At 48.3% G+C, this 56,647-nt stretch carries 58 protein-coding genes and 1 tRNA gene (1 of these 59 cut by a window edge); 33 read left to right on the forward strand and 26 right to left on the reverse strand.

Translation table 11 applies throughout. The annotated features are described in order from the left end of the window. The first annotated feature begins 192 nt into the window (after nt 1–192). Nucleotides 193–1,083, forward strand: a complete 891-nt coding sequence (glyQ, locus tag H6G50_RS16115; RefSeq protein ID WP_190718246.1) for a glycine--tRNA ligase subunit alpha — start codon at nt 193–195, stop codon at nt 1,081–1,083. Nucleotides 1,084–1,186: 103 nt separating this feature from the next. Beyond that, the gene (locus H6G50_RS16120) at nt 1,187–2,461 is read left to right on the forward strand and encodes a lipid-A-disaccharide synthase-related protein (protein WP_190718249.1); all 1,275 of its coding nucleotides are present in this window, start codon (nt 1,187–1,189) and stop codon (nt 2,459–2,461) included. A gap of 143 nt (nt 2,462–2,604) precedes the next feature. Here the strand turns inward: H6G50_RS16120 and tkt are convergent, their stop codons facing one another. After that, nucleotides 2,605–4,632, reverse strand: a complete 2,028-nt coding sequence (gene tkt, locus H6G50_RS16125) for a transketolase (RefSeq protein ID WP_190718252.1) — start codon at nt 4,630–4,632, stop codon at nt 2,605–2,607. Nucleotides 4,633–4,823: 191 nt separating this feature from the next. Between tkt and H6G50_RS16130 the strand changes: the two genes are divergently transcribed. The 6 genes from H6G50_RS16130 (at nt 4,824) to H6G50_RS16155 (ending at nt 7,750) form a co-directional block, all read left to right on the forward strand. Next, the gene (locus H6G50_RS16130; RefSeq protein WP_190718256.1) at nt 4,824–5,228 is read left to right on the forward strand and encodes a thioesterase family protein; all 405 of its coding nucleotides are present in this window, start codon (nt 4,824–4,826) and stop codon (nt 5,226–5,228) included. An 82-nt stretch (nt 5,229–5,310) separates the two neighbouring features. Beyond that, a tRNA-Asn gene (locus H6G50_RS16135) sits at nt 5,311–5,382 on the forward strand. A gap of 120 nt (nt 5,383–5,502) precedes the next feature. Next, entirely contained in the window at nt 5,503–5,730 is a 228-nt protein-coding gene (locus tag H6G50_RS16140; protein ID WP_190718259.1) for a Calvin cycle protein CP12, read from the forward strand. A gap of 109 nt (nt 5,731–5,839) precedes the next feature. Further along, on the forward strand, nt 5,840–6,445 hold the full coding sequence (locus H6G50_RS16145) for a DUF3177 family protein (protein WP_190718263.1): 606 nt from the start codon (nt 5,840–5,842) through the stop codon (nt 6,443–6,445). Nucleotides 6,446–6,586: 141 nt separating this feature from the next. After that, nucleotides 6,587–6,874 (forward strand): hypothetical protein, encoded by a 288-nt coding sequence (locus tag H6G50_RS16150; protein ID WP_190718266.1) that lies wholly within the window; start codon nt 6,587–6,589, stop codon nt 6,872–6,874. 147 nt (nt 6,875–7,021) lie between these two features. Next, the gene (locus H6G50_RS16155; RefSeq protein ID WP_190718269.1) at nt 7,022–7,750 is read left to right on the forward strand and encodes a heme oxygenase (biliverdin-producing); all 729 of its coding nucleotides are present in this window, start codon (nt 7,022–7,024) and stop codon (nt 7,748–7,750) included. 103 nt (nt 7,751–7,853) lie between these two features. Here H6G50_RS16155 and cobQ read toward each other — a convergent pair whose 3' ends face one another. Both cobQ and H6G50_RS16165 read right to left on the reverse strand, forming a co-directional pair. After that, entirely contained in the window at nt 7,854–9,338 is a 1,485-nt protein-coding gene (gene cobQ, locus H6G50_RS16160) for a cobyric acid synthase CobQ (protein WP_190718272.1), read from the reverse strand. Nucleotides 9,339–9,424: 86 nt separating this feature from the next. Beyond that, on the reverse strand, nt 9,425–9,859 hold the full coding sequence (locus tag H6G50_RS16165; RefSeq protein ID WP_190718275.1) for an Npun_F0494 family protein: 435 nt from the start codon (nt 9,857–9,859) through the stop codon (nt 9,425–9,427). A gap of 136 nt (nt 9,860–9,995) precedes the next feature. On the opposite strand from H6G50_RS16165, the gene H6G50_RS16170 reads away from it, so the two are divergent. Next, on the forward strand, nt 9,996–10,916 hold the full coding sequence (locus H6G50_RS16170) for a ribonuclease D (protein WP_190718278.1): 921 nt from the start codon (nt 9,996–9,998) through the stop codon (nt 10,914–10,916). 319 nt (nt 10,917–11,235) lie between these two features. Here H6G50_RS16170 and H6G50_RS24205 read toward each other — a convergent pair whose 3' ends face one another. The 5 genes from H6G50_RS24205 to gcvP all read right to left on the reverse strand — a co-directional run bounded on the left by H6G50_RS24205 (nt 11,236) and on the right by gcvP (nt 17,262). Next, entirely contained in the window at nt 11,236–11,811 is a 576-nt protein-coding gene (locus H6G50_RS24205; RefSeq protein WP_242032854.1) for an ATP-binding protein, read from the reverse strand. 126 nt (nt 11,812–11,937) lie between these two features. Then, nucleotides 11,938–12,654 (reverse strand): ATP-binding protein, encoded by a 717-nt coding sequence (locus H6G50_RS24210; RefSeq protein ID WP_242032855.1) that lies wholly within the window; start codon nt 12,652–12,654, stop codon nt 11,938–11,940. 39 nt (nt 12,655–12,693) lie between these two features. Continuing rightward, nucleotides 12,694–12,921: a hypothetical protein gene (locus H6G50_RS16180; protein WP_190718280.1), complete on the reverse strand. Its 228-nt coding sequence runs from the start codon at nt 12,919–12,921 to the stop codon at nt 12,694–12,696. 35 nt (nt 12,922–12,956) lie between these two features. Then, on the reverse strand, nt 12,957–14,153 hold the full coding sequence (locus tag H6G50_RS16185; protein WP_190718547.1) for a glycosyltransferase family 2 protein: 1,197 nt from the start codon (nt 14,151–14,153) through the stop codon (nt 12,957–12,959). A 169-nt stretch (nt 14,154–14,322) separates the two neighbouring features. Then, complete coding sequence (gcvP, locus tag H6G50_RS16190; RefSeq protein WP_190718283.1) at nt 14,323–17,262, reverse strand: aminomethyl-transferring glycine dehydrogenase; 2,940 nt, start codon at nt 17,260–17,262, stop codon at nt 14,323–14,325. A 525-nt stretch (nt 17,263–17,787) separates the two neighbouring features. Between gcvP and H6G50_RS16200 the strand changes: the two genes are divergently transcribed. The 3 genes from H6G50_RS16200 to H6G50_RS23970 all read left to right on the forward strand — a co-directional run bounded on the left by H6G50_RS16200 (nt 17,788) and on the right by H6G50_RS23970 (nt 19,715). Further along, nucleotides 17,788–18,375, forward strand: a complete 588-nt coding sequence (locus tag H6G50_RS16200) for a hypothetical protein (protein ID WP_190718287.1) — start codon at nt 17,788–17,790, stop codon at nt 18,373–18,375. A gap of 847 nt (nt 18,376–19,222) precedes the next feature. Further along, entirely contained in the window at nt 19,223–19,453 is a 231-nt protein-coding gene (locus tag H6G50_RS16205; RefSeq protein WP_190718289.1) for a hypothetical protein, read from the forward strand. Between the two features lie 34 nt (nt 19,454–19,487). Next, nucleotides 19,488–19,715 (forward strand): type II toxin-antitoxin system HicB family antitoxin, encoded by a 228-nt coding sequence (locus H6G50_RS23970; RefSeq protein ID WP_206756572.1) that lies wholly within the window; start codon nt 19,488–19,490, stop codon nt 19,713–19,715. Here H6G50_RS23970 and H6G50_RS16210 read toward each other — a convergent pair. Both H6G50_RS16210 and H6G50_RS16215 read right to left on the reverse strand, forming a co-directional pair. Then, nucleotides 19,669–20,076: a PIN domain-containing protein gene (locus H6G50_RS16210; RefSeq protein ID WP_190718291.1), complete on the reverse strand. Its 408-nt coding sequence runs from the start codon at nt 20,074–20,076 to the stop codon at nt 19,669–19,671. The genes H6G50_RS23970 and H6G50_RS16210 overlap by 47 nt on opposite strands. Beyond that, nucleotides 20,064–20,288, reverse strand: coding sequence for a hypothetical protein (locus H6G50_RS16215; protein ID WP_190718295.1), 225 nt, complete (start codon nt 20,286–20,288; stop codon nt 20,064–20,066). Before H6G50_RS16215 ends, H6G50_RS16210 begins: the two co-directional genes overlap by 13 nt. A 403-nt stretch (nt 20,289–20,691) precedes the next feature. On the opposite strand from H6G50_RS16215, the gene H6G50_RS16225 reads away from it, so the two are divergent. After that, nucleotides 20,692–21,126 (forward strand): XisH family protein, encoded by a 435-nt coding sequence (locus tag H6G50_RS16225; protein WP_190718297.1) that lies wholly within the window; start codon nt 20,692–20,694, stop codon nt 21,124–21,126. Then, the gene (locus H6G50_RS16230; RefSeq protein ID WP_190718300.1) at nt 21,096–21,431 is read left to right on the forward strand and encodes a XisI protein; all 336 of its coding nucleotides are present in this window, start codon (nt 21,096–21,098) and stop codon (nt 21,429–21,431) included. Before H6G50_RS16225 ends, H6G50_RS16230 begins: the two co-directional genes overlap by 31 nt. Nucleotides 21,432–21,883: 452 nt before the next feature. Here H6G50_RS16230 and H6G50_RS16235 read toward each other — a convergent pair whose 3' ends face one another. Beyond that, entirely contained in the window at nt 21,884–22,651 is a 768-nt protein-coding gene (locus H6G50_RS16235) for an S-layer homology domain-containing protein (RefSeq protein ID WP_206756573.1), read from the reverse strand. Nucleotides 22,652–22,783: 132 nt separating this feature from the next. Between H6G50_RS16235 and H6G50_RS16240 the strand changes: the two genes are divergently transcribed. Further along, the gene (locus tag H6G50_RS16240) at nt 22,784–23,368 is read left to right on the forward strand and encodes a transglutaminase-like domain-containing protein (protein WP_190718306.1); all 585 of its coding nucleotides are present in this window, start codon (nt 22,784–22,786) and stop codon (nt 23,366–23,368) included. A 378-nt stretch (nt 23,369–23,746) separates the two neighbouring features. Here H6G50_RS16240 and H6G50_RS16245 read toward each other — a convergent pair whose 3' ends face one another. Together H6G50_RS16245 and H6G50_RS16250 are read right to left on the reverse strand one after the other, a co-directional pair. Continuing rightward, nucleotides 23,747–26,185, reverse strand: a complete 2,439-nt coding sequence (locus H6G50_RS16245; protein ID WP_190718309.1) for a DUF3769 domain-containing protein — start codon at nt 26,183–26,185, stop codon at nt 23,747–23,749. Between the two features lie 220 nt (nt 26,186–26,405). After that, nucleotides 26,406–26,522, reverse strand: a complete 117-nt coding sequence (locus tag H6G50_RS16250; RefSeq protein ID WP_190718312.1) for a photosystem II reaction center protein I — start codon at nt 26,520–26,522, stop codon at nt 26,406–26,408. 324 nt (nt 26,523–26,846) lie between these two features. On the opposite strand from H6G50_RS16250, the gene H6G50_RS16255 reads away from it, so the two are divergent. From H6G50_RS16255 to H6G50_RS16280, 6 genes are all read left to right on the forward strand, one after another. Further along, nucleotides 26,847–29,000, forward strand: a complete 2,154-nt coding sequence (locus H6G50_RS16255; protein WP_190718315.1) for a Tex family protein — start codon at nt 26,847–26,849, stop codon at nt 28,998–29,000. Nucleotides 29,001–29,093: 93 nt separating this feature from the next. Then, entirely contained in the window at nt 29,094–30,803 is a 1,710-nt protein-coding gene (locus H6G50_RS16260; protein WP_190718318.1) for an alpha/beta hydrolase, read from the forward strand. Between the two features lie 244 nt (nt 30,804–31,047). Continuing rightward, nucleotides 31,048–31,590, forward strand: coding sequence for a hypothetical protein (locus tag H6G50_RS16265; protein ID WP_190718321.1), 543 nt, complete (start codon nt 31,048–31,050; stop codon nt 31,588–31,590). A 119-nt stretch (nt 31,591–31,709) separates the two neighbouring features. After that, a complete protein-coding gene (locus H6G50_RS16270; protein ID WP_190718324.1) occupies nt 31,710–32,660 on the forward strand; it encodes a serine hydrolase in 951 nt (316 codons plus the stop codon). A 63-nt stretch (nt 32,661–32,723) separates the two neighbouring features. Then, nucleotides 32,724–33,638, forward strand: coding sequence for an ABC transporter ATP-binding protein (locus H6G50_RS16275; protein ID WP_190718326.1), 915 nt, complete (start codon nt 32,724–32,726; stop codon nt 33,636–33,638). Continuing rightward, complete coding sequence (locus H6G50_RS16280) at nt 33,622–34,383, forward strand: ABC transporter permease (RefSeq protein ID WP_190718328.1); 762 nt, start codon at nt 33,622–33,624, stop codon at nt 34,381–34,383. The genes H6G50_RS16275 and H6G50_RS16280 overlap by 17 nt, the downstream gene beginning before the upstream one ends. Here the strand turns inward: H6G50_RS16280 and H6G50_RS16285 are convergent. Together H6G50_RS16285 and H6G50_RS16290 are read right to left on the reverse strand one after the other, a co-directional pair. Next, nucleotides 34,348–34,518 (reverse strand): hypothetical protein, encoded by a 171-nt coding sequence (locus tag H6G50_RS16285; protein ID WP_190718331.1) that lies wholly within the window; start codon nt 34,516–34,518, stop codon nt 34,348–34,350. The two genes, H6G50_RS16280 and H6G50_RS16285, sit on opposite strands and share 36 nt — an antisense overlap. A 196-nt stretch (nt 34,519–34,714) precedes the next feature. Continuing rightward, nucleotides 34,715–34,957: a DUF2811 domain-containing protein gene (locus H6G50_RS16290; protein WP_190718334.1), complete on the reverse strand. Its 243-nt coding sequence runs from the start codon at nt 34,955–34,957 to the stop codon at nt 34,715–34,717. 796 nt (nt 34,958–35,753) lie between these two features. On the opposite strand from H6G50_RS16290, the gene H6G50_RS16295 reads away from it, so the two are divergent. Together H6G50_RS16295 and H6G50_RS16300 are read left to right on the forward strand one after the other, a co-directional pair. Further along, nucleotides 35,754–36,740 (forward strand): RNA polymerase sigma factor, RpoD/SigA family, encoded by a 987-nt coding sequence (locus H6G50_RS16295; protein WP_190718555.1) that lies wholly within the window; start codon nt 35,754–35,756, stop codon nt 36,738–36,740. Between the two features lie 13 nt (nt 36,741–36,753). Then, nucleotides 36,754–37,038 carry a DUF3288 family protein gene (locus tag H6G50_RS16300; protein ID WP_190718337.1) on the forward strand — a complete coding sequence of 95 codons (285 nt, stop codon included), beginning with the start codon at nt 36,754–36,756 and terminating at the stop codon, nt 37,036–37,038. Nucleotides 37,039–37,224: 186 nt separating this feature from the next. Here the strand turns inward: H6G50_RS16300 and H6G50_RS16305 are convergent, their stop codons facing one another. From H6G50_RS16305 to H6G50_RS16315, 3 genes are all read right to left on the reverse strand, one after another. Beyond that, on the reverse strand, nt 37,225–37,422 hold the full coding sequence (locus tag H6G50_RS16305; protein ID WP_190718340.1) for a chlorophyll A-B-binding protein: 198 nt from the start codon (nt 37,420–37,422) through the stop codon (nt 37,225–37,227). Nucleotides 37,423–37,446: 24 nt separating this feature from the next. Continuing rightward, on the reverse strand, nt 37,447–38,904 hold the full coding sequence (locus H6G50_RS16310) for a hypothetical protein (RefSeq protein WP_190718343.1): 1,458 nt from the start codon (nt 38,902–38,904) through the stop codon (nt 37,447–37,449). Between the two features lie 229 nt (nt 38,905–39,133). Further along, nucleotides 39,134–40,129, reverse strand: a complete 996-nt coding sequence (locus H6G50_RS16315) for a succinate dehydrogenase/fumarate reductase iron-sulfur subunit (protein ID WP_190718346.1) — start codon at nt 40,127–40,129, stop codon at nt 39,134–39,136. 473 nt (nt 40,130–40,602) lie between these two features. Between H6G50_RS16315 and H6G50_RS16320 the strand changes: the two genes are divergently transcribed. Further along, nucleotides 40,603–41,010: an AbrB family transcriptional regulator gene (locus H6G50_RS16320; RefSeq protein ID WP_190718349.1), complete on the forward strand. Its 408-nt coding sequence runs from the start codon at nt 40,603–40,605 to the stop codon at nt 41,008–41,010. Between the two features lie 87 nt (nt 41,011–41,097). Continuing rightward, the gene (locus tag H6G50_RS16325) at nt 41,098–42,024 is read left to right on the forward strand and encodes a type II CAAX endopeptidase family protein (protein WP_347239947.1); all 927 of its coding nucleotides are present in this window, start codon (nt 41,098–41,100) and stop codon (nt 42,022–42,024) included. Nucleotides 42,025–42,058: 34 nt separating this feature from the next. Here the strand turns inward: H6G50_RS16325 and H6G50_RS16330 are convergent, their stop codons facing one another. Beyond that, entirely contained in the window at nt 42,059–42,835 is a 777-nt protein-coding gene (locus tag H6G50_RS16330) for an SDR family NAD(P)-dependent oxidoreductase (protein WP_242032856.1), read from the reverse strand. Nucleotides 42,836–43,043: 208 nt separating this feature from the next. Next, nucleotides 43,044–43,832 carry a nuclear transport factor 2 family protein gene (locus tag H6G50_RS16335; RefSeq protein WP_190718352.1) on the reverse strand — a complete coding sequence of 263 codons (789 nt, stop codon included), beginning with the start codon at nt 43,830–43,832 and terminating at the stop codon, nt 43,044–43,046. Between the two features lie 248 nt (nt 43,833–44,080). Here H6G50_RS16335 and murG point away from each other — a divergent pair, with 248 nt between their 5' ends. Beyond that, complete coding sequence (gene murG, locus H6G50_RS16340) at nt 44,081–45,133, forward strand: undecaprenyldiphospho-muramoylpentapeptide beta-N-acetylglucosaminyltransferase (RefSeq protein ID WP_190718355.1); 1,053 nt, start codon at nt 44,081–44,083, stop codon at nt 45,131–45,133. A 41-nt stretch (nt 45,134–45,174) separates the two neighbouring features. On the opposite strand, the gene H6G50_RS16345 is transcribed toward murG, so the two are convergent. From H6G50_RS16345 to H6G50_RS24465, 3 genes are all read right to left on the reverse strand, one after another. Continuing rightward, complete coding sequence (locus H6G50_RS16345) at nt 45,175–45,744, reverse strand: SH3 domain-containing protein (protein WP_190718358.1); 570 nt, start codon at nt 45,742–45,744, stop codon at nt 45,175–45,177. 200 nt (nt 45,745–45,944) lie between these two features. Next, complete coding sequence (locus H6G50_RS16350) at nt 45,945–46,661, reverse strand: hypothetical protein (protein WP_190718361.1); 717 nt, start codon at nt 46,659–46,661, stop codon at nt 45,945–45,947. A gap of 30 nt (nt 46,662–46,691) precedes the next feature. Further along, entirely contained in the window at nt 46,692–46,823 is a 132-nt protein-coding gene (locus tag H6G50_RS24465; RefSeq protein WP_277882699.1) for a hypothetical protein, read from the reverse strand. A gap of 61 nt (nt 46,824–46,884) precedes the next feature. On the opposite strand from H6G50_RS24465, the gene H6G50_RS16355 reads away from it, so the two are divergent. The 5 genes from H6G50_RS16355 (at nt 46,885) to H6G50_RS16375 (ending at nt 51,225) form a co-directional block, all read left to right on the forward strand. Beyond that, entirely contained in the window at nt 46,885–47,946 is a 1,062-nt protein-coding gene (locus H6G50_RS16355) for a sulfate ABC transporter substrate-binding protein (RefSeq protein ID WP_190718364.1), read from the forward strand. Between the two features lie 45 nt (nt 47,947–47,991). After that, complete coding sequence (locus tag H6G50_RS16360) at nt 47,992–48,294, forward strand: NIL domain-containing protein (RefSeq protein ID WP_190718367.1); 303 nt, start codon at nt 47,992–47,994, stop codon at nt 48,292–48,294. A gap of 14 nt (nt 48,295–48,308) precedes the next feature. After that, a complete protein-coding gene (cysT, locus tag H6G50_RS16365) occupies nt 48,309–49,169 on the forward strand; it encodes a sulfate ABC transporter permease subunit CysT (protein ID WP_190718370.1) in 861 nt (286 codons plus the stop codon). Then, on the forward strand, nt 49,156–49,968 hold the full coding sequence (gene cysW, locus H6G50_RS16370) for a sulfate ABC transporter permease subunit CysW (protein ID WP_190718373.1): 813 nt from the start codon (nt 49,156–49,158) through the stop codon (nt 49,966–49,968). Before cysT ends, cysW begins: the two co-directional genes overlap by 14 nt. 249 nt (nt 49,969–50,217) lie before the next feature. Continuing rightward, nucleotides 50,218–51,225, forward strand: coding sequence for a sulfate/molybdate ABC transporter ATP-binding protein (locus H6G50_RS16375; RefSeq protein ID WP_190718377.1), 1,008 nt, complete (start codon nt 50,218–50,220; stop codon nt 51,223–51,225). Here the strand turns inward: H6G50_RS16375 and H6G50_RS16380 are convergent. After that, nucleotides 51,222–53,294 (reverse strand): CHASE domain-containing protein, encoded by a 2,073-nt coding sequence (locus H6G50_RS16380; RefSeq protein WP_190718380.1) that lies wholly within the window; start codon nt 53,292–53,294, stop codon nt 51,222–51,224. The two genes, H6G50_RS16375 and H6G50_RS16380, sit on opposite strands and share 4 nt — an antisense overlap. Before the next feature lie 219 nt (nt 53,295–53,513). Next, entirely contained in the window at nt 53,514–54,254 is a 741-nt protein-coding gene (locus H6G50_RS16385) for an alpha/beta hydrolase (protein ID WP_190718383.1), read from the reverse strand. 415 nt (nt 54,255–54,669) lie between these two features. Between H6G50_RS16385 and H6G50_RS16390 the strand changes: the two genes are divergently transcribed. Beyond that, nucleotides 54,670–55,737, forward strand: coding sequence for a chlorophyll a/b binding light-harvesting protein (locus tag H6G50_RS16390; protein ID WP_190718386.1), 1,068 nt, complete (start codon nt 54,670–54,672; stop codon nt 55,735–55,737). Between the two features lie 219 nt (nt 55,738–55,956). Then, a complete protein-coding gene (locus H6G50_RS16395) occupies nt 55,957–56,364 on the forward strand; it encodes a response regulator (protein ID WP_190718390.1) in 408 nt (135 codons plus the stop codon). Nucleotides 56,365–56,593: 229 nt separating this feature from the next. Here H6G50_RS16395 and H6G50_RS16400 read toward each other — a convergent pair whose 3' ends face one another. After that, a protein-coding gene (locus H6G50_RS16400; RefSeq protein WP_190718393.1) for a TerD family protein crosses the window boundary here: on the reverse strand, nt 56,594–56,647 show its 3' portion. Its footprint extends 516 nt past the window's final position; 54 of the gene's 570 nt are visible here — the last part of the coding sequence; the start codon falls outside the window, past its right edge — the gene reads right to left on this strand; it ends in the stop codon at nt 56,594–56,596.

Below are 56,647 nucleotides of genomic sequence, written 5' to 3' on the forward strand. Positions count from 1 at the left end.
CTTTCAAACTATTCTTTTTTCTAGGTTCGGCGCGTCCGCTCCGGACTTCCTTTGCAGCGCGCATTTACAAATGTAGCCCCTTTTCCCAGACTTGTCAACTCCTTTTTGGAAAATATTTTTTTGCTTCCTGAAAGTGGCGAAATAGCGGGCTTCGCGTACAATCGATCGCGGTGTTTCGGATCAGAGGTCAAGGTGGCTTTATCTTTTCAGGCAGTAATTGCGACGTTAAATCAATTTTGGAGCGATCGCGGTTGTGCGATCGCGCAGCCCTACGATACGGAGAAGGGCGCAGGAACGATGAACCCTCATACCTTTTTGCGGGCGATTGGCCCAGAACCCTGGTCGGTGGCTTATGTAGAGCCGTCGCGCCGTCCGACAGACGGGCGCTACGGAGAGAACCCAAATCGCTATCAGCACTATTATCAGTATCAAGTTTTGATCAAGCCGTCGCCGGATAATATCCAGGAGGTGTATCTAGATTCTCTGCGAGCATTGGGCATTCAGCCGGAGGATCGCGATATCCGGTTTGTTGAGGATAACTGGGAGTCGCCAACGTTGGGCGCTTGGGGCGTAGGCTGGGAAGTTTGGCTCGATGGGATGGAAATTACGCAGTTCACCTATTTCCAGCAATGCGGGGGAATAGACTGCCGTCCGGTTTCTATCGAAATTACTTACGGACTGGAACGCTTGACGATGTACCTTCAGAATGTGGATGCGTTTACAAAAATTCAGTGGAACGATCGCATCACCTACGGAGACGTACACCTTCAAGGCGAAGTAGAACAATGTACTTATAACTTCGAGGCATCGGATTCCGATCTCTTGTTCAATCTTTTTAGTCTGTACGAACAGGAAGCCAAACAACTGATCGATCGCGGACTCGTTCTGCCCAGCTACGATTACGTTCTTAAGTGTTCCCACACCTTCAACTTGCTCGACGCGCGAGGTGTTATTGCCGTAACCGAACGGACGCGATATATCGGTCGCATCCGTAACCTCGCCAGACAAGTTGCTCATCTGTACTTTCAGCAGCGAGAGGCCTTGGGCTTCCCGTTGCTAGAAGCTAACGCAGAAGCAGCATAACGCGGAATCCTTCGTTAACTTATTTTCGTCCGACTGTAGCAAACTCAGCGGACTGTTTTAAGCTGTTGGGTGAAAGCAGTACGAAAACACTCACTCATCGCCCATGAAACTATTGTGTCTGAGCAACGGCCACGGAGAAGATGAAATTGCTGTTCGCATCTTAGAAGAGCTTCAGCATCAAGCACCAACGGTGGAGTTAGCGGCTCTGCCGTTAGTGGGCGAGGGAGGAGCGTATCAGCGACACAATATTCCGGTTGTAGGGGCAGTGAAACAAATGCCCTCCGGTGGGTTTATCTACATGGATGGCAAGCAATTGTGGCGAGATGTCAAACAAGGGGGATTGCTGCAATTGGTGTGGCAACAGTATCGAGCGATTCGTCAATGGGTGCAGTCTTCGAGCGAACAAACAGCGGTGTTGGCGGTGGGCGATTTTGTCCCCCTTTTATTTGCTTATTTAGCTGGCGTTCCTTATGCTTTTGTCGGAACTGCCCGATCTGAATATTATTTACGCGATGAGGGAGGATGGCTTTCAGCGCAACGAAAGCTGGAAGCAGTAGGCGGTTCGGTGTATCATCCTTGCGATCGCTGGCTGATGGGACGAAGACGCTGTAAGGCGGTGTTTCCGAGGGATAGTCTGACGGCACAGATTTTACAGGAAAAAGGGCAGTTGCCAGTGTTTGACTCGGGCAATCCGATGATGGATGGCATCGAGTCGGAAGAGTCTGCGCCGATTTTTTATCGCCCTAACATTGATGCAGAGGAGGAAGCGCGATCGCTGACTATTTTACTGTTACCCGGTTCGAGAGCGTTGGAAGCGTATGAAAATTGGGAAAAGATTGCGATCGCAGTGCGGGAGATTGCATCTCGTTTTCGTCGGCAGTCGATATTGTTTCTAGCGGCGATCGCGCCTTCTCTTAGTTTAGAGCCGTTGAGTGCAACGGCAATGGCGAATGGATTCCAACGAAGCACTTTGCCGGAGAAACTCCCCATTGTCGATAGAGATGCGATGGCATTTTCGCGCGATGGCGTACTGCTAATTCTGACGCAAAATGCGTATCGAGATTGCTTGCTAGCTGCCGATTTTGCCGTAGCGATGGCAGGAACGGCGACAGAACAATTTGTTGGTTTGGGGAAACCCGCGATCGCGATTCCCGGACGCGGACCGCAGTATACTTACGCTTTCGCCGAAGCGCAATCGCGATTGCTGGGATGTTCTCTGATCTTGGTACAAAAACCTCAAGAAGTAGCGGAGGCAATTCAAACACTTTTAGCAGATCCCGATCGCCTGCAAGCGATCGCGGAAAATGGACGGCGACGTATGGGGACAGCAGGGGCTGCAAGACGAATTGCAGAATGTTTGAATCGTATCCTGTTATAGCTAAGGATTTAAACTCAAAATCTCTTGGATTTAAATTTTAAAGCATTATCCCTTCTACCGATGGCGATGCAACAAATATGGGGTACAGCAATGGCTATACCCCACTTTTTAAACAAATTTCTGGTTATTCAACTCAATTGAAATTAGCCGAGAACTTCTTTCGCTTTCGCTACGACGTTATCAACCGTGAAACCGAATTTCTCCATTGCTAAATCGCCAGGAGCGGAAACCCCAAAACGATTAATTCCGATCGCGTTCTCTTCACTCACAGCATAACGTCCCCATCCGAAGGTCGTACCCGCTTCTACTGAAACGCGCTTCGTAACTTCTTTTGGCAAAACGGATTCTTTGTAAGCCGCATCTTGGTCTTCAAAGATTTCCCAACTCGGCATCGAAACGACGCGAACCTTCTTACCTTCCGCGCGCAGTTTTTCGGCTGCATCGACGCACAAAAAGACTTCCGAACCCGTACCGATAAGGATAATATCGGGGGTTTCGTCGCCGCCGGAAAGGACGTAAGCGCCTTTAGCAGCATTTTCGATAGAACTGCCTTCTAAGTTGGGCAGATTTTGGCGGGAGAAGGCAATCAACGTCGATTGTTTGTGCTTGCTACCAATGGCTTTTGATCGTTCGACCGCAACCTTATACGCGCCCGAAGTTTCGTTACCATCGGCGGGACGATAAACAATTAAATCGGGAATCATACGCAGGGAGGCAATATGCTCGATCGGTTGGTGAGTCGGCCCATCTTCGCCCAAACCAATCGAATCGTGGGTCATGACCCAGATTACGCCCGCTTGTGCCAGTGCCGACAGACGAATCGCATTGCGCATATAGTCGGTAAACACCAGGAAGGTTGCGCCGTAAGGAATCAACCCAGAATTATGCAGGGCAATACCGTTACAAATTGCACCCATACCGTGTTCGCGCACGCCGAAACGCAAGTTGCGGTTTTCGTACTTACCTTTTAGGAAACTGCCGGAAACTTTGAGTTCGGTGAGGTTGGAGTGGGTTAAGTCTGCCGAACCGCCAATGAGTTCGGGGAGGACTGGGGCGAGCGCATTCAGCGTCATTTCCGAGTTTTTGCGCGTTGCCAGGGGTTTATCGGCGGGGGTATAGGTGGGCAGAGCTTTTTCCCAACCTTCGGGGAGTTTGTCAGAAATCATCCGCTCGAATTCGGCGGCTTCTTCTGCGTATTTAGATTTGTAGTCATCCCAAACCTTCTGCCATTCTGCCTCCGATTCTGCACCGCGATCGACGGCTTTGCGGAAGTGCTTGAGGGCATCTTCCGGAATGTCGAAGGGTTCGTGTTCCCAACCGAGGTTTTCGCGGGTGGCTTTCACTTCGTCGCCGCCGAGAGCCGCGCCGTGAACGCCCGCGCTGTTGGCTTTGTTGGGGGAGCCGTAACCGATGGTGGTGGTAACTTTAATCATTGAGGGCTTATCCGTCACGGATTTTGCTTCCTCAATTGCTTTGGCAATCCCATCGAGGTCGGTGTTGCCGTTTTCGACGTGGAGGATGTGCCAACCGTAAGCTTCAAAACGTTTGCTGACATCTTCGGTGAAAGAGATTTCGGTGTTGCCGTCGATGGAGATGTGGTTGTCGTCGTAGAGAGCGATAAGTTTGCCCAAACCGAGGTGTCCGGCGAGGGAGCAAGCTTCGCCAGAAATCCCTTCCATGTTGCAACCGTCGCCGAGGATGACGTAAGTATAGTGGTCTACGATGGTGCTGTCCGGTTTGTTGAATCGTGCGGCGAGGTGGGCTTCAGCCATTGCTAAACCGACACCGTTAGCAATCCCTTGACCGAGGGGACCGGTGGTGACTTCGACACCGGAAGTCATAAAGTTTTCCGGGTGGCCTGGGGTTCTCGAGTCCCACTGACGGAAGTTTTTGATATCGTCGAGGGTGACGCTATCGTAGCCGGTGAGGTAGAGCATGGCATATTGAAGCATACAGCCATGTCCGGCGGAGAGGACGAAGCGATCGCGGTTAATCCATTGGGGATTTTTGGGGTTGTAGCGCATAGCGCGATCCCAGAGGACAAAGGCCATCGGCGCTGCGCCCATCGGCAAGCCAGGGTGTCCGGATTTTGCCTTTTCGACTGCATCAATAGCTAAAAAGCGAATGGAATTAATGGCAACTTCTTCAAGCGATTGGGTAGCAACGACCATAATCTGTTCTTTTAAGGAGTGAGACTACAAAACTGGAGCGCAAAACTGCTTTCAATCTTAAAACTGGATGGCACGGATCGCCCCGAGGTACTATATCATCATCCCATCTGTAGGGATCGATGGGCAAGCAGTTGATAATTGACAATTAATAATTGACAATTGACAGTTAAACTGTTGAGCGATCGCTGTTTATGGCTTTTTTTTACTCTCGTACCGTGCGTTTGGCTGATACCGATGCAGCCGGTGTTATTTATTTTGCAAACGTTCTCAATATTTGCCATGAAGCTTACGAGCAAGCTTTGATAGTGGCGGAGATTGCATTGGGAACGATGATTTTGGATTTTGGCGTGGCGCTGCCGATCGCGCATAGTGCTTGCGATTTTTTGCAGCCCATCGCTTGGGGCGATATCCTTCAAGTTAGCGTGGCGCTGCGGGAGTTGCGCGATCGCAGTTTCGAGCTTGCCTACGAAGTTCGCTTATCCTCCGAACGCCTTGCTGCTAACGCCATCACTCGCCACGTCTGCATTTGCGCCCAAACTCGCCGCAAACAAGCTCTGCCCGACGCGATCGCACAAGCCTTGCGATCGCTTGCCTAAAAAAAATTTCTATTCCCCCCTTGTAAAACTCCACACAGTTCTGCTACAATTAGAAACTGTGGTTAAGTTAATCATCTAGCTATCCTCAGTAGCTCAGTGGTAGAGCGGTCGGCTGTTAACCGATTGGTCGCAAGTTCGAATCTTGCCTGGGGAGTTGAAGCGCAAAATCTTAAAAAATCGGGGAGAATTCAAATTTCTCTTCTTCAATCGCGCTATGACTATAGTTAGTCTAGACTGGAGTAATTCAGTTAAAAAACGATCAGTAAGAGCAGCAATGAGCAGCAACATCGAAGAACAAATTCAACAAGAGCGCGAAAATGCTAGAGCCGTTTGCAATACCGACGGCAGCAACGCAGCGGAATGTGCGGCTGCTTGGGACGCAGTAGAGGAACTGCAAGCCGAAGCATCCCACCAACGGCAATCTAAGCCCAAAGCCAATTCTCTGGAACAATACTGTAGCGATAATCCCGACGCAGTAGAGTGTAGAATCTACGACGACTAAAATCCGTCAGGCGGAATTAGAATTATAAAAACCCGGTTTCCCTGAGAAACCGGGTTTTTAAGCAACTGGAAGCTATAATCGGAAAGTTTGAGAATGCGAGTAACACGCGATGGAAAATGCAGTCTGGTTTAAGCCGCTGATTTGGATGGACTACCGTCTCGCTGTTTTATTAGCAGCGGCAATTCCCTTAGTTTTACTCATTTGGGCGCTATTTAAGCGCGCCGAAGCGATTACTCGCTTGTTAGTTATTTACTGGCGGGTTGCAAGTCTGCTCGCGATCGCGCTTTACTTAATGATTCCAGCATGGCGCATTGCCTTCATTGCCGGATTTGCCGCTCGGATCTTAATTCCCATCTCCCTTTGGTTTTGGATCGATCTCAATGAAGAAATCGACGATCGCCCGCCAGACGGAATTAAGCTCGCAACAACGGCATGGCGCTGGGCGATGACAGTCTATTGTATCCTTAGCGCGATCGCTTCCCTACCTTTTCTTTCCTGTGCTTTTAGCAACAACGCCAACCAACTCCCCGGTTGTCGCGCATGGATGGAAGTTCCTTGGACTTACTACCACTTCCTACACTACAAAGCCGACTATAGTAACGTCGGATTGCTCGGATTCCTTGGGGCGGTCGGTTTGTGCTTCTATGTTGTTTCGTTCCTATATTTTCTGTTAATCAAGCTCGGCAAACAAGGGCGATCGGCAATGGAAAGATGATAGTAATTGATAATTGACAAGGGATAATTGATAATGAGGAGAACAGAAAAGTTAACTCGCCCCTCTCCGATTTAGTTTGTTTAAATCAGCCTATATTACAAAGTCAGTTATTGCAGTCAACCACGATCGGAAAAAGTAAAATTGAGTAGTTCGATTGAAAAACGCTTAGAAGCCTATACCTTAAAACATCCCCAAGAAGTCCTAATTGTGACTGTTGAAGGAGATGGAGAAGGCGATTGTATCCTCATTTTTAAAGGATTTTCAAGCTCCTTAATGCGTTCCACCGCTTTCGACCCAGATACGCCCGTCTTCCCAGCAGAGGCGCGTATTATTGCGATCGATCGCGCCGTCAGTCCCTTCAATCCCGCTTCTCCTCGCTACATCCAACAAGGCTTAAGTTGGGAGGAGATGGAACCATTACTTGATTAGGAACAGATAATTACGCGCGCCGCTGAACTTCAAAAATCTTAATGAAAATGACGCAAGAATCGGTTTAACCTAACAGTTTGGGTAGTTTTTTGCCTATTCCACGTCAACCGCTTCGCTCTATATCAAAAATTCATTAGGAAATCGAGCATGAGTGTCAATTTATCTACAATGCTGCGCGAAGGGACAAAGAAATCCCATACGGCTGCTGAAAACGTCGGATTTGTCAAGTGCTTTTTAAAAGGTGTTGTTGAAAAGAACTCTTATCGAAAATTAGTTGGAAATCTCTACTTCGTTTACTCCGCAATGGAAGAAGAGATGGAGAGACATCGCAATCACCCCGTCCTCTCCGGCGTTTATTTTCCCGAATTAAACCGCAAGCAAAGTTTGGAAGAAGATTTACAGTTTTATTACGGCCCGAACTGGCGCTCTCAAGTACGAGCTTCTGAAGCGGGAGAAGCCTATGTTAACCGCATTCGGGAAATTTCCAATACCAAACCCGAACTCCTGATCGCTCACCTCTACACTCGCTATCTCGGCGACCTTTCTGGCGGACAAATCCTCAAGAAAATTGCTCAAACTGCAATGAATCTTGCTGACGGTCAAGGCACGAGTTTTTATGAATTTCCTGAAATTCCTGACGAAAAAGCCTTCAAGCAAGAGTATCGCCAGCGTTTAGATGAAACACCCATCGACCAAGCAACAGCGGATGAAATTGTCGATGAAGCAAATGCTGCCTTCGGAATGAACATGAAAATGTTCCAAGAATTGGAAGGAAATTTAGTGAAAGCAATCGGGACGATGTTGTTTAATACGCTAACGCGCCGTCGCTCGCGCGGTAGCACGGAAGCTGATGCTAGCTTAGCGACGGCTAAGTAAGTTCGACGCGAGAGAACCATTAAGCATGGGCAGGGACGTTACCTTTAACGTCCCTTCTTAATTATTAATGCGATCGCGCGTTAGCCAACTCAATTCGAGCAATTTAATGAAGCAACGGCTGTATATCGAGATGGGCGGCGACTAAATCCGCGATTCCGTCCAACATCACCTCGCGCTGTTCGCGATAGTTGGGAACCCCCGTTGGGAGAGACAATAAACCGCGTCGCTGGCGAAGATGATTCAGCCACGCCCTGCGCCATGCCCCATTATCAAACAAACCGTGCAGATAGCAGCCCCAAGTCAGCATCGCTTTATCGACAATCCCCAAACTCGGATCGTTAAATAAAGGGTGATAATCTTCCTTCAGTTGCCCCTTCTTCAACTCCACGAGAAGCGAACGCCCTTGGTGGATTTCGTACCCTTCCACCGGCAATCCCGCTGTCGGGAATTCCGAATTAACCGTTCGCTGGCGCACGACTTTATTACGCGAGAGAATGGTTTTGAGAGGCAGCAGGTTCAAACCGCGACACTCCGCGATCGAACCTTCCAACTTTTCGGGATCGCTGACCATTTGACCGAGCATTTGGAAGCCGCCGCATATTCCCATTACGGTTCCACCCGCTGCCGCATATTCTTGAATTCTCTGCGCCGTGCCGCTTTCATGGAGAACAGTTAAGTCGGCGATAGTGGTTTTTGACCCCGGTAGGATAATGGCATCGGGATAGCCCAGCGATTGACCGGGATCGATATACTTGACGCAAACACTCGGTTCGGCTTCTAAGGGGTCAAAATCGGTAAAGTTGGCGATGCGCGGCAGGCGAATAACCGCAATCGTCAGTTCGGGATTGGGTTTGCGTCCGCGTCGTTCCAGTAAATCGAGGGAGTCTTCCGCCGGAAACATTCGATCGCTCCAAGGAATCACCCCCAAAACGGGAATTCCAGTATACTGCTCGAGCCAATCGATTCCCGGTTGCAAGATCGATCGCTGGCCGCGAAATTTATTAATCGCAACTCCTTTGATTAACTTTCGCTCTTCCGGTTCGAGTAAGGCTAGAGTTCCCACAACATGAGCAAAAGCGCCGCCGCGATCGATATCGACGACGAGGAGAGTCGGCGCATTGAGATAGCGCGCCACGCGCATATTGGTGAGATCGCGGTGTTTGAGGTTAATTTCCGCCGGACTGCCCGCCCCTTCGCAGACAATCAGATCGAATTCGCTCGAAAGGCGTTCTAACGAGTCTTGAATGGCTTGCCAACCGATGTTGAAATAATTTTCGTAATAGTCACTCGCACTGGTAGTACCGACAGCTTTTCCATGCAGAATAACTTGCGAAGTGGCATCGCCTTGCGGTTTGAGCAAGATGGGGTTCATTTCTACCCAAGGTGTAACTCCCGCCGCCCAAGCTTGTACAGCTTGAGCGTAGCCAATTTCTCCGCCCATTTGGGTGACGTAGGCATTGAGGGCCATATTTTGACCTTTGAAGGGCGCGACTCGCCAGCCGCGACGCGCCAGAATTCGACATAATCCTGCGGTTATTAAGGATTTTCCTGCGTGGGAGGTAGTTCCCACTACCATAATTGATTTCATAGGGGAATATGAGGTTTTATAAGGCGAGAGATCGGCTTTTTTTACTTTTACGATTGCGATCGGTTCCGTCTCATCGCTAAGCGCTTTTAAAAAGGCAGTCTCAGCCAACGGTTGAGGGCATTGACGATGCGATCCCACACAGAAGCGCGTAGCGGCGCGTGTAACGAGTCAGAGGGGATCTTAACACCCGCTTTTTCGTACCGTTCGACGATTTGCCGTCCGAGGGGGGTGAGGCGGAAGCTGTCGGTGATGCCCTGGCCATCAACTTCACGTCGCAGCAAACCGACTTGGATGAGCCAAACGAGGTGACTTTCTGCGACTAATTCTAGCAGGGGACGTTGAGTGTGTCTTCGCTCGACCCCAGAACTCCCTACAATTTCGTTTAAGGGAACGCTGCGATCGCGCATTGTCGTAAAAAGCAAAAGTTTAAAGGGCGAACAGCGCAACGCGCGTTCTGCGCGCGCAACAGTTTGGGGAGAGTAAGCGATGGGTATTTGGGATGGGGCGATGGGGGAACTCATGAGAATCTTGATTTTTTATCGATCGCGAGGGCAGGAGAGAATCTCAATTATGGCTTTAATCTTGCGGTAACGTCACCTCCCGATTCCCCAAGGAGCAGTAGGATGGTAGGGTCGCTGTGAAATTTTGGATTCGTCAATGGCTTATTTAACGGATTTGGGCGATATTAAAGCTGCGATCGTGCATTTTCGCCAGCGTTCTCGGTTGTGGTTAGATACGGAAGTTGCTGACTTTCGCAGCCAGAAACCGCGACTCTCGTTGATTCAGGTATTGGACGATCCGAGCGATGAAACGGGCGATCGCGTGACGATTCTGGATGTCCTCGACTGTCCCGATGCGATCGCTCTCTTTATCGAACAAATTATGCTCGATCCTGAAATCGAGAAAGTTTTCCATAATGCCAAATACGATCTCAAGTTTTTAGGAAAACAAAAGGCAAAGCAGGTAACTTGTACCTTAGAACTGGCGAAAAAAATCCCCTACTATCTTGCACCCGTTAACGACTATACGCTTAAAACTTTAGCCGAGAAACTCTGCAATCTTCCCGCGATCGATAAAACCGAACAGCAAGGAGACTGGGGACAACGCCCGCTAACTTCCTCGCAGTTACACTATGCAAAAATGGATGTTGTTTACCTTACTAAACTTCATCGACGCTTGTTAGAACTTCAAGCTTTAGTCGAGCGCGACCCAGAAACCGAAAACTTAGAAGCATTGCTCCTACGTTACCGTCAAATCGAGCATCAATGGCAATGTTTGAGTACAGAAATGGAGCATTTAAGAACCCGAATTAAAGCAACGATGCAACACCAAGAAGTTGAGGAACAAGCGGGTTTTAAGTTATCGATGCAGAAGCGCACCACGCGCCGCATTTCGTTCCAAGAACTCGCGCGATTTGCTCGCGAAACGGGGGCAGACTTCGACTTATCGATCGCACTCAATAAAAACCAGCAAACGGCGTTGGGCGAGTATCTGGAGGTTTTACCGATTGAGGAAGAGGTTAGCGCGATCGCGATGCTGAAAGTTTCTGCCCAAGATGAGGAAGATATTCCGTTTTAGCGTTGAATGGAGCAAGTGCGATCGCGAGGTGAGATTTGCGTTAAAGCACTTTTACCCCAGTTTCATGAGGGTTTCAGCCTTTCACCCGCCGGAACAGGGTTTTGCGTTAAAGCACTTTTACCCCAGTTTCATGAGGGTTTCAGCCTTTCACCCGCCGGAACAGGGTTTTGCGTTAAAGCACTTTTACCTCAGTTTCATGAGGGTTTCAGCCTTTCGCTCGCCGGAACAAGGTTTTGCGTTAAAGCACTTTTACCTCAGTTTCATGAGGGTTTCAACCTTTCGCCCGCCGGAACAGAGTTTTGCGTTAAAGCACTTTGCTTTAAGCCCAGAAAGGAAGATAACGAGCATAGCGCGTGGACATCGACTCCGAAATATCCATCTTAATAAAACCTGCTTCCTTCGTCGCCCCGATAATCAGGGAAACAGTCGCTTGCTTGGATTCATTCAAGCGAAATCGCTCCCGTAGACTCTGATTGGACATACGTTTATTGTTGATATACAACAGACAGCAATGCTGGTAGCAGGCTCGAATTCGGTCTGCTTTGCTCATATCATCAAAATCCTGGTGAGCAAACAAGATAGTTGTAGTACGAATATCATCTGCCCGAAAGTCCGGTGCGGGGAGTTGATAGGCTTCAACTGCATTAATAACCTTATCAATGCCACTCCCTTTTTCTTCACAAATACCGAAACGTCTCATTAGATCGGCGAGTTGCTCGTTGCGAGAACGATATTCATCAATAAAGCGCTCTACCTTGATAGGAGGAATTCCGGGATTAGATATTTCGATGCGATCGCTGTACATTTCGATCGCCACTGAAGCCCCTGTAACTAGAAAGTCTTGGTGAATTAGAGCATTAGCAATTAATTCCCGTAGAGCTTGTTTTGGAAACATTTTAATTTCTTCTCGCACGACTTCTTCCACACAACGATTTTGCGGAGCCGACAAATAAACAAAATCAACTAGACCCTCAAAGCCGACTGCATAACCTTTTGAGCCAGTACGATCTATATGGGTCTTTTACTTACCACTGCCTTCATAAAAGATAACTCGCGCTGCTTTACGGGCTAGCGACGAAGAAAAGCGTTCGAGTTTTTTGGCAAGTAGGATAGCTGAGATATTTGAAATCGTCCAACCGTCCGACATTTTGTAAAGTAATCGATCGCTTTGCAATCTTTCTAGTACGGCATTACGATGGGTAGGATAAGGAAGCTTTAAAAGCTCAAAATAGGTTTGCGTATCTAACAAATCAATAACTTCACCTGCTGCCAGAGCGGAAGCAGCGGGTTCGCAAAACCAATCGTGTCGATCTTCAGCAAAAATACGCTTTAGCATATCGGATGTCATCGCTACGAGTTCTTCACCTGCTCGCATGAGGTACGCTCCGTCTAAAGCAATCGGTTGTCCGGTCGGTCGGCTAGGGATTTCAAAGATTAACACTCGACCGTCAGAATGTTGTAATTCTGTCGTATCAACGCGCAAGTGAAGTTTTTTGACAATTTGGGCTTTAATTTTGTTAAGCGATTCAGGTGTTGAAAAGGCGTGAGAACCAACAACTTGACGCGGGCGCTTATCGGTAATGCCGAAAATTAAATATCCTCCTCCTTCATTTGCGATGGCGACGCAATATTTCATCAGTTTGACAGTATCAAATTGATTTTTTGCTTCTTTAAATTCAAGTTTTTCGTTTTCTACAGGTGCATTCAACCAATCTTGGAGGGTGTTGAGAGTTATCATGCTTTCTTTCTCTCTATTTCAGCTAATAGATACAAAGCACTACCATATTTCGGAAAGCGGAATAGTTTTACCTGTTAATGCTTCTTGAAACCCTTCGTAAATTCCCTCCATAATTATTTCAAGGGAGGTATCGTCAGCATCTTCTTCGTTTTCTTCAGATATTAATACAATAACGCGGACGCGCTGAGGTTTGGTGGTTTCTAACGCGCGATCGAGGGTAAGTTCTCCTCTTTCATTAATTGTCGCTGTAGTTTCTATGGCTTTCATCGTCAGTTGGAGTATTGATGAATTACCTATTAATTTTAACCGATTTCCGTTGTACGCCACTGAAGTTTGAGGTTAATCCAAAAGTTCCAAAAGGTAACTACGGCGATCGCAATCAATTTTGCTGCATACTCGTTGACATGAAGCAGGTTATAGAGAATATTGACCAACAAGACATTTAAGATCAAACCCGCCAGACAAATTGCATTGAACTTTAACAAGCGCTTAAACCATTTCTTCCAGCCTTTTTGAGGACGGGATTTATCGCGATACGTCCACAGATCGTTCCAAAGAAAGTTATTAATAATTGCCACTTCCGCTGAAAGTATGGCACTGCGCGTCAAGCCTAATCCCCATTCAGTTCGCAGCAGGTAAAATAAGCTTAAATCGACGACTAAGCCGGTAGCACCGACGGCAATAAAACGCAGAAACCGCTCGACGGGCCATAGGGAACGCCGCAAACGCAAGAGGTGCTGGATGTATTCGAGATATTGCTTGGCGGTAACTTTGCTTTCCCCTTCTTGGCGTTCTTGGAAAATGTAGCCGACTTCCCGACAGCAGCGAATGTCGCCGCGCCCGATGACTTCTAAGAGGATTTTATAACCGATGGGGTCGAGAGGTTTGCCTGCGATCGCGTCTCGCTTCACTAAAAAATAGCCGCTCATCGGATCCGACACGCGCCCGACAACGCCGGGTAAAATGGTCAAACCTAATATCTGTGCGCCTCGCGATAAGATACGGCGAAAGATATTCCAGTCGCTTACGCCGCCTTCTTCGATATGGCGACTGGCGACAGCGAGATCCGCGCCTTTTTTGATTTCTTCCCACAGTTGCAGCAAAATTTCGGGTGGATGCTGCAAATCGGCATCAATTGCCCCAAATACGAAGCCTCGCGCGACTTGCCACCCGCGCACGACGGCGGTGGAGAGTCCTCGTTCTTCAATACGTCGCATCACTCGCAGTTGCGGATATTGGGGGATGAGGGACTGGGCAATTTCCCAGGTGCGATCGGGGCTGTCGTCATCGACGATAATCAGTTCGTAGCGATCGCGCAATACTGGATCGAGGAGGTAACATAATTTACTAACGAGGGTTTCAATATTCTGGCTTTCTTTGTAGGTAGGGATGGCAATCGAAAGCAGAATCGGACTCGGGGCGGGGGGATGTGCCGGAACGATGAGAGAACCGACGGGAACCAAGAGTAGGGAGTTATTGAGATTGACGCGATCGGACATTAGGGAATAATTGATAATGGACAATGGACAATGGATAACGTCTTTCAAATCCAATCGCAGTCTAAACTGTTATTTAATCCTAAAGCCTCAATCCGTTGGGGCGACTTGAGAAAAACCCGGTTTCTTTAAGAAGCCGGGTTTTTATGCCAAAAGACGGTTGAATTCGACCTTACTCCTCCCGATACGCTTCCATTCCTTCGCAAGAACAGATTAAGTTACGATCGCCGTAAGCATTATCAATCCGCCCTACCGTCGGCCAATATTTATGTTCCTTCGTCCAAGGGGCGGGATAAGCGGCTTCCTCGCGGCTGTAGGGATGCGTCCATTCGCCGCAGAGTAAAGATTCGGCTGTATGGGGCGCATTTTTGAGGGGATTGTCCTCGCGATCGATTGTACCCGACGAAATGGCATCTGCTTCGCCCGCGATCGCTAACATCGCCTCGCAAAAACGGTCTAACTCCTCCTGACTCTCGCTTTCCGTCGGTTCTACCATCATCGTCCCAATCACCGGCCAAGACATTGTAGGCGCGTGGAAGCCATAATCCATCAACCGCTTTGCCACATCATCCACCTTCACACCCGCCCGTTTATCCATCGGGCGTAAATCAATAATGCACTCGTGCGCCACCAATCCCGATTTTCCTTTAAATAACACCGGATAAGCCCCTTCCAAGCGTTGAGCGATGTAATTCGCATTGAGGATGGCGATTTTCGTGGCTTCCGTCAATCCCTCTGCCCCCATCATGGCAATATACATCCAGGAAATGACCAAAATGCTGGCACTACCCCAAGGCGCGGCTGCAATCGCACCGATGCTGGTTTCATCCCCTAACTCGACAACTAAATGTCCCGGCAGATAAGGCACGAGATGCGCCGCTACGCCAATCGGGCCAACCCCCGGGCCGCCGCCACCGTGGGGAATGCAGAAGGTTTTGTGTAAGTTCAAATGACAGACATCCGCACCGAAATCACCGGGACGACACAACCCGACTTGCGCGTTCATGTTCGCCCCATCCATATACACCTGTCCGCCGTAATGATGGACGGTTTCGCAAATTTCGACAATTCCTTCTTCAAAGACACCGTGCGTCGAAGGATATGTCACCATCAATGCTGCTAAATTATCGCCGTGCTTCTCGGCTTTTGCTTTTAAATCGGCTAAGTCAATATCGCCCTGTTTGTCGCACTTCACCGCCACCACTTTCATCCCGCACATGACTGCACTGGCGGGATTGGTTCCGTGGGCAGATTCGGGAATCAAACAAATATTGCGATGGGCTTCGCCGCGATGTTCGTGGTAGGCGCGGATGACTTGCAAACCGGCATATTCGCCCTGGGAACCGGCATTGGGTTGCAGGGAAACGCCAGCAAAGCCGGTGATTTCTGCCAGCCAGCTTTCCAGTTGTTGGAAAAGTTCTTGATAGCCTCGGGTTTGGGAACGGGGGGCGAAGGGATGAATTTTGCCGAATTCGGGCCAGGTGACGGGAATCATCTCGGCGGTGGCGTTGAGTTTCATCGTGCAGGAACCCAAGGGAATCATGGAGGTGGTGAGGGATAAATCCTTGGTTTGCAACTGATGCAGGTAGCGCAGCATTTCACTTTCGGAATGGTAGCGGTTGAAGACGCGATCGCGCAAATAGTCGCTGCTGCGGGCGAAAGGTGCATAAAAATCGAAGCGCGCTTCCTGTTCTAACTCTTCAGCGGTAAAGGGTAGCGTTTCGCGTCCGGCTAATAGCTGCCACAGTTGGGTGACATCTTCTAATGTGGTCGTTTCATCCAGGGAAATACAAACGAAACCCGGTTCGACGAGGCGCAAGTTTACCCCCTTCGTTTCCGCCGCTTGCACCACGGCTTTTGCCCCCGCCTCGCCAACGCACAGGCACACGGTATCGAAGAAGGGAATCTCGTCAATGCTGTAGTTGAGGCGTTTTAAACCGGCGGCGAGGAGGACGGCAAGGGTGTGGATGCGAGACGCGATCGCACGCAGTCCTTCCGGGCCGTGATAGACTGCATACATCGAAGCCATCACCGCTAAAAGAACCTGCGCCGTACAAATATTACTGGTTGCTTTTTCGCGCCGAATGTGCTGTTCGCGGGTTTGTAGGGCGAGGCGCAAAGCTGGTTTGCCGTGGCGGTCTTTAGAAACGCCGACGATACGGCCGGGAATGCTGCGTTTGTACTCGTCGCGCGTCGCAAAGTAAGCAGCGTGAGGCCCGCCGTAACCCAGCGGTACGCCGAAACGTTGGGTACTGCCGACGGCAATATCCGCGCCGAACTCGCCGGGAGGGGTGAGGAGGGTTAAACTGAGGGGGTCGGCGGCGACGGTGACGAGGGCGGAAACTTGGTGCGCGCGATCGATAAAATGACGATAATCGGCTACAGCCCCGTAAGTATCGGGATATTGTAATAAAGCACCGAAGATGGGTTGCTCGAAGTCAAACTCGTAGTAAGGGCCGACTAAAACCTCAATTCCCAAAGGTTTGGCACGGGTGGCAACGACCTCAATCGTTTGCGGGTGACAGCTATCGGCAATGAAGAAGGTGTTGGATTTATTCTTGCACAGATGGTAACTCATGCTCATCGCTTCGGCGGCAGCAGTCCCCTCATCGAGAAGGGAAGCGTTGGCAATGGGGAGTCCGGTTAAATCCGCAATCAGCGTTTGAAAATTCAGCAGCGCTTCTAAACGTCCTTGGGCAATTTCTGCTTGATAGGGCGTATAGGCAGTATACCAGCCCGGATTTTCCAGGATATTGCGCTGAATCACCGGCGGCGTGATGCAATCGTAATAACCCATACCAATGTAGGAACGAGCAATCTGATTCTGCGAAGCAATTTGTTTTAATTGCGCTAAAGCTGCCGTTTCGGTTTTCGATGCGGGGAGTTGCAAAGGTTTTTGGAGACGAATGGCAGCGGGAACTGCTTTGTCAATCAAAGCATCGAGCGTCTCGCACCCCAACACTCCCAGCATTGTTGCCACTTCTTTTGCGTTTGAGCCGATATGTCGCCGCGCAAACTCATCAGCAGCGATTCTGAGGTTGGGAACTTGAGGCTTGAATTCGGGTTGAGAGTGAGCCAAAGCGAGATTGACAGCGAGTTCTGGATTAGCCATTCGTCAGATAGATGGGGGTGAAACAAGGGATGAATTGCGAGCCGAGAAACTCCGCCCGCAGTGTTCTTATTATTTTGTAACAAATTTAGCCAGATACAAGCGTCACTTGCGATACTGCAAAAAAAACATGAGAGGACGCGATCGATTTCTATCGGTGGAAAGCAATATCCAAAAGGAGTAGGCTGTTTCGTTAGGATTTGTCCGGATCGCATAACTACGGAGAGTAAGATGTAGCAGTAAGCTTTGGTGGGCAAGGTCGTTGAAAATAATCTTTTAAACACGAGATTCTCTCTTGCCCACCCTACCTCTTGCCTAAAAACTTCTTTATAGAGGAGTAAAACAGCACTTAAAGCCTAATTTTGAGTAGAAGCAGCCACGTTTCCCTCAATAGCTAAATGAGTTAAGAATTCTTCAATTTCTTTTCCGCCCATTTCTCTGAAATGCCTTTTCTCATGAAAGAGAATATAGCGTTTAATCCAATTTTAGACCGCTGCAACTTCACCATACTGCCGAGGAAGTAACCTTATGAGTCCCTTACCACCATTTCCATTAAAAAACTTTAACCTTGCTGGAGATGCCGGTACTGATCATAAAGTCAGTGGGCAAATAGCTCAAGTTAACAGTTGCCCAGAACCCCTGACTGATGCTGAAGTACATTTAACTGTCTGGTATCTCATTCCTGAAGGTGATAATTGGCTTTTCCCTCAGCGCACCTTTACGTCAGACAACTATTATGCTGGATATGACAAGTTGGTTGTTGGGACAAATGTACAACTTGTTCAGGGGCAACCGGTTGCAAAGACTAAGGTAAATGATGAGGGTTTATTCACTTTGAAATGGAAAGAGGTGGTGACGGCCAACAGGACTCCGTATCTCAAGGCACATCATATTAGAGAGAGTAACTTCGATCCATCTGATCCTACAGGCTATAGAGAGATTACGGTTAAGAGAGTTTATAAGGTGGGAGGGTTGCACAAGATCGCAGAAGCAGACCAGATACCTGATTGGTCTATCGACTTTAACCCAATGGTACTACTAGAGTTTTTTGGGACTGAGACACAAAAGCAACTTCCTCCACTTACAGCAAGGTGTATTCCGATCCTTCCTGGATGAAGAGTAGGTCTAACGATTTGTTCAATTATTAGTGCTTTGTCATAGACAAAGCACAACTGGTCTTGCCAAAACTGGAACCCGTCATGAAAATCTTTTGTGCGTTTCTTCTTATACTGTCCCTTTCGTTTACTAGTATCAATACTGCTTATGCTCAACGTCCTAGTTGTTCAAACACTAATGACTGCACAACACCACGGCAATGTAGAAATTATTCATCGTCTGTATATGTTAATTGCAATGGTTTAGGAAAATTATTCGGATGTAAAAGTACGTCTGGTGTGTGTAGCTTGTTTTGCTCCAATGAAGTTTTATTTGCACAACGGTGCGTATCACCCTGCACTAGCAATAGCCAATGTGTTTCAGGCGAAAGATGTACAGGAAGTGCTACACAAAAGTTTTGTACAAAATTGTAAACTCTACCAATAGCTTTTAGTAAACGTAGGGTGGGCAAGGTAACGAGTAGGATTGTTTGAGAGATTCATTAAGATAACCTTGCCCACCAACCTCGTTGCGGTGGGCATCGCCGCAAGACCTTTTGACTTATGGCACAATTTTAAATCGGCAATGCCCACGCTACTGAGAATTGACTCAAAGTTCAAATACTTGAAGAAGTCCGAAACGTGCTCATATTTGTTCTCTCTGGAGTATGTACGTTCTGTCCGAGTATCGTATTAGAGCGTGATGCTTTGTTCATTGATGGCATATATCTCGATCGGAAGCATCTCGTCTTAACACTTAGAACCATGATACTTAAACAATTCGCTGAGACTGACACAGAGCAATTTCTCTGAGCATCAGCTAAGATTAATAAACGATGTGCGATTGTGGTTTTTGCCACAACAAAATCATGACTGAACTCCTTCAACAGGCGATCGCCCAAATCCAAAAACTCCCACCCGACCAACAAGATGCGATCGCGGCTCAATTTTTGGCAGAGTTGCAGGACGAGCAAAAATGGGAAACCCGTTTTGCTGCCACGACAGACGATCGATGGGATCGGATGGCGGCAATGGTGCGGCAGGAGATCGCGGCAGGAGAAACTGTTCCACTTGATGAGGTCTTCCCAACCCAAAAATGAGATCGAGTGTCGCACAAAGTTTTTGAGGTCAGCCATGCGCTTTCTACTAACTAAGGTTTTCAAGAAAGTACCCGAAGGATATATTAGTTTTGTTGAAGAATTACCTGGAGCTAACACCCAAGCTGATACTATTGAGGAAGCTCGCTCAAACCTAGAAGAGGCTATTGAGTTAGTTCTTAATGCTAATCGTTCGCTTTCCGAAGAACAGCTTCTTGCTATTCTGGCGGTAGCAGGTAGTGCGCGAGTTCGGGATACCGAATAAATAAGCCGTCAACACTGGCGAGTTTAGCTTCATATTCTAGGGCCGTGGCGATAATTGCGCGATCGAAAGGATCTTTATGAATAGAAGACAGATTGACCGCACGACAAGCAATTTTAGGAGTAAAAGGTAGGAGGTTAATTTGTGCTGGTTCTAACGCTTCTTGTAACCATAAGTTGACGGGACAAGGTAATTCTAAACGTCTTCTTTTGTTAGCGATTGCAATTTCATAACAGGATAAAGCAGATACCCCCACTTCTTCCGCTGTTTCAATGCGGTCTTGCCAGGATAAAGGGAATCGTTCAAACTCCCGATTTATCCACCAAAACCAAATATGGGTATCCAGCACAATTATTTCAGACATTCCCAATCTTCTTCATCGACAATTGGACTCACTATATCTCCTAAAAGTTTAGCTTTACCAGCAATTGATGCTGGTGGAAATCGACGTTTCTTTTCAGATTCAACTTTTTCTTCCAGAACAGTAATAATGAGACGAGCAGTCTCAACAGTTGGCTTTTCATCCAACCACTTTACTTCGCCATTTTCATAAATTGCTTCATAGCTTTTTAACATCTTTAATTCCTCTGAGCTAGTGCCTAGGTTGTTCTATTTTAGCGAAAAAGTAGCGCAGTCCAGTAGGGTGGGCAAGGTAACGAGTAGGATTGTTTGCGAGATTCATTAAAATAACCTTGCCTACCAACCTAGTCGTGGTGGGGATTGCTGCTACACCTCAAAGCTTGAAGAGTGAACTTTAAATTGGCAATGTCTACCGCTGTTCATTTGCGTTACATTGAAGGAAGTAAGCGCGATCGATAATTTCGAGTATTGGGCAATTTAACTAACTGCAAAACCATCGTACTGGCGGATAAAAGGAGAATGGTAGGCTAGGAGAATATCTGTTTTAAAAATTCCAGCTTCAATAAATTCTTTATCAAAATGGTCTTATAATGAAAGAATGCGCTATCTCAATCTTATCATGCCAGCCAAAGACGTTTACCATGATTCCGTAAAACAGGCACTCATCAATGATGGCTGGACAATTCTCAAGGAAAACTACGAACTGGAGTACGGGGGAGATAACTTATATCCAGATTTTGCTGCCGAGAAATCTATTGCTGCAACCCGAGACAAAGAAAGAATACTTGTGGAAGTCAAAAGCTTCATCGGACGATCTTTCATTACTGACCTACAAGCTACCATCGGTCAGTACATCATGTACAAAGAAGTTGTCGAAGCTCAAACCCTGGATTTCAAGCTATACTTGGCAATTCCAGCTAACTTGTACGATAATAAATTTCAAACCCCACTAGCTCAATTAATGATTCAAAAAAACCAAGTTAACCTATTGGTTTTCGATCCAATCCAGGAGGTCATTGAAAGATGGATAAACTCGATCGCTACCGAAGCTTAATCCAAAAAATCCTAGAAGAATATCAGCAGCTAGGATCGGGCAATTCCGATGTCGAATCTGTCTTGCTGCTCGATCCGAAGAGCGAGCATTATCTTCTCATAAAGATGGGTTGGCATCAAGATAATCGCATCAACTGCAATGTCCTTCACGTTCGCCTGAAAGACGGAAAAATCTGGATTGAAGAAGACCGGACTGAGGACGGTATTGCAACCGATTTACTCCAAGCAGGGGTGTCCCGTGAAGATATTGTCCTCGCCTTTCATCCACCGCGTTTGCGTCAGTTTACTGAATTTGCAACTGCGTAACGCGATTACTCTTAGAGAAAGCATCGCACATCGCGCATCAAGAGCGATCGCGCACTTATCTAATTCACAGCCAACAAACCCGACATATTCAGCACTTTTTCTGACCAGATTTTTACCTGTTCGCTAACTTTTATTCGCTGCTGAACGTCCGATCGAATCTTTGTAAACGTAGGGTGGGCAAGGTAACGAGTAGGATTGTTTGAGAGATTTATTAAGATAACCTTGCCCACCAACCTAGTCGTGGTGGGCATTGCCGATTTAAAATTGTGCCATAAGTCAAAAGGTCTTGCGGCAATGTCTACCCTACAAAAAGCCATACAAATACGTTGAAACTTTTCACGTAATACCAATTGAATATGACGTTGTACAGAATTGACTCTGCTCAATTTTGGGTTAAGAGATTGGTGCGTTACACTGTCGCTAACACACCCTACTTTTGATTCTATGAAAAGTTACGAGGGCGAAGGCGGATAAATGCTCAGACATTGTACCGCTCGCAAGGTTGCAGCAGCCGCATAATTTCGCTGGGCGGGCGCGTTGGGGGCAAATTTAGTCCCTTTTTCATCGAGATACGTTGCAACTCTTTGTTGAAAACAGTAAGAAGACATCTGCTGAATTTTATTTTCAGCCCAATGTCCCCGAACATCGGAGAAGGGAAGCGGTGGGAGTGCGCCGAGGAATTGTTGCGCGTCCCAGTTACCGCGCCATTCTACCAAAAAGCGATCGACCGCATCCAACATAACGATGAGTTCGGCACGGGTGACGGTTTGGGTGGGACGAAAAGTACCGTCTGGATAGCCGCGTATAATGCCTAAATCTTTCATGTATTGAATCTTGGCAGCACTCCAACGATTTTTACTCGTGTCGGGGAAAGGATTGCTGCTGACTTGAGTTGGAACTTTAGGCAAAGGTTTAGGAGTGGGGGGAGAGGAAAGGTTAAGGTTCGTTAAAGGAACTTTCGGCATCGCGTCTACCATAATTGATAGCAATTGTTCTCGCGTCAGAGATTCTCGCGGTCGAAAGGTTCGGTCTGGGAAACCGGATACAATACCAGAACGAGCAGCAGTGTCGATTTCTCCGACATAGGTATCTCCTTCAATATCCAAAAATTGCCTTTCTGGTGCGGGTTGTGCGGAAACCGGGAGGTATGGGGCTGCGATTAAACTTGTTAAAACCAAAAACCGAGAGATAGTCGAACGGTACTGCATATGCGATCGCATTCAAAATGTAGTATTCTTGCAACGAGATGATAACTTTCGTTATCTGGACTGGCTATTGCCCCTTTTTTTATGGACACTTCCATCACTACAAGCGAGGGGTTCTCGATTCGCGAATTTTTGTTCGAGAATTCTATGCAGGATTACCTCAAACCCACAGAAATTATTGATTGGCAACATCCCCAAGTTCTCAGCCTCGCTCGCGATTTAGCTGGCGATCGCGCGGACTCCACCGCTATTGCTAAAATCTGTTTTGAGTGGGTGCGCGACGAAATTCGCCACAGTTGCGATTATCGCCTCAATCCCGTAACCTGCCGCGCTTCCGACGTTCTCGAATTTCGCACGGGCTATTGCTTTGCCAAAAGTCACTTACTGGCTGCCTTACTGAGGGCAAATGGCATTCCCGCAGGATTTTGCTATCAACGTCTCAGTATCAACGACGATGGCGCGCCCTATTCCTTGCACGGATTTAATGCTGTTTATTTGCCTGAATGGGGATGGTATCGTGTCGATGCACGGGGAAATAAGCTGGGGGTGAATGCTAAGTTTGTTCCGCCCGAAGAATGTCTGGCGTATCAACCGCGTTTGCCGGGAGAATGCGATTTTCCAGAGATTTTTCCCGAACCTTTAGCGGTTGTAATTGAAGCGTTGCAAGCACATCAAACTTGGGATGGTTTATTGAAAAATTTACCCGATCGCGTTTCGGTTTTAAACAGTTAAAGATGCACTCAAAGAGTTCCGCACCAATTAGAGCATTGCAGTGCATATTGGTGTCAACTTAAGCATGAGTGTTTGTTATAGCGTCATCCCAGCCCTCACCCCCCCGACCCCCCTCTCCCAATTTTGGGCGAGGGGGGAGAAGAATTCTCTCTTGCTCCCCTCTCCCAGGGTTGGGAGAGGGGCTGGGGGTGAGGGCGATTCCACTTTCTGAGTGGGGTTTCACGTTAAGTTGACACCCATGTGCAGTGCAATGCCCCTACAAATAAAATTTAGTTCATCAGGAATGGGAATTGGCATAAGTTTGCCTACCATTCAAAACTGCTGAAATCGGCACTTGAGAGCAATTTTTAATTTTCAATTTTTAATTTCGCGAAATTATTAAAAGTCCCGAATCACGCCTTGTTCGACCGATCGCACCCCACTGCCTTCAAAAGGTCGCGGCGAACCGTTCCAGTTGAAATCGCTGATACGCAAGCTAATCGCTGCCAGACCGAGGACGGGGTTATAGCGCAAGAGAATATTATGGGTGCGGCGACTGTATTCAAACAGGTAATCGGTACTAATTTCCTTACCCGTATTGAGGTTCAATTGCGTTTGAAACCCAAAGCGGAAGGGGCCGTAAATTTGTTGCGTAATCCCAAAAGAAAGGGTACGAGTATCGACGATGCGATCGAATAAAAATGGAGATTGAGTCCCGCGAATTGACTCGGAATAGGTAATATTGAACCCGGTATAGTCGAGGAACGGGCGAGAAAAATGTCCGAACTGCCCTAACAAACCGATACTGCCGGTTAATGTCGGCTGAGTGTCGCCGTTGCTGTAATAACTGGCAACACCCGCAAGTTGAGTCGTGAGTTGAAGGTTGGGAACGACAGGTCTGGGGGTGTAGCGCAAACCCTGGTCGGGGGTAGCGGGGAGTGCTTCGCCCGTCCAGAGGGTGAAGTAGCGGGTGAGGGTGGCTGCGCCTTGGTAGCGCGTCAAACTAATGCGGTTGTTGTCGCGGATGGCGGGAAGCAGGTCGAGGCGGTCGGTATCGGCGTTGATGAATTGCAAGCTGGCTTGGTAGTTGAGCAAAATGCCCGTATCGCCGAGGGGAATGGTGGGGGAGGCTAAAACGGCCCCAAAGCTGCTTTGGACGGTCTGGAAGCCCAAAGAACCGTTGAAGAGGCGATCGCGGTAGTTCCCTTCTACCGTTAACGTATGGGTGTAATTAAAAATATCGAGGAGTTGGTTGAGCTTGCTATTAAGGCGCAGGTTGTTTTCGTAGTCGTCGAGTTGTAAGCTGCTTAGGGAGGCTTTCGCGGTCAGCCAAGTGCGATCGCTAAATTGCGCTTCGAGATTGCCACGCAGCCCAAAAGCGCTAGGAACGATACCCCGCCCATCCAAAATCGATCGCTGAATTAAATATTGCGGCGTGAGTTGAAAGCGGATGCGATCGCTGCGATAAATATCAAAGGAACGTTCTATAAACAGCCCACCGCGATCGCGTTCATCGTAACCGATGGTAAATAAAGCCGGATCTCGCTCGCGGCGATCGAAAACAAAGCGGCGCGGAAATAACGGCAAGGCTAGCCCTTGGTCGAATACCAAGCGCGGATTATCCAAGACTAATTCATCCTGCAACGGGCCGATATTTCTCACTGTGGCAGTATCGGCGCGCACTTCCAACTCTGGCGGCGAAAATGGATCGTTGGTAACGCGAACGTCCCGCCCGCGCCAGACTTCGCCATCGAATTCGATTTGCGCCGCCTCAAAACGCTGGCGGTTGAGCGTTCCCTGTCCGCCTGCTGCTGGGAAACTGGTTCCCGGCGTAGCTGCCCCGATTCCGCCGACGGTGAAGCTATATCCTTGGGTAGCGCTAACTCCGTTGACGGGTTGTTCGGCGAGTAAGCGATCGCTTAACGGTCGCCCCAGCACGGCAGGATCGCCAATTCTCGGTGCAGAATCTCGGGCGATATTGGGTTGATAGATTTCGCCGCTGGCATTTTCAATAATGCCTTTATCCTGGACAAAGAAATACTCAAATCGTTCGCCGCGCAAGGTTTGATCGCCGCGTTTAAGGGCGACATTTCCTTCCGCTACCACGACGCGATTGCGTAAATTAACCTGCACGCGATCGCCTGTAATCACGCCTTTTGAGAAGCGCATCACTGCATTCCCCGTTGCCGTCACAATGCCGCGTTTTTGGTCGTATTCTTGGCGATCGGAGGTAATTTCAACGATATCTTCAGGGTCGAGGGTAACGGGAGGATAGGGGGAGGGCGACGGGGAGACGGGGGGAGATTCTTGAGAAGAAGCATCGGGAATGGGAAGTTCTTGGGCTGGCTGCGATTCCAAAGTCGGCAGCGTCATCTGGAATTCTTGCACCTGTCCGCCGCGTTCTTGGGTAATGATGCGCGCGCCGCCACTGCCGCGTTCTTGTCGTTGCGTCAAACTCGGAATTAACAGGTTTTGTAAGGAGGTTGAGGCAACGAGGACGCTATTATCTGCGGTTTCGGAAGGTGCAGCAGGCGTACTTTCAGCCACCTCGGGCGCGTTCTCACGAATGCGATAACCCACCGAAATGGGCGGACCTAAATCGGCAGCCGTACCATCTGTGGCGTAGGGTTGGCGGTATTCCGAAGCTTCGGGGGCAAAGGTTTCGGGGGAGGAGGGCGCAGCCGAGGAAAGCGCTAATTGTTGCGGAAGAGACGCTTGGGGAGACTCGGCAATCGGAACGACGGTTTCGGGGGAAGACTCCGTTAAGTTGCTGGAAGTCTGTGCAGCAACGGGTTGAACGACAGCAGGGATTTCGGGCGGAACAACGGGGACAGACATTGTTTTGTTTAGGAACCAGCTAGCGGGAACGGCGACCCGCAAACAGCGGTTAGCGACCCGTTATCAACGCCGGGACAAACGTTTTTGCCCGGATCGTACCCCATTTTACCCGCGATCGCGAAAATATCCGGTCGTCAGGTAAATTTAAGTCGTTGAAGAAAACGAGTCGCCAATTTTGAGATTCGCGTTACTGCCAGCGCTGGGCGCTAGATCTCGCTTACTACTCTAAGTCCCGACGGTTGGGGTTACGAGAAGGATCGCTCGAAAGGAAACCGAACACGAACAACAGCACGAAGAACGTGATAACAATGTAAACAGCAATTTTGAGAGTCGCCATATTTTTACCGATCGCAAATGCAAGATTTCAGTTCCCCGCAGCCAAAAATTTAGCCCCGGAGTTTGGTTTTTCTTAAGATAGCCATCTTATCATACCGAAATACGTGCCTTTTTTTTGGGCGCTGGGCGATCGAGTGATGAGTGATGGATGCTGAATGCTGAATTATGAGTGATGAGGGGTGAGTTGTGAGGAATGAGGGATAAATGCTGAATTATGAATGCTAAATCATAAGTTGTGAAGGGTGAATGATGAGTTGTGACAGGTGAACTCTGAATTACAAATTACGAACTACAAATTACGAATTACGAATTAAAAACCACTCTAATGTTGAACTTAACCCAAACTTTAGCAACTGAATTATCGCTGAAACTCCAAAATATTGAGAACGCGATCGCACTTTGGAAAGAAGGGGCGACAATTCCCTTCATCGCGCGCTATCGTAAGGAAATGACAGGAGCGATGGATGAGGTGCAACTTCGATCGGTATTCGATCGCTACACCTACCTCGAAGAGTTAGAGCAACGCAAGCAAACCATTCTAGACGCGATCGCGGCGCAAGGAAAACTTACGGATGATTTGAAACAAAAGATCGAGTCTTGTTTGCAGAAAAATGAACTTGAAGATCTTTACCTTCCCTACAAACCCAAACGTCGTACCCGCGCCACCGCAGCCAGAGAAAAAGGTTTAGAACCGCTTGCACAATTGATTCAATCCTACAATCAAAAAAATGCACCTTCAGTATCTTTGCTAGCAGAATCGGCTCGGTATGTTAATACAGAATTGGGGGTGAAAACGGCTGAAGATGCCCTTAAAGGGGCTGCCGACATTATCGCCGAAGAAATTGCCGAAAAATCGGAGTTTCGGGCTTACATTCGCGAATTCCTTTTGAAGCGATCTGCTTTCGTTTCCAAAATGAAGGAAGACTATCCCGAAGGAACGACAAAGTTTGAAATGTATCGCGATTACAGTGCCGCAGTAACGAAAATTGCGCCGCATAATCTTTTAGCACTATATCGCGGCGAAACGGAAGGAATATTAACCCTCGATCTCGATTTTGAGGAAAATGAAGTTCTTGCTTACCTCGAATCGCAGGAAATCCGCGCTAAAAATCGGGAAGTTAGAGATTTTTATCAGGCAACGATTAAGGATGCTTTTAAACGTCTGATGAAAAATTCTCTTGTAACGGAAGTGCGATCGAAAAAAAAATTAGAAGCCGATATTGCTTCAATTCAAACTTTTGAAACAAACTTGCGGGAGTTACTTTTATCAGCCCCCGCTGGGATGAAACCAACCCTTGCGATCGATCCGGGATTTCGCACGGGTTGTAAGGTTGCAGTGTTAGATGAAACCGGAAAGTTTCTAGAATATTGTCCGATTTTTCCTCATACAGGTGAAGGAAAAAGAATACAAGCGGCGACAATTGTCAAGGCTTTGATTGAAAAATATAAGATTGAATTAATCGCTATTGGAAATGGAACGGCATCTCGGGAAACTGATGCGTTTATCGGGGAGGTGTTAGCGAGTTGCGATCGCAAACCGATTAAAGTTATGGTGAACGAATCCGGTGCGTCGATTTATTCAGCGAGTGAAGTAGCGCGATCGGAATTTCCCGATCTCGATCTTACCGTGCGTGGGGCTATTAGTATCGGCCGCCGTCTGCAAGACCCTCTCGCCGAACTGGTTAAAATCGACCCCAAATCTATTGGTGTCGGGCAGTACCAGCACGATGTCGAGCAAAAGCTACTCAAACAAAAGTTAGAAAAGACGGTAGAAAGCTGCGTTAACTATGTCGGCATCGATCTTAACACGGCTTCTAAGGAATTACTAACCTTTGTATCGGGATTAACGCCTGCAATTGCCCAGAATATTATTGCCTATCGCAACGAAAATGGAGCCTTTAAAAATCGCCGCCAGCTTCTTAAAGTTGCCAAATTAGGCACTAAAGCTTTTGAGCAAGCGGCTGGTTTTTTACGCATCCGAAATGGCGATAACCCCCTTGATAATACCGCCGTTCATCCTGAAAGCTACAATATTGCTAAAACGATTGTTGCCGATCTTGAAGTTCCCCTTACTCGCGCTGCCGATAAACTTAAATCCCTCGACCTTAAAAAATATATGACTGAGACAGTCGGATTGCCCACTTTAAAAGATATTGTTCGCGAACTTGAAAAACCGGGCAGAGATCCGCGCGAGCAATTTCAGTATGCCACCTTTAAGGAAGGCATTAATGAAATTTCCGATCTGGAAACTGGAATGGAACTAGAGGGGATTGTCACCAACGTAACCAACTTTGGCGCATTCGTCGATATTGGCGTTCATCAAGACGGCTTAGTTCACATTTCGCAACTGGCAGATCGTTTTATTAGCGATCCCAAAACAGTGGTGAAAGTCGGACAAGTGGTGAAAGTCAGAGTAATTGAAGTTAATGAGAAACTGAAGCGAATTAGCTTGTCGATGAAAAACGCCAATTCTCGCTAAGCATTTTCGGGCAGCGATCGCGGAAAGTTAGGAGTTGCGTCTTCTGCTTGTCCCTTGTAATCTGTAACCTAGTAAGTTGTTCTGTTGCCTTCCATGTTTGCAATTTCTCGACAGTCCGACAGAGAAAAGGCTTCCCTGACTTTAGGGGCTGATGGAGTTGTTTTAATCCCGCGCACTCCTCCTCGACAGCAAAGATACAAAAGTTTGAGCCTTCTGCTGTTGAATTTAGGCTGCGTTCTCGGTATCTCAATGGTGGCGACTCCGGCTAGAAGTGCCGATCGCGTTTCTCTGTTTGTCGGGCCGTTAGAATTTTCACTAGCAGTCGAGTCGCTGCAACGCTACGCAGACAACGGTAACGTGCAGCCCGATTTAGCGCCTTATATCAATCGCTTGAACGACGAACAGCAAGAACAGTTGCGAAAGATTTTAGGCACGCGCGCGGAAGTAACGCCGGTAGCAATTTCGCAATTTCTCTACACTCCCCAAGGCGAAATCATCTTAAGAGAATTAGGCACGTTAATCCAAACGCGCAGCGGACAGTCCGGTTTCTATGCAATTCGTTCGGCCTTAATCCTAGCAGCGGCAGATAAAGAAGGACTCACTCCCCTCAATGTTCTCAGGAAGTTCCCGACTACCAGCATTCGTATTAATTCTGCTCGCGTTTTTGAGTTAATCGGGCGCGTCAGCAGTTTGGTGCGGCAGACGGAAGGCGCAATCTCAGCCATCCGACAAGAAGCCCTCACCGAAATCGGCAACGATTCGAGTGAATTTCCTCTCGATTTGCAGCAAGCGGGATCGATTCCCTTCACTCAACAAAGCCTTATTCTCAACGATGTTGCGCGCAATCGCACTTTTCCCATCGATTTTTACCTCCCCCAGCAAGGCACAAGCGTGCCTCTGATTGTCATTTCTCACGGATTGGGTTCTAATCGCGACAGCTACCGCTACTTAGCTCTACATTTAGCGTCTCACGGTTTTGCCGTCGCCGTTCCCGAACATCCCGGCAGTAACGCCGCCCAGTTACAAGCCTTAGCTAACGGCTTAGTTAAAGATATTACGCCGCCGAGAGAATTGCTCGATCGCCCTCTCGATGTTAAATTTTTGCTCGATGAATTGCAGCGCCAGTACCCCCAACAAATCGACTGGCAGCGCGTCGGTGTTGTCGGTCAGTCCTTCGGGGGCTACACTGCTTTAGCACTAGCCGGGGCGCAACTCAATACCGAGGAACTGCAAAGCAATTGCGATCCGAATAGCCTTGATTTTAATATTTCCTTTCTCCTTCAGTGCCAAGCCTTAAGACTGCCGGAGCCGAATTATAATCTTAGCGATAGCCGCATTAAAGCCGCGATCGCGATTAATCCTCTCAGCAGTCAGATTTTTGGTCCGCAACAACTCGCCTCCCTCAAAACGCCGATTATGTTAATTTCAGGGAGTGCCGATGCTGTAACCCCTGCCCTAGAGGAACAAATTCGTCCTTTTACCACCCTCACTACCCCGGATAAATACCTCGTCTTACTCGAAAACGGCACGCATTTTTCGACGATCGGTACGACAGATGAAGATATCGCCCTGCCGCCGCAAGTTTTGGGCCCCGACCCCGCGATCGCTTACGACTATACTAAAGCAATGGCTCTAGCCTTTTTCCAAACTTACGTCGCAGGCAACGCCCAATACAGCCCCTATCTCAGCGCCGCTTATGCCCAGTCGATTTCTCGCTGGCCGATACCCCTGAGTTTTATCAAATCTTTGAGCCTGGAACAGTTGCAATCGTCAATGCAGGAAACCCACTTGACGGTAAAATAGGGATCGCGTTTAAGAACAAAACTTTCTTCACACCGATCTCCCGATCGAGCTTTCGCGAAGGCAGAAGCCATCGATACGGGGCTTACGCAGGACGAAGCTAGAAACCGGGCTTCTTCGTCATTCCTAGGTTCCTTCAATAATCCTGAGTTGGGTAGAAACCAGGTTCTTTGCGTGGGTCATCGGGTTATTTCGTTCGGTTGCACAACGTTACCTCAATCTGGCAAGTTTTAGGAGAAGTCGTCCCATGATTAATGCGCTCAAAAAACTCTTTGGTAAGAAAGATGAATTTTTTCTCGAGCTAAAGGAAGATGCTGAGTCGGCGATCGCCGATGCTAAAGATACCGTCAAAGATGCTGTCTCTAGCGCTAAAGAAACCGTTAAAGATGTCGCTGCTGATGCAAAAGATGCCGTAGTTAACGCTACGGAAACCGTTAAAGATGCAGCTTCCGATGCCAAAGAAGCTGTCGCTAACGCTACAGAAAACGTTAAGGGCGCGGTGGCTGATGCCAAAGATACCGTCAGCGATGCGGTAGATTCCACTGCTGACAAGTCGGCAGCGACCGCCAAAAAGGTCAAATCTCGCGCCAAATCGGTTAAGAACGATGTAGTAGAAGCGCAGCCCGTTCGTCCGGCAGCTAGCGCGACGAATGCTGCTGCTAACTCGGTTGAAGATAATACTTTCGCACCTAACCACTTAATGGGCGGGCAGAAGGTCTCTCGCCGCCGCCCGGGGCCGAGTTTGAAAGTCTACCGAGATATGGCACGCCAATATCAACAGAAAGGCTAATTAAGACCTTAATAAAGCCTCATTATCTGTGGAGAAGAGAAGAGGGACGCGATTCGCGATCGCGTCTTTTCTTATACCCTCAGATATTTTCAACGTTGCATTTTTAATTTTGAATTGATATGCCTTTTTTTCAGAAAGACGAGGGCCTCGAACAACTTGGAACCGAAATTATCGAAACGACCCGCGCTCAATTTCCCAGCTTAGCGCGCGATCGACTCGCCTTGACCTGGATTGTTTACGATCCGCCCGCAATCTCCAATACCGGCGGTGCGATGCGACCGGAGGAATTTTGGGCGCATCCGGTACGCGGGTTTAGCTATCGGGGGCTGGAGCGTATTTACCCGGCGAGCGTGGTGAAGTTATTCTATCTAGTCGCGATGCACGAATGGCTAGAAACGGATATGGCTGCGCCCTCTACCGAAGTCGAACGATCTATGCGCGATGCGATCGTCGATTCGAGCAACGATGCCACCAGTTTAATCGTCGATGTGCTGACCGGAACCACCAGCGGCCCCGAACTGCCGACGGGACCCTTTGAAACTTGGAAGTACCAACGCAATCTCGTCAACCGTTATTATCAATCTTTGGGATGGCCTGAATTAGAAGGGGTTAACGTCAACCAAAAGACTTGGGGAGACGGCCCCTACGGTCGAGAACGCGCTTTTGTCGGCGAGTTAATGGACAATCGCAATATGCTGACCGCAGATGCAGTAGCGCGGCTTCTCCACGCGATTATCGGCGGTGTTGCCGTATCGAGCGTGCGATCGCAAGCGATGATGAAATTGCTCGAGCGCGATCCAAACAGCGCCAAAGATACCTTAGAACCGGAAGAAGAAAATCAAGTCAAAGGCTTTTTGGGTGAGGGATTGCCGCGCGATGCTAAACTTTGGTCGAAAGCGGGTTGGACGAGTCGCGTGCGTCACGATGCGGCCTATGTGGAAATTCCCGACCTTTCGCCCTATCTCCTCGTTGTTTTCACTGAAGGTCAGGGAAATAATTTGGGGCTTTTGCCTTTTGTTTCCCAACAGATTGTTGCAGCAATGGCAAAGATTTCGCGAGCTACATTCTAATCTGACCAATGGGATACACTCGATCGCTCCGTCCCTATTCCATTTTAAAGTGTCGAACAGACTATGCTCGTACCGATCTACGAGATTCGAGACTTGGTGAAAACCTATCCGGGACAGTCGCAACCCGTTAACAATGGTATTACCTTCGCGATCGAACCGGGGGAAATTTTCGGCATTCTCGGAGACAACGGTGCAGGAAAAAGCACGCTTGTCAAGCAAATGGTGAATTTATTGCCGCTCGGTTCGGGCAGCATTCACTTTTGGGGAAAAGAGGTCAGAACTATTCCCGAAATCGTACAGGTTAATGTGGGTTATATGCCCCAAGAGAGCGGCGCGGTCAATAGCCTAACCGTAGCTGAAGCGCTCTATTTTACGGCGCACCTGCGCGGGATGAACCGCAAAGAAGCGCAACAAGAGCGCGATCGCCTCCTGCACCAATGGCAAATGGAAGCATGGCGCGATCTCGTCAGTTCCCAATTATCCGGCGGACAGCGACGACTCTTACGATTAGCGGTTGCGATGGCGGGTTCGCCGCCCGTACTGATTTTGGACGAACCCACCAACGATCTCGATCCTCAGCGACGGCGACTTGTTTGGGACAACTTGCGGCAATTAAACGGGGAACGGGGAACCACAATTATTTTGGTGACGCACGATGCAATTGAGGCAGAAAAAGCGATTCAGCGCGTGGGAATTTTGCGGGCGGGAAAGTTAGTCGCCCTCGGTCGTCCCAGCGACTTGAAACGACAGGTGGATCGAATGTTACGTTTGGAGCTATTTTTTGCGAGCGACTATTCCCCAGAACTGCCCGATGGTTTGGTTTGCGATCGCATGGAACCGGGACGCTGGCGGATTTTATTAGGACGCGATCGCGTCGATAGCACTCTCAATGCCCTCGATTTGGAGCGAATCGACGATTTTCGCCTTTATTCTGCCACCTTAGAAGACTTGTACCTGCATTATGCAACTCAACCGTAAGCCCCTTCCTCCCCTGCTACAATTACTCGATCTCTGCTGCATCGAACTGAGTAACTGGCGTTGGTCGTGGCAAGCGATCGCGCTGACAGCCACCATCAGCCCCGTCCTCAGTATCATCGCCCTCGGAACCTTTGCCCCGAACGGCGATCGCGAAGCGAAAAGCGCGATTTTAATCGGCAGTTTGGTGATGTCATTGATGTTTGGCAATTTGGGCAACCTCTCCTCCCGCTTTGCCTATATGCGCTTTTCCGGGGTGCTGGATTTCTACATGACACTCCCCGTTCGGCGATCGCTCCTTATTCTAGCGGTCGTTCTCGCCTTTTTCCTGCTTTCCTTCCCTGCCTTACTCGTTACCTTATTATTCGGTTCCTGGTTTTTACAACTCCCGCTAACCCTTCATTGGCTCTTATGGCTGGCAATTCCGCTCTGCGTCGTGCCTTTGGCGGGCGTTGGTGCTGCGATCGGCATTAAGGCTCCCAATCCCGAAGTAACGGGCGCTGTAACGCTCCTCGTTACGATGCTAGCGCTCTTCATCGGCCCGGTTTTATTACCAGCTAGCCGTTTGCCCCGCATCGTGCAGTTTTTGGGCGACTTCAGCCCCGCAACTCATGCAGCGACCGTCTTGCGACAAACGCTGCTCGAACCCCCCACATCGAGCTTTTTTCTCAGTTGCGGCGTACTGCTGGGGTTCTCGCTTCTAACCTTCTGGTTAGTATCGAGAAGCTTGCAACCTAAAGGCAATTAGCGCGCGAATAACGCTGAGATATCTTCCCTTATACTGCGAACCATCAGCTAGAGGAACGCTAAACGTGCGATCGCCCGTCCAAGTATAGCCATCGCCAAGGCAGTTAGGACAAATTTGGGTAGGGGCGAATGGCATTCGCCCGGTTTTCTACCGATCGGATTGTCCTCATCGATGTGTCTGTTGCTATAAAACGATCTAAATCGGGCATTGCTGGCAATAATTATTATTGTAGGGGGGCGAACAAATGTTTGCCCCCCTACAAGGGTTATGCGTATCTTAGCGATTTTGTCAATAGCGTTTGGGGCTGGCTTTTGAGCCGGGACGCGCCGCTTCAGTTGCGATCGCGACTGCCAACATAGGACAGAGAATCGGTTTGATGCAATATCGGAAGAACTGTTGGCGTAATCGGAAAAAGTCGAACGGGTTTTTTCGGCAGATTTTGCAGAAAAAACAGAGATAAGGCGACAGCAAACACTTGGTCTTGATCCCAAGCTGGGTGTGCGTCGAGATACTCTCTTAAGGATTTGTGGAGTTCTTCTGGGATTTCTGCCAAGATGCTGATGTTTGAGTTCACGCTCGCCTCCTAGGGGTCGAAAGATCGACAGGTTGAGGTACGACAGCAACAAGACAATATTTGCCTTGCGGCGTTGCTTGTCCCTCGACCTCTTCCTTCTTCTATTTCGGCGTAGAGAGAGGGGTTTGTCAATGCTGCGAAATGTTACAAATATCTTTAGCAAAAAAAAAGATTTACGACAGCATAAGGGTTTCAGGGCATTTTTATTTACATAACTTCATGAAAACTGAGTAGGATCGGGTGGGGATCTGCGAAAAAAGCAAAATCCCCTACCTAACGCTACAATCGCAGTTCGACCCTCCGGGCTGTGGAAAAGTTGACCGCTTGTGGGGAAAATTCTCGATCGCCTGTGGAAAGCGTGGGGAATATTTTGGGGAAAAGCTGCCCAAAAGATAAGAATTACAAATTTTTCTAGAGACTTTCCCAATATCTTGCTGTAGAGATACCCGATCTCTACCCTCGGAAAGCGGTACGGAGACCCGTCTCTCAAAGGATGTTACATTTGGCGGCTTAGCGGGGCAAGATGAGTATTAGAAAGGCTTCCTTAGCAGGTGCTAACTTGCGATCCCCGCCCTGGGGAGTGGCGAACTTTTCTCCTTTACGAACGTCTCTATTTTTACTAGAATTTATTAAGGCGAAGTCATTATGACTTCGTGTAAATCTCCCGAAAAAGTTCTTCCCGGAAAGGAAATTGATAGATTCTCCAAACCCGCTTGCAGAAAGTTATTCGACTTTTTAGCGATCATCAGCCCCAGCGACTCAGATGTCGCTTATTTACGGAGTCATATACTATACGATGCCCACTGCCAACCTAGACAAAGTTACCGGATCTCCCTCCTTCTCCGCAGATATGGTACGTGCTTATTTGCATGAGATCGGTCGCGTACCTTTGCTCGGTCGCGAACAGGAAATTGTTTACGGCAAACAAGTTCAAAAAATGATGCCTTTGCTGTGCGAGAAGGAAGCACTACAAGCGGAATTGGGGCGCGTTCCAACCCGGACGGAGTGGGCGACTCGCCTGGGAATTGAGGAGATGGAACTCGATTTGATTTTGCGACAAGGCGATCGCGCCAAGCGAAAAATGATCGAAGCGAACTTGCGTTTGGTGGTTGCGATCGCGAAAAAATACCAAAAGCGCAACATGGAGTTCCTCGATTTAATCCAAGAAGGCAGTTTGGGACTCGAACGCGGCGTTGAAAAATTCGATCCGACGAAGGGATATAAGTTTTCCACCTATGCTTATTGGTGGATTCGTCAGGCGATTACGCGCGCGATCGCGCAACAGGCTAGGGCGATTCGGCTTCCGATCCACATTACCGAAAAACTCAACAAAATCAAGCGCGTTCAGCGCGAACTCTCTCAAAAGCTGGGGCGCAGCGCTACGCCTGCCGAAATTGCCGTCGAATTGGAACTCGATACCTCCCAGATTCGGGAGTATCTAAGTTTGTCGCGACAACCGATTTCTCTGGACGTGCGCGTTGGCGACAACCAAGACACGGAACTGTCCGAGTTATTAGAAGATGACGGACTTTCCCCAGATACTTATATGACCCAAGAATCGCTGCGTCAGGACTTGCGAAATCTGTTAGCCGAACTTACGCCGCAACAGCGCAGCGTTATTAACTTGCGTTACGGATTGGAGGATGGGACGGAATTGTCTTTAGCGAAAGTCGGTCAAAGACTCAACCTCAGTCGCGAACGAGTGCGCCAACTCGAACAGCAGGCACTCAAGCATCTGAAGAAACGGCGATCGCAGGTGCAAGAATATATTATGGCCAGCTAGTTCAATCCCAATCGTGACTCGTCAATCCGAACAACGACACCCGCAGGAACAGAAGGATCGCGCGATCGTCGAGCGCTTCCAAGCAGAAGGAAAAAGCGATTATAACCTCGCCGAACTCGCGCGCCTGCGGATTCGCTATCGCAATTTTCCCGGCGCGCGCGAACTGCAAGCCGATCTCGATCGCTTTTTAACCCAGTGGGGCTTGACAGAAGAGGAATTATTTGATATATCCCGTCAACTTCATGCCGAGCGAATTTACAATCGCAATCGTAATGGCGAGCAGGAAGATTGGAGTTAGCCAGTTAACAGCGAACAGGTCTTACAAATTACGTCTGATGTGCATTATCCAAAAGTCTTGATTTCCCTCACCCCCAGCCCCTCTCCCAATCGGTGGGAGAGGGGAGAAAGAACAGTAAGAGCGATCTTTCTGGCTTCTAATTCACATTAGGCGTAAATTAGTAATCTTATTCGCTGTTCGATTCTATTAACGCAAACCCAACCACGCCCAGAAACTTTGTCCGGTCCAAAGTTCCAACAATAAAAGTAAGATAAAGCCGGTCATCGCAAAACGTCCATTGATTTTTTCGGCATAGGCTGTCCAACCGAAAGCAGGTTGCTCGACGGGTTCGGCAATTTCCTCGTTTGAGGGTTGTGCAATCGGGTCTTGATTTTCTGCTGTCATTCCTCTTTATTGATTGGCTCGATTCTAACGGAGGGAAGATACGGCTTCGTCTAATAAGGCGATCGCGCGTTCTTTTTGTCCGTTAGAGGCTAATTCTATGGCAATATCGGCGAAGACTTCAGCAGTTTGAGCTTTATCGCTAAGTTCTCGAGCCAGTTGCAGGGCAAGATTAACATTACCGGCTCGTACTAAAAGCGGTGCAATATCCTTTAATGCCATCGCTCTCGAGCCTTCTGTCGGTAGAGAGCGCACCAATTGCAAAGCGCGATCCATTTCTCCATTTTTGGCGATCGCGACGGCGATATCGCTTAAAGCATAACTTTTCCAAGGCCCATTCGGGATGGTTTCGACTAATTGGAGAGCGCGATCGATTTGCCCCGTATCGGCAACGCTGAGCGTAATATCGCGTAGGGCATAGGTTTGCGTGCTACCGCTCGGAAGTTCGCGAGCGATGTCGAGGGCGAGATCGATGTTGCCATTTTCGGCAGCGATATTGGCAATTTCTCCAACAGTCAAGTTTTGAAGATCGTTATCGGAGATTTCGCGAGCGATTTGCAGGGCGCGCTCGATCGCGCCAGTTTTTGCAACCGCCCGCGCCACCGTTGGGAAAACCTGAAGCTGCCAAGTATTTTCAGAGCTATTGCGATTAATTTCGCGAGCGATTTGCAGGGCGCGATCGCTCGCTCCAGCGCTAGCTGCTGCCTCTGCAATATCCCTTAACGTTAATGCTTTCAAGTCTGGATCTGAAATCTCCCGAGCCGATTGCAGGGCTTGTTCGAGTTCTCCCGAGCGAGCTAACATAACCATTTTGCGGCTCGATACCAAAGCAATCAAGTTTTGGGAAGCGGCTTCATCGGGTAAAGTGCGAGCGATGTCGAGGACGCGATCGAGGTTTCCATCCAGCGCTAAACTGAGAGCGATTGTTAAAATTACTCGGATCTGCCGACCTCGCACTGGTAAAGTTTGAATCAATTGTAAAGCGCGATCGACTTGTCCGGCTTTTACTAATTCGGTAGCAAGATCGCTGAAAGCTATCAGTTTTAAGTCTGGACTGGGAATCGTTTCGGCAATTTGGATAGCGCGATCGAATTGTCCGGCTTCTGCCAGGATAACGGCGATCGAGTTGAATGCAACTACCTTCAAAGTTTCATCGGCGATTGTGCTAGCTAGTTGTAAAGCGCGATCGGTTTCTCCGGCTCGAGCGAGACTTCCACATAAGTTCGCGAGTTCGACTTGTTTGGAGCGTTCGTCGGAAATCGTCCGAACCAGTGCGATCGCGCGATCGTACTCTCCTACTTTAATGAAAGCGAGGGCAATTTCTCGAATCGCCAGAACTCTGTCAACTTCTGAAACGTTTTCTATCGAGCTTGTATTCTCAGCCACAGGAGTTGAAGTTTCGGCTAAAGCGGGCAAAGGCGCGATCGCAAGACAGGCAAAGGAGGTAAATAGCCAGATCGAGGCCGCGTATGATTTTTGAATCATGGAGATTGAGCGAAGTTTATCAATTGTAAGGGAGAGCGTTTCTCAGCTTTCTTGTAACTTCAAGCTCGCTCGGAACGATTGCGGAGGCAGTCTCGCCTTAATTCTCAAAATACAAAATGCGACTCAACCAGCAGGCTAAGTAGGTTGACGAAAATAACCTTAACTTGAAGAGGGCGGGTTTTGACTGCTTGAATTTACCTCATAGCAAGGGTTTTAGCTAAACTCGTCCCTACGAATCCGATCGCTCTTTGGTGCTTTGTACTGCTTCAATGAGCGATCGCACCGTTTCCGTCCCCTCAGAAGCTTCAAACTCTAGGGGAAACTTGCCCCGTGCCAACATTCTCAGACCTAAAGGAGCTAAACTCAACAATCCTTTAAGATCGCGCAGATAGTTCCCGACGACCATTAAGCCAAATTTGCGTTCGTCGATCCAGCCCCCATCCTTAACGAGATCGATGAGTACCTTGCGATGGCGAATCGAACGGCTATCGCTGGCTGTTTTTTGCTGCAAAATTTCCTGCTTGATTTCGCCGATTCGATCCATCGGCGCGACACCCGTCGGACAGACTGCATTGCACCAATAACAGCGCGTACAGCCCCAAACACCTTGGGTTCCTTGGTTGTATTCCTCCAAGCGCGCTTCGGTGGCGCTATCGCGCGAATCCTTAACTAAGCGTTGCGCTTTGGCGAGGGCGTGGGGGCCGACAAAATCGGGGTTAACCGTTCGCGCGTTGCACTCGGAATAACAAGCGCCGCAGAGAATGCAGTTGCCACTGCGATCGAGTTGCGATCGCTCCTCGGGCGTTTGCAGGAATTCGCGTTCCGGCAAGGCGCGTCCGCGCGTACTGACGTAGGGTTCCACCGCTTCGAGATTATTCCAGAAACCGCTCATATCGACCACTAAATCCCGAATGACGGGCAAATTTCCCAACGGCGCGATCGTAATTTCTGGAATTTGAGAGTCCGAAGTTCGAGCAAATCGAGCGACTTCACTGCCGATACTTTCTTGGCAAGCAAGGGCAGAACGCCCGTTGATTCTCATCGCGCAACTTCCACAAATTGTGTTGCGGCAATTTTTCCGAAACGCTAAGCTTCCATCTAACTCCCACTTAATTCGATTTAAAGCATCGAGAACTGTATTCCCCGGTTCGAGACTTAATCGATAAGTTTGGACGATAGGTTGTTGTTGTTGCTGCCCTCGAGCGACCTTAAAAAGCACTTCCATCGTGACTGCCTCAAAAATACTGCCCCAGCAAAAGGAGATAGACTAGCGTTTTTGCTGTCGCTTTGTCAATCCTCTCATCATTATTTTAGTTTAAAACACTTATCAACCTTCTGAGAGATGCAGGTTCATTTTTTAGTCGGAGACAACCCACTGTCAAAACCCAGCCATTTTTTCGGCGAAAACCGCGATCGGTGATTTTTTTGATATTTTTTAATTATCTCTAAATTTTTTAGACAACTTCGAGAGATTTAGGGATATATTTTGATATAGTCAATTCAGAGCCGAAAAAAACTCTTATGATAGAGTGGGCAGATGCAAAAAGAAAATACGGGTTGCAATGGTACTAATAAATGGATCGGGAGTCGAGGGGTAAAATCTACCCCTGCCGATAACGAAAACCAACGAACCTTAAAAAATCTGCGGCACGGCCTCGGGCTGACAAGAGTTTAGACTGAATAACGTTTAGTAGAAACATGAGTGACATTCCATCGAATCCTCTAACTGGAAAAGCTTTGCTTCAAAAGGTAAAAGAGCTTGGACATCTCCCGCGCCGGGAGACAGCAAAGCGTTGCGGCTATTACACACTCACCCGGGATAACCAGACCCGAGTCAATTTAACTGCGTTTTACGATGCAGTGCTGGGTGCAAAAGGGGTTCCCCTCGATCCAGAAGGGACGAAAGACGGCAGAGGTCGCGAACCGACTTACCGCGTCAGCGTGCATAAAAACGGTCAAATTGTAATCGGTTCGACCTATACTCAGGCAATGGGATTGGAACCAGGTGACGAGTTTGAAATTAAGCTGGGTTACAAGCACATTCACTTGAAGCAGGTCGATAGCGAACGAGAAGACGATGCTGATGACGAAGCGATGAGCGCTTAAGGCTGGAATCAGAGAATGAGAGTGCAAACCGGAGAGGATTAATAGTCCAATCGAGAGCTTATTCGTTCGACGCTTGCATTTTTGCGAGTGTCAAAGTATCTTGATTTTTCCACTCCGGTTGCGGCTCTAGGTTCTCTCAAAGCTGGGTATATGGAGATAAGTAACATCTTTAATGGCGCGATCGCGTCCCCAGAGCGATCGCTTCCAATGGCGGTCGCCTCGGTAAAAGTCATGGCTTTTTTTGCGGCGTGGCTAATACTTTGGCTGCCCGTTGCCATTCCACTCGCGAAAACACTGAAGTGGAATCCAAGTCAACCGCTAACGGGGCAACAAAAGCTACCGATCTTAGCATCACTGTACGCGATCGCTCCTTTAATCCTGTGGGGAGCGACGAGAGTGCTGGGAAGTTCTTTTTTCGACTACGGCTTCAAGCTGCAACCGGAACTCTTCATTTCCCTTAGCCTAGGAATAATCGCGAGCATATTGGGACTCAGTATCGCATTTTTTGGCGAAACTTTAGCGGGGTGGGTGCGATGGCAGTCGAACAATTTTAAACGGCTCCTTTCGCTTTCTGTGCCGATTTTAGCGTTAGGATTGTGGATTGGCGGAACCGAAGAATTAATTTTTCGAGGCTTTCTTTTAACGGAATTAGAACGCGGGAGTGGAATCGCGATCGCGGCTGTATTATCGAGTTCGATCTTCGCCCTTTCTCATCTTCTCTGGGATCGACAGCAAACCCTTCCGCAACTTCCCGGACTCTTTTTAATGGGGCTAGTTTTAGCGGTAGCGCGTTGGGTTGATGGGGGAAGTTTGGGTTTAGCCTGGGGGCTGCACGCGGGCTGGATTTGGGGCTTAACAATCCTCGATAGCGCCGAATTAATGTCTTACAGCGAAGAAAGTCCGGCTTGGGGCGTGGGGATTGGAAAGCAACCACTCGCAGGGTTAGCCGGGATTCTCTGCGTGCTAGTAACGGGAGTCAGTTTGTGGGCTTTCGCGCCCGTTTTAGCCCGTTAAATTTCCAGAAGTATAGATGTAATTGAATTGTCGATTAGCCTTCGTTCTGGCGGTTGAAAAGCATCAAAGGCGCTTGATCTACGGGCATCATGACGATATCCATCAAGTTGACGTGGGGCGGACGAGTGACGCAAAACAGGATGACATCGGCGACATCGGCGGGGGTTAAGGGCGTTAAGCCGCGATAGACTTGTGAAGCGCGATCGCGATCGCCGTGGAAGCGTACATTACTGAAATCCGTTTCCACCAAACCGGGATCGACAGCACTAACGCGGATAGGCGTGCCGAGAACATCTTGCTTTAAACCTTCCGTAATCGATTTTACGGCAGCTTTGGTGGCGCAGTAAACATTACCGCCGGGATAAGTTTGATGTCCGGCAGTAGAGCCAATATTAATAATATGACCTTTGGCGCGATCGACCATACCGGGAACGACAGCGCGACTAACGTAGAGCAATCCTTTAATATTGGTATCGATCATTTCTTCCCAATCTTGGATGCTGCCCTCGTACAGTTTATCGAGGCCGCGACTCAAACCGGCATTATTAATAAGGATATCGATCGCGCGCCAAGATTCGGGGAGAGAGGCAATCGCGGATTCTACTGCCGCGCGATCGCATACGTCAAACGACAGGGCGTAAACTTCCCCCGAAAGTTCCTCGATAACGGGTTTCAAGCGTTCTCGGGTGCGCGCATTAACAATCACTTTAGCTCCTGCTGCCGAAAATGTCCGCGCGCACGCCGCTCCAATGCCGCTACTCGCTCCCGTAATTAAGACAATTGAATTGGCCAGTTGTGTATTTACAATCAATGGTCAGTTGTTAGAGATTCGTTGTCAGTTTATTAGCTCTCGAACATTATCCATTATCAATTGTCAATTGTCCATTATCGAATGGCACTGAAGTAAGAGTTAAAAAATCACCGTAGAGACGTTGTATACAACGTCGTTATTGATATTTCGTAGGGTAGGCAGCGCCCACCAGCCTTAAGTCAGTGCCATTTGTCCTATCAATTATCAATTATTCGACGTGCAAGCGTTGGGTGACTAAAGTAATGCCACCCTCTCCAACGATAATTGCTGAAAGCAGGCGATCCTCAGCCAGATTGGGGGCTTGCCCCATTCTAAAAACTCCACCGGCTTGCAAAAGTTCGAGTTCAAACTGACTGGGATTGATAAAAAGATCGCTATTAACTTTTTGCTCGCTCGCGCCGCCTAATAGTAAACCATCCTCGAGGGGTTTAGTAACAATCGTATCAAAATTGTATTTTTGACCCGGTTTGACTCGTTCGGGGAGATTGACTTCTACAGCTGGAGGACTTGCACCCATTGAGAGTTGCGATCGCTCCGAGAGAATATCTTGGTGGATGATGAGATTGTTTTGAATGACTTGGCGCGATCGCACCGTCGATTCTAATTTTAAAGTTCTTCCTTCACTCTGTTGGGTTCCGGTGACAACCGTAATCGTCTCCGCCACCAAACCATCGCCGCGACGCTCCCAAGATTGTAACTGCGTGCGATAGCTCAAATCGGGATAGCGTTCCCACAACTTCGTTAAACCCTCAGAAAACTCCGAACGACTTAAATTATCGGCTGTCGTAAAGTTGGGGCTGTAATTGCTGAGGACGGTTTCCAGACTGCGCCGATTTGCTGCCGCTTCAACTCGTGCCAAAACGGCAGTCAGTTCCGGCGGCGCACTCTCCGGTTCGGCAGCGCGCGCAACTGCGCCAATTCCGACAGTCAAACCCGCACTCAAGATTAAGGGCAGCGATCGGCGAAAATATTGCCGTAACATTCTAAAGTTTTGCATCAGCGATCGTTCATTCCAATTTCATCGGGCCAAGGTGTTGCCATTATAGCGCCGCCCTTAGCCGTTAATCAGTTACTCATTACCCATTCTAGGGGCGATAAATTATTTGTCCTCAACCCGTTCCCTCATTGTCCCGTTCCCTCAGTACGCTCTCCGTAAAAATTGGGATTGAAAGCGATCGCAAATTGTGCTGAAAATAGGTTCGGTTGATTGTGTATTCTAAAGGTTGAATTGTTCTTAAAAGCCTCGTGTCTCAAAAAACGACTCGCTTTCTCATCGCTGCTAGTGGTACGGGCGGCCATTTATTCCCCGCGCTCGCTGTCGCTCAACACTTAGAGGGGTGCGATATTGAATGGTTGGGCGTTCCGAATCGCCTCGAACAAACCCTCGTCCCGAAACAATATCGCTTGCATACCATCCCTTTAGAAGGATTTCAAACGCGCTTCGGGCTGAAAACGCTGGAAATTCTCGGACGCTTCGGCAATTCCATTCTTAGCGTTCGCAACTTATTGAGCAAACAGAAAATCGATGCGGTGTTTACAACAGGGGGGTATATTGCCGCTCCTGCAATTTTAGCGGCTCGTCTGGCGGGAATTCCGGTTATTTTGCACGAATCGAACGCTTTACCGGGGAAAGTTACCCGATGGTTTGCGCCCTCTTGTACGACTGTCGCCATTGGGTTTAAGGAAACGGCAGAACGCTTAAGCGGAAATCCAATTTGGGTAGGAACGCCGGTTCGCCCTAATTTTTTAACGCCTCAATCGCTCGATTTATCGATTCCGGAGAATGCACCTTTAATTGTGGTGATGGGAGGTTCTCAAGGGGCGGTGGCGGTGAATGAATTGGTGCGATCCTCGGCAGCGGATTGGTTTGCCGAAGGCGCTTATATCGTTCATTTAACGGGAACGAACGATCCCGATGCCGCTACACTCCAACATCCGCAATATTTCTCGCTGCCGTTTTATGAAAATATGGCGGGGTTGTTGCAGCGCGCAGATCTGGCGATTAGTCGCGCGGGCGCGAGCGCTTTGGCAGAATTGGCAGTAACGGGAACGCCAGGAATTTTAATTCCGTATCCTTATGCAGCGGAAGACCATCAAGCTTATAATGCTAGCGTTTTTGCGCGCGCGGGAGCGGGGGTGATGTTCCGTCAAGAACAGTTGAGCGTGCCGATTTTGAATGAGGAAGTATTGGCGTTGTTGCGCGATCGCGATCGCCTCGCTAATATGGGCAAAAAAGCAGCCTCCCTCAACATTCCCGACAGTGCGGAACGTTTAGCAGCGTTGCTGCGAAAACCGTAGGGCTTTGAGTAGGAGGCGCATTGATTAATTAAAAGTTTGGACTAATCAAGGCATTCCAGATAATTAAAGTTAACCCACCCTTCTTTGCCATTTACCCGGGAATTTGGGCCGCGTATCACGCGAACGTAGACCCACGTATCCCCAGACCCTCGGAGATAACGTACTATGTTATCATTGTCCAACCCAGCTATCGCCTCGCCCCCCGGAGAGCGGCGCAACGCAAGCTGACCGGACTGAAGGTTTGTCACCACGCAGTTTAATTCGGAAATACGTTCTGAGGAAGAAGTTGCTACGGGACTCATCTCGACATTGAGAATCACATTTCCATTGGGAGCAAACACTTTGAGGCGATACCTACCATCGTTCGTGCCAAGCGGTGACATATTGTAGGTGTAGCCGCTATTTTCCCAAATCAAGCTACCTCTCTGGCGAAAAGAAACCTGGGGAATGTAAAGGCAATTGCCCCGATCGTCGCATCCTCGGTAAGAAACTTCGCCATCGGCTCCCCCAATCGTAACAGTATAGCCGCCACCTTGATATGTATCTGCTTTGGCAGAAGTGGCGAACAATAAGCCAGCCAGTAATGTAGAAATCGCCAAGATTTTTTTCATTTCTTGTTTTTGATTCGATCGGAGTCGATCCTACAGTTCCCTATTGAGTGCTAAAAACACCACTCGCGTTCCCGTAAGCTCCGTCAGCAAAGCGGAGGCTGAAATACAGGGGCTTTGGGTGATGTTTCGGCGGAGTTTCAGCTTTGAGAGTGATAGATCGCTGGAACCCCCTGTAAGTCCCCAGCATCACCAGCTAGTCGCTAAAAGGGCAAACCGGGGAAGCCGCCGGGAAGACCGGGAAGATTGAAACCGGGTAGGCGGGGTAAATTGATATTAGGATATAAGCTTTGTAGGGCTTCTTGAAGTTTGCCTGCGCCGGGAATAGGAATCTGAAAACCGTTAAATAAACTGCCCTGGAGCAAATTCTCAATATCCGCTTGCGAGAGGTCAAAGAGTTGACTGAAGAAACCGTCGGGGGAAATATCGAGGCGCTTTCCTTGCGCGATCGCGAGTTTTTCCGAACTGCCGGTTTTATTGACCTGCACCTCTCCTTCCAAAACTTTAACGCTGGATTGACCTTGTTTATCGACTTCTAAAACGTAAACCGTCCCTTGCACCGCAACTTCAAAGTTTGCCGCGCAACCGTTAGCCGGACCGCTGGCTAAAAGTAAACCTTCCTTAACTTCGATGCACTGACCGATCGTAATCTTCGAGTTCGGCCCCATGCGTCCTACCGAACCGTTGTTGAAAGCGAGGGAGGCGCGAGCTTCTTGGGTCGATACGGTTTGCTTGAAGCTCGCCGTATCGTTGACTTTGGCGGGGTTTTGCTCGATGAATACGCGATCGCTGTCCAATATCTCCTGAATCGTAACGAGATCGATCTGTGCTGAGGCTGGAACTTGAGTCGAAGCGATCGCGATAACCAAGCCGACGAGCGCGGCCAAAAGAAGGGTTCCCATTCGACGCTGCTTTAACACTGCAATAGTCCTTGAATCTACGAAATAGGGTTAGGCATCGACGAATTGGGGGCGAAAAAGTTCCGCGATCGCCAAAAATCGACCATTTGCCCTCGCTGCCGCCCATTTCAAACTCAAGCTATAATTAATTTCAGTTAAAATCGCAAATGTATTGAAATTCATCCCAAACTAAACTAAACTAACTTCACACAAGAAACAAAACCGAAGTCCAAACGTATTAGAAATGAAAAGACCCTTACGCTTTCTGGGTTTAGCACTGGCAGGACTGGTAGCAAGCTGGACGGTTGCCGCTTGTTCTAGCGGAGGAACCCAGAACGCCGCCAACAACCCTTCAAAACCGGGCGGCAAAGAACCCACAAAAATTACCCTCGTCTCTTACGCCGTTACCCAAAGCGCTTACGAAAAAATCGTGCCGCAGTTCGTCAAGCAATGGCAGGAAAAAACCGGGCAAACCGTCACCGTCGAACAAAGCTACGGCGGTTCCGGTTCCCAAACCCGCGCCGTGATTGACGGACTCGAAGCCGATGTCGTCGCCCTCGCCCTCGCCCTCGACACCAAAAAGATCGAAAAAGCGGGCTTAATCCAACCGGGATGGGAAACTGAAGCGCCCAACGACGCAATTGTCCATAAATCCGTCGCCGCCCTCGTCACCCGCGACAGCAAAACCAAAATCGCTAAATGGTCGGATCTCGCCAACGACAACATCAAAACCATCACTGCCAACCCGAAAACTTCCGGCGGTGCGCGTTGGAACTTCCTCGCGCTGTGGGGTGGGGTAACGCAAGCGGGCGGCAGCGAACAACAAGCACAGGAATTTGTGGAGAAAGTCTTCAAAAATGTCCCCGTTCTCCCCAAAGATGCGCGAGAAGCGAGTGACGTTTTTTACAAGCAAGGTCAAGGCAACGTCCTGATTAACTACGAAAACGAAGTTCTCCTCGCTAAGCAAAAAGGCGATCAATCACCTTACTTCGTTCCCACCGACTACAACATTTCCATTGATAGTCCCGTTGCTGTTGTCGATAAAAATGTTGACAAACATGGAACCCGCGAAGTTGCTGAAGCTTTTGTGAAGTTTCTGTTTACGCCGGAAGCCCAGCGAGAATTCGCTAAAGTCGGCTTCCGTCCGATTGATGAAACTGTCGCTAAAGACTTTACCGCCCAATATCCTAAAGTTAATAAACTTTTTACAGTAAAAGATTTAGGCGGTTGGGACGCAATTCAAAAGAAATTTTTTGACGATGGAGCGACCTTCGACAAAATTCTTGCTAAAACGGGTAAATCTTAATACTGTTGAGGCGTTTTATAACTGACCCTCTTTTTGGAGCTAACCATGAATAATCCCACAGTCCTTAAGCTAGATGAGTCGGGAAATAATCGCCCGACGCAAGCAAGAATTCGCATTCGAGTTCCTAAAAAATATCATCGAGAAGCAGTTCTTTCTCAGCTGGTTTTACACCACGGTTTAGAAGTCAATATCCTCAGCGCTATTTTAGGTGGTAATGGGGAAGGAGATGGCTGGTTCGATCTTCAGCTTTTTGGAACCTCGCAACAAATCGACGATGCGCTAATCGAGCTAACCGAACGCGATATTCAAATTCTCGACAGCGTTGGGACAAACCAAGATGGTTGGTAATTAAAACAATAAAAATGACGCTCGAATCTTCTCAATTACAGTCCTACCCATCGAACTCGCTGCGCGATCGCTTTTCGGGTATTTCTCTGCCTTGGACGGTTACAATTTCCTACCTCGTCCTGCTTCTCCTACTGCCCGCAGCAGCATTAATTACTAAATCGATCGCGCTTGGAATTCCTGAATTTTGGCGCGTTGCTACCAGTCCGATTGCCCTCTCAGCATACAATGTTACGTTTGTAACGGCGCTACTTGCTGGAGCGATTAACGGTATTATGGGCAGTTTAATTGCTTGGGTTTTCGTTCGCTATTCTTTCCCAGGGCGAAAAGTTCTAGATGCTGCGATCGATTTGCCTTTTGCCCTACCAACTTCTGTCGCAGGCTTAGTATTAGCAACTGTCTACAGCGATAAAGGCTGGCTCGGTCAACTGTTTGTCCCCTTCGGCATCAAAATTGCCTTTACTCGTTTGGGCGTTTTTGTGGCTATGCTGTTTATTTCTTTACCTTTTGTGGTGAGAACGCTGCAACCCGTTTTACAAGAGATGGAAAAGGAACTCGAAGAAGCAGCTTGGTCTTTAGGGGCTTCCCAATGGCAAACGTTTACTAAAGTTTTAATGCCGCCTTTAATTCCCCCAGTTTTGACAGGAGTTGCATTGGGATTTTCGCGAGCGGTGGGCGAATATGGCTCTGTTGTTATTGTTGCTTCTAACATTCCTTTCCAGGATTTAATTGCGCCGGTTTTAGTGTTCCAACGGTTAGAACAGTACGATTATGTCGGAGCAACCGTCATCGGAACGGTATTGCTATTCGCTTCTCTAGTTTTGCTGCTAGCGATTAACTTATTACAACAGTGGGGTCGTCGCTATGCAGTCCGATAAGTTGCCTCGGTTTCTTTTAATTGGTACAGCAATTCTTTACCTTGCGCTCTTGCTAATTGTTCCTGCTTGTGCTGTCGTTTACGAAGCTTTACATAAAGGGGTAGGAGCATTTCTCGAGGCGGTTAGAATTACTGGATTTGCTGAAGCAATTAAACTGACCATTATTGTCACCGCGATCGCTGTTCCTTTGAATACAGTTTTTGGGTTGTGCGCGGCGTGGGTTATTGCTCGCAATCAGTTTCGCGGGCGCGCCTTACTGATGAGTATTATCGACTTACCGTTTTCTATTTCTCCGGTTGTCGCGGGGTTAATGCTGGTTCTTTTATACGGACGTAATGGCTGGTTTGGCGGTTTAGTCGAAACGATCGGAATTAAAGTAATTTTTGCTCTGCCTGGAATGGTGCTAGCAACAATCTTTGTTACTCTTCCGTTTGTCGCGCGAGAAGTGATTCCAGTATTAGAAGAAATCGGCTCGGAACAAGAAGAAGCTGCGCGAACTTTAGGCGCGAGCGATTGGCAAATTTTCTGGAGAGTGACGCTACCTAGTATTCGCTGGGGTTTGCTTTACGGTTTGTTATTAACGAATGCGCGGGCGATGGGTGAATTTGGAGCCGTGGCGGTCGTTTCCGGAAGTATTTTAGGGAAGACAGCAACGCTCCCGATTTTCGTCGAACTTGCCTACAAAAACTATCATACGGAAGCGGCATTTAGTGCGGCACTTTTGCTGGGTTTGCTAGCAGGTTTTACACTTCTTGTTAAGGAAATTCTCGAACGTCGCGTTCAAAGGAAAGCCGATTAATAATGAATAGTGAATAATGAATGATTTTAGTTTAAGACGACTGGGCTGAGATGCGAATAAAAAGTTTTATAGCGCTACTTACTTTTAAATATACGTTTCTTAACCCACAAAAGTCTTAGCTGGTGGGCGCTGCCCACTCTACCTAACTAGGCTGAGGTGCAAATAAAAAGTTTTACCTTTTGATTCAAGCTTGTTGCTACGCCTCACTACCTCTACTCCCTCATTTTGAATTTTGGATTGTGAATTCCCATGAGTATTATTGTCGATCGCGTTTCTAAAAATTTCGGTTCCTTCCAAGCCCTAGATAACGTCAGCTTAAAGGTTAAAGAAGGAAGCCTAGTCGCCCTACTCGGGCCGTCGGGTTCGGGCAAATCTACCTTACTGCGCGCGATCGCGGGACTAGAAAGCCCCGATCGCGGTACTATCCTCATCAACGGTCGCGATACCAACGGTCTCGACGTGCGGCGGCGCAACATCGGCTTTGTCTTCCAACACTACGCCCTGTTCAAGCACCTCACCGTGCGCCAAAATATCGCCTTTGGTTTGGAAATTCATAAAAAAACAGGCCCCTACGTCAAGCAGCGAGTTGAAGAACTGCTCGAACTGATTCAATTGCAAGGACTCGGCAATCGTTACCCCGCTCAACTCTCCGGCGGACAGCGGCAGCGCGTCGCCCTCGCCCGCGCCCTCGCCGTCCAACCCCAAGTCTTGCTTCTTGACGAACCTTTCGGCGCGCTCGATGCCAAAGTTCGTAAAGAATTGCGCGCTTGGTTGCGGAAACTCCACGATGAAGTCCACGTCACCAGCGTTTTTGTCACCCACGACCAAGAAGAAGCGATGGAAGTTGCAGACGAACTGGTAGTGATGAATAAAGGGCGTATCGAACAAGTCGGAACTCCCGCCGAAATTTACGAAAATCCTGCTACGCCGTTTGTGATGAGTTTTGTAGGCGAAGTGAACGTGCTACCGGGAACTGCGAGTTTGTTTGACGGGCGAGATTTACCGAAGAACGGCGAGCGCGCTTTTGTCCGCCCCCACGAGTTCGAGCTTCAATTGGACAACGACGGACAAAGCACCAAAGCTGTTGTCAAACGTATCGTTCATTTAGGGTGGGAAATTCAAGTCGAACTCGAGCTTCCCGATAGCTTAAACGCGATCGCGCATTTAAGTCGAGAACGATTCGCCCACCTCGATTTAGAACCCGGACAGTTTGTATTTGTCAAGCCCCGACGCACCAAGTTTTTCGCCGCCGCTTAAGGGCTAAACCGGGGAATTTCAATCGAAAATGCGGCTCCCTTTCCGGGACTCGATTCGCAGTATAACTTACCTCGATGAAAGTCCCGAACGATGCGATCGCTAATCGACAATCCCAAGCCCGTCCCTTTTCCCACGCTTTTAGTCGTGAAAAAGGGATTAAATAACTGTTGTTTGATCTCTTCAGGAATGCCAATTCCATTATCGGCAATCCGAATTTTAAAAATATCTGTTTCAACTTGTGTTTGAATCCAGATCTTAGGAGTATCTTTCAGCTTTTTCTCCAACCAAGCTTCTTCTAAAGCATCGATCGCGTTGCTCAAAATATTCATGAAAACTTGATTGAGTTGACCGGCATTGCATTTAAGAAAATGGCACTCATCATAACGTTCAATAATCTGAATCTTAGGTCTTTCGCCCTGCTCTTTTAAGCGATGTTTCAAAAGCGCTAGCGTACTTTTAATACCGCTGCAAACATCAACATCCTTCATGGAGTTTTCATCTTTTCTCGCAAAATTACGCATCGAACTTACAATTTCTTGGATGCGGGTAACTCCACTTTCCATCGATTTTAAGATTTTAGGAAAATCTTGACGAATATAGTCGAGTTCGAGATTAATGATTTCTTCTTGAATTTCCGATTCTGGCTGAGGATAGTGCTGTTGATATAGCGAAATCAAGGTTAATAGATGCTGACTGTATTCAATCGCATAATTAATGTTGCCATCAATGAAATTGATAGGATTATTAATTTCGTGAGCAATTCCGGCAACTAATTGTCCGAGACCTGACATTTTTTCGCTGTGAATGAGTTGCAGTTGTGCTTCCTGAAGTTTCTGGAGACTGGCTTCGAGTTCGTCTTTTTGCTGTTTTAATAAGCCTTCTGAAACCGTTAAAGCTTGAAGCAATCGATCTTGTTGGACGGAACGTTCTAGGGACATGACGAGATAAAGCGTCAGAAGACTCGTACCGAATAAGCCAAGTCCTAAAACGCCCAAGGTTCGCCAAGGCGTTTCGTTAAAGTCAGCAGTGGGAATAACTAATAGCGACCATTCTTGCCCTTGTAAGTTAACCGTTCGCAGGCAATTGCTCGTATTTTTGCCGTAAGGACAGGCAATGCTAAAAGGCAATCCGGGTGAGGGACCTATTCGCTTTGGGCTTACGTCGGGATTAATAATGAAGCTCTGCGTTGTGGCATCGTAAGCGATGAGGAAAAGATCGCGCGGCGTATTGAGTCCTTTTTGGAGCGCGGATTCTAAGCGATCGACCGACATTTCATAAAGGTACAAATCCAAAGATTCAGGATTGAATTCTTTTAGGGAAGCCTTGACAATTTCAGCGATTTGAATGGCAACAAAAGAAACGCCAATGAAGTCTTCGCGGCGTTTTTCCATGTTCTCTAACGGCGCATTGTAGCGGTAAATCGGCGAATAGAGAACAAACCCCAAGCCGTTGCCAGCTTCTAGGGGCAAGCGATGGGTTGCTGAAACCGTAGCCGTATCGCGGGCGCGCGCGATTGTAACTGAATTTTGCAACTGAGAAGCGCGATCGTATTGCAGGACACTTTGAAGTTTATCAGAGGGTTCGAGGTAGGTGGTTGGAAAGTATTCCGCGCGCTCCCGTGCGGGAACGATCGCGCTAGGATCGGAAGGATTATATTCCCAGATGTTACGCCCCCATTTGCGTTCGTAGTTGGCGCGATCGCCCGCCAAAATTCGAGGAGCAAAGCCTACACTCAAAATTTCTGAAGAATCGAACAGGATCGCTCGGGAAAAACGAGCGAATTCATCCTGTGAAATATTCTCCGAGGCTTCGTAAAATCCTGCTAAGGCTCTGGCAATTTTTACGGAATTATCGAGGTGGCGTTGAAAAGTTAGAGCGAGGGTGTCGGCACTGCGGGCGTATTTATCGAGATTTTTTGCTTTTTCCCAACGGTATATGGTGTAGGCAGCACCGCAAGATGAAAAAATACCTAAAAATAGAACTAACCAAACCGGAAAATAACGCAGTACCTTAGACCTGCGTTGCGGTGTGAGAAAAGCAGTAGGAAGCTTTAAGACTGCGATCGCCACTTTTCCGTTCCTTCGGGTTGAGAGTTATACCTCCAGTCGGGCTTAGTATAGATCTTTCTCCTATCAATTCGCTCTTTCATCTCAATTTCGCTCCAAACTCTAAAGATGCTTAAAGTCGCGCTGGGCTTTTTAGAGTGGCGAGGCCTGATGCGACTCCTATATCTATCTTACTGATAATCAGTTTTACCGATGAGCATTGAAACAAGAGAATCTCAAGATTTAATGCAAGGCTGATATTTCGCAATTCGTCCTATTTAAAGAAATATGGTGCCAAAATCGAACGATTTGCCTGCCCACTTCGGAAGGGTAAAGGTAATGAAAAAAGTGAGGTCCTTCGGAACACATCCAAAGTTCGTCTCCCGGTTGCAGCCAAGCACGCCATTTTTCTAGTACATTAGCATTAACAATAATGTCATCTGCGCTCCCACAAACCAGCAAAGGAACGTCAACGCCGCCCGGAGTTATGCGATCGCGTCGATAAAGCGAGTGAGGAGATAGGGAGTGCAACAAGTCTTTTTCCAAGATTTCAATTAAGCACTTTGTCGTGCGGTAATTTTGTTCTCCAAATAGGTAGCGAACTATCTGGGCGAGAATCGCGACGCGATCGCACGGTAGTTGCGCGCACAAGGTATAGTAATGCGCTTGCCAGTCGATTTCTGGATGCGCGCCTACCCCTAATAAGGTTAGCGATCGCACTCGTTCGGGATGTTCGCGGGCGTACAGTAAACCCAGCAATCCCGCTGTCCCGTGTCCGATGAGATGTAGGGGGCGATCGCACTGTTTGAGATAGTCGTGTAGCAGAACGGATGCGATCTTCAGAGAACTCGCTTCATCCGGACTCTGGCTATATTCCCAGCGCGCAATAGCAGCACGAGCGAATAAATAGCGCAGTAACGGAGCCTCAAACGGTTGAAAGCTTTCGCTCGTGTTTAACCACAAAGCCGTCGGATACTTGCTCATTCCCTTCCTCATTCAAAGCCCTCCTAGCTTCTTCTTCTTGGCATTCCAATACAGGACTGAGGCGCGCGAGTCAAAAACCCGATAACTCCGTGCCAAGTCCAGGCATCGTCTTCACCTTAAACTTATTGATATTTAAAGTCAAGTATTTATTTCAAAGACTGACTCCTCAAGACCGGCTCTCTCTACTGCTTCCATTGCTTATATTTGCTAAAGTCCCTATTTTAAAGGAGTTTTAGCTCTCAGATTAGATAAGAAAATCTGTACAGATTTCGCGATAACACAATTCTTATTGATACTAAGATGCAATTAAGCTCAAATAGAATTACACTGTTTTGCAAGTAATTGAGAATTACTTCTAATAAGCAAGGAAGCCTTGCTCTCAGACACAATCTCACAACACACTAGAGGATGCGTTATGCAGACATACGACAATCCCAACGTTAAATACGATTGGTGGGCGGGGAATGCTCGTTTCACCAACCTTTCCGGCTTATTTATAGCCGCGCACGTCGCCCAAGCGGCCCTCACCGTTTTCTGGGCAGGAGCCTTCACCTTCTTTGAACTCGCACGTTACAACCCCGAAATCCCAATGGGAGAACAAGGACTCATCCTACTTCCCCACCTCGCAACCCTCGGATTCGGTGTAGGCAAAGGCGGAGTTGTCAATGACACCTACCCTTACTTCGTCATCGGTGCTATCCACCTTATCTCTTCCGCCGTCCTCGCGGCGGGAGCGCTCTTTCATGCCTTCAAAGGCGAACCCGATCTCCAGCAAGCCTCCGGTCAGGCCCGTAATTTTCACTTCGATTGGAACGATCCGGCGAAATTGGGCTTAATTTTAGGGCATCACCTCTTATTTTTAGGGGCAGGAGCGCTCTTGTTAGTTGCGAAAGCTATGTTTTGGGGCGGACTTTACGATGCCACGATCCAAGACGTGCGTTTAGTAACCTCACCCACTCTCGACCCCTTCACGATTTTCGGCTATCAAACGCACTTTACCTCGGTTAATAACCTCGAAGATTTAGTAGGCGGTCATATTTATGTCGGTTTAATGCTGATTGGGGGCGGCATTTGGCATATTATTACACCGCCGCTGAAGTGGGCGCGCAAAGTCTTAATCTTTTCGGGCGAAGCAATTCTCTCGTATTCTTTGGGCGGTATTGCGCTTGCGGGTTTTGTGGCGGCGTACTTCTGTGCGGTCAACACTTTAGCCTATCCAGTAGAATTTTACGGCCCAACACTGGCATTGAAGTTCGGAGTTGCACCTTATTTTGCCGATACGGTGGAATTAGCGAACGGAGCGCACACCGCGCGTTGCTGGCTGGCTAACGCTCACTTTTTCTTAGCTTTCTTCTTCCTACAAGGACATCTCTGGCACGCCTTGCGGGCGATGGGCTTTGATTTTCGTCGCATCTGGACGGCGTTAGACAATGCGGCAATTCCTCAAGCTGCCGCGCCAATGTCAACTGAGGCAACAAAATAGGAATCAGAAAAACCGGGTTTCTATCAGTCTAGAGAGCAATCTCTAGATTTTTTTGATGGCGTTTGGAGTGAGGAGAGTAGGACGCGGTACGTCCACCGCGCGATCGCTCTAACAAGACTTTGTTAAGTTTGACCGCATAGCTTAGAGCAATGGGCTATACTAAACCTAGCTCCGTAATAACCCGCAAGCTGTTGTTTTTAATAACATAATATACCTATCATGACTACCGTCTTGATTGTTGAGGACGATCCAATTAATCTGCGTGTATTTTCTAAAATTCTTACTAAGTGGGGAGGTATGGACGTTAAAGGGACAGAAGATGTTGAAGAAGTGTTGCAAGCTTCTGAAGCCGGAGAAGTGGATATTATCCTGATGGATGTCTCTTTAAGCAATAGCGCTTATCAGGGTAAGCCTGTGGATGGTTTGAAAATCACTCAATTGCTGAAAGCCAATCCCACGACAGCGAAGTTGCCGGTGATTTTAGTGACGGCTCACGCTTTAAAGGGCGATCGCGAAAATTTCCTTGCTAAAAGCGGTGCAGATGGCTACATCGCTAAACCAATTGTCGATCATCAAGGATTTGTCGAGTGCGTCCAAGAATTTTTACCGAAAGCTTGGGCTTGTTGAAGTAACGAACATCGCTCGACTTAGATTTTGGGTTGGATTGGCGGTTATTGCCGACTTAGGTTGCTAACGTAGTAGGGGAAAATGACCAAATAATTCGTAATTCGTAATTTCAGGTCAGACGATTCGCTACTTCCCGCCTAAAATCTTGACAAAACCACACATGAGTTTGCGATTTTGTCAAGTCTTTCGGCTGGATGGCCTCTCGATGAATTAATGAGGTTAGGGCGTTTTATTGATAGCGCTCGACCAAACCTTCTAATCCGCCGGAGTATCCTTCGCCCAC

The sequence above is a fragment of the Oscillatoria sp. FACHB-1406 genome, from assembly GCF_014698145.1.
GTDB lineage: Bacteria > Cyanobacteriota > Cyanobacteriia > Cyanobacteriales > Spirulinaceae > FACHB-1406.

Bases quoted from the DNA above. Each gene is read 5' to 3' on its own strand.
- H6G50_RS16120 (WP_190718249.1), top strand. From the start codon at position 1,187: ATGAAACTATTGTGTCTGAGCAACGGCCACGGAGAAGATGAAATTGCT.
- tkt (WP_190718252.1), bottom strand. From the start codon at position 4,632: ATGGTCGTTGCTACCCAATCGCTTGAAGAAGTTGCCATTAATTCCATT.
- H6G50_RS16130 (WP_190718256.1), top strand. From the start codon at position 4,824: ATGGCTTTTTTTTACTCTCGTACCGTGCGTTTGGCTGATACCGATGCA.
- H6G50_RS16140 (WP_190718259.1), top strand. From the start codon at position 5,503: ATGAGCAGCAACATCGAAGAACAAATTCAACAAGAGCGCGAAAATGCT.
- H6G50_RS16145 (WP_190718263.1), top strand. From the start codon at position 5,840: ATGGAAAATGCAGTCTGGTTTAAGCCGCTGATTTGGATGGACTACCGT.
- H6G50_RS16155 (WP_190718269.1), top strand. From the start codon at position 7,022: ATGAGTGTCAATTTATCTACAATGCTGCGCGAAGGGACAAAGAAATCC.
- cobQ (WP_190718272.1), bottom strand. From the start codon at position 9,338: ATGAAATCAATTATGGTAGTGGGAACTACCTCCCACGCAGGAAAATCC.
- H6G50_RS16165 (WP_190718275.1), bottom strand. From the start codon at position 9,859: ATGAGTTCCCCCATCGCCCCATCCCAAATACCCATCGCTTACTCTCCC.
- H6G50_RS16170 (WP_190718278.1), top strand. From the start codon at position 9,996: ATGGCTTATTTAACGGATTTGGGCGATATTAAAGCTGCGATCGTGCAT.
- H6G50_RS24205 (WP_242032854.1), bottom strand. From the start codon at position 11,811: ATGTTTCCAAAACAAGCTCTACGGGAATTAATTGCTAATGCTCTAATT.
- H6G50_RS24210 (WP_242032855.1), bottom strand. From the start codon at position 12,654: ATGATAACTCTCAACACCCTCCAAGATTGGTTGAATGCACCTGTAGAA.
- H6G50_RS16180 (WP_190718280.1), bottom strand. From the start codon at position 12,921: ATGAAAGCCATAGAAACTACAGCGACAATTAATGAAAGAGGAGAACTT.
- H6G50_RS16185 (WP_190718547.1), bottom strand. From the start codon at position 14,153: ATGTCCGATCGCGTCAATCTCAATAACTCCCTACTCTTGGTTCCCGTC.
- gcvP (WP_190718283.1), bottom strand. From the start codon at position 17,262: ATGGCTAATCCAGAACTCGCTGTCAATCTCGCTTTGGCTCACTCTCAA.
- H6G50_RS16200 (WP_190718287.1), top strand. From the start codon at position 17,788: ATGAGTCCCTTACCACCATTTCCATTAAAAAACTTTAACCTTGCTGGA.
- H6G50_RS16205 (WP_190718289.1), top strand. From the start codon at position 19,223: ATGACTGAACTCCTTCAACAGGCGATCGCCCAAATCCAAAAACTCCCA.
- H6G50_RS23970 (WP_206756572.1), top strand. From the start codon at position 19,488: ATGCGCTTTCTACTAACTAAGGTTTTCAAGAAAGTACCCGAAGGATAT.
- H6G50_RS16210 (WP_190718291.1), bottom strand. From the start codon at position 20,076: ATGTCTGAAATAATTGTGCTGGATACCCATATTTGGTTTTGGTGGATA.
- H6G50_RS16215 (WP_190718295.1), bottom strand. From the start codon at position 20,288: ATGTTAAAAAGCTATGAAGCAATTTATGAAAATGGCGAAGTAAAGTGG.
- H6G50_RS16225 (WP_190718297.1), top strand. From the start codon at position 20,692: ATGCCAGCCAAAGACGTTTACCATGATTCCGTAAAACAGGCACTCATC.
- H6G50_RS16230 (WP_190718300.1), top strand. From the start codon at position 21,096: ATGGATAAACTCGATCGCTACCGAAGCTTAATCCAAAAAATCCTAGAA.
- H6G50_RS16235 (WP_206756573.1), bottom strand. From the start codon at position 22,651: ATGCGATCGCATATGCAGTACCGTTCGACTATCTCTCGGTTTTTGGTT.
- H6G50_RS16240 (WP_190718306.1), top strand. From the start codon at position 22,784: ATGCAGGATTACCTCAAACCCACAGAAATTATTGATTGGCAACATCCC.
- H6G50_RS16245 (WP_190718309.1), bottom strand. From the start codon at position 26,185: ATGTCTGTCCCCGTTGTTCCGCCCGAAATCCCTGCTGTCGTTCAACCC.
- H6G50_RS16250 (WP_190718312.1), bottom strand. From the start codon at position 26,522: ATGGCGACTCTCAAAATTGCTGTTTACATTGTTATCACGTTCTTCGTG.
- H6G50_RS16255 (WP_190718315.1), top strand. From the start codon at position 26,847: ATGTTGAACTTAACCCAAACTTTAGCAACTGAATTATCGCTGAAACTC.
- H6G50_RS16260 (WP_190718318.1), top strand. From the start codon at position 29,094: ATGTTTGCAATTTCTCGACAGTCCGACAGAGAAAAGGCTTCCCTGACT.
- H6G50_RS16265 (WP_190718321.1), top strand. From the start codon at position 31,048: ATGATTAATGCGCTCAAAAAACTCTTTGGTAAGAAAGATGAATTTTTT.
- H6G50_RS16270 (WP_190718324.1), top strand. From the start codon at position 31,710: ATGCCTTTTTTTCAGAAAGACGAGGGCCTCGAACAACTTGGAACCGAA.
- H6G50_RS16275 (WP_190718326.1), top strand. From the start codon at position 32,724: ATGCTCGTACCGATCTACGAGATTCGAGACTTGGTGAAAACCTATCCG.
- H6G50_RS16280 (WP_190718328.1), top strand. From the start codon at position 33,622: ATGCAACTCAACCGTAAGCCCCTTCCTCCCCTGCTACAATTACTCGAT.
- H6G50_RS16285 (WP_190718331.1), bottom strand. From the start codon at position 34,518: ATGCCATTCGCCCCTACCCAAATTTGTCCTAACTGCCTTGGCGATGGC.
- H6G50_RS16295 (WP_190718555.1), top strand. From the start codon at position 35,754: ATGCCCACTGCCAACCTAGACAAAGTTACCGGATCTCCCTCCTTCTCC.
- H6G50_RS16305 (WP_190718340.1), bottom strand. From the start codon at position 37,422: ATGACAGCAGAAAATCAAGACCCGATTGCACAACCCTCAAACGAGGAA.
- H6G50_RS16310 (WP_190718343.1), bottom strand. From the start codon at position 38,904: ATGATTCAAAAATCATACGCGGCCTCGATCTGGCTATTTACCTCCTTT.
- H6G50_RS16315 (WP_190718346.1), bottom strand. From the start codon at position 40,129: ATGGAAGTGCTTTTTAAGGTCGCTCGAGGGCAGCAACAACAACAACCT.
- H6G50_RS16320 (WP_190718349.1), top strand. From the start codon at position 40,603: ATGAGTGACATTCCATCGAATCCTCTAACTGGAAAAGCTTTGCTTCAA.
- H6G50_RS16335 (WP_190718352.1), bottom strand. From the start codon at position 43,832: ATGCAAAACTTTAGAATGTTACGGCAATATTTTCGCCGATCGCTGCCC.
- H6G50_RS16345 (WP_190718358.1), bottom strand. From the start codon at position 45,744: ATGAAAAAAATCTTGGCGATTTCTACATTACTGGCTGGCTTATTGTTC.
- H6G50_RS24465 (WP_277882699.1), bottom strand. From the start codon at position 46,823: ATGAATTTCAATACATTTGCGATTTTAACTGAAATTAATTATAGCTTG.
- H6G50_RS16355 (WP_190718364.1), top strand. From the start codon at position 46,885: ATGAAAAGACCCTTACGCTTTCTGGGTTTAGCACTGGCAGGACTGGTA.
- H6G50_RS16360 (WP_190718367.1), top strand. From the start codon at position 47,992: ATGAATAATCCCACAGTCCTTAAGCTAGATGAGTCGGGAAATAATCGC.
- cysT (WP_190718370.1), top strand. From the start codon at position 48,309: ATGACGCTCGAATCTTCTCAATTACAGTCCTACCCATCGAACTCGCTG.
- cysW (WP_190718373.1), top strand. From the start codon at position 49,156: ATGCAGTCCGATAAGTTGCCTCGGTTTCTTTTAATTGGTACAGCAATT.
- H6G50_RS16375 (WP_190718377.1), top strand. From the start codon at position 50,218: ATGAGTATTATTGTCGATCGCGTTTCTAAAAATTTCGGTTCCTTCCAA.
- H6G50_RS16385 (WP_190718383.1), bottom strand. From the start codon at position 54,254: ATGAGCAAGTATCCGACGGCTTTGTGGTTAAACACGAGCGAAAGCTTT.
- H6G50_RS16390 (WP_190718386.1), top strand. From the start codon at position 54,670: ATGCAGACATACGACAATCCCAACGTTAAATACGATTGGTGGGCGGGG.
- H6G50_RS16395 (WP_190718390.1), top strand. From the start codon at position 55,957: ATGACTACCGTCTTGATTGTTGAGGACGATCCAATTAATCTGCGTGTA.